Genomic DNA, 56,622 nt, shown 5'->3' with positions numbered 1-56,622 from the left:
GCTCGTACGGCGTCCCGGAGGGCCTCATCTCCTCCTTCCCCGTCACCACCAAGGGCGGCAAGTACGAGATCGTCCAGGGCCTGGAGATCAACGACTTCTCGCGCGAGCGCATCGACGCGTCGGTGCAGGAGCTCGCGGAGGAGCGCGAGGCCGTCCGCGGTCTCGGCCTCCTCTGAGCCACCCCGGCGCCCCGCGCCGCCGCTGAACCGCACAGAGCCCGCACGGTCCGACCGGACCGTGCGGGCTCCGTGCTGTCCGGGTCGCTCCCGGAGGAGCCGCGGCGCGGGCCGGGGGTCCTCCGCGCCCCGGGGAGCGCCGGACCGGCCGATGCCCTGATGGGATCCGTCGCCGGCGCCCGGGGGATAACTGGCCATCTTCGGCCGGATCTCACCGCAACTTCAGGCCTCACCTCATGTCCTGAACGCCCCCGATCACCGCATGAAATGAGCCGAAGGTTCGACACCGGGAGGACGGTCCAGCAGCGCATGCGCGCCGGCTCCCACCGGGTGATCCGAGCGGCCGGGCCACCACTGTCATATGTCAACTCATGGCCCCCGCATGCAACTTGACCAGGCCCGCGCCGATGGCCGACGACGTGCGGGCGCCCCTGCCGCCGTGCGGTCGCGGAGCGGCGCCGCCATGGTGGCGGCCTCACCGGATCCGCGGTACCGGGCGCGGTGTAGGGGGTGATCCGCGGAGCTGTCAACCCCCGCCTGTTGCGGGTGAGTTGGGAGGGGCGGAAGAGCCTGGATCCGGCGATGTTCGCGGAGGTACGGTCCATGCCGGGTAGCCACAGGGGGATGTCGCCCCGTAAGGGATCAAGGCTGCCCTGTCGCTGAAATCGCACGAAAGTGGGTTGCTGTGGTGACCGTTTCGCGGCCGACCATTCCGATTCTGTTCGAAGCGTGTGCTGACGCCTCTCCCGATGCGGTGGCCCTCTTATCCGGGAACCGCACCTACACGTATGCCGAGCTGAACTCCCGCGCCAACCGGCTGGCCCGCTCGCTGGTTTCGCGCGGAATCGGCCCCGAAGACTTCGTGGCTGTCGCGCTACCGAGGACCGAGCACATGGTCGTGGCGCTCCTCGCGGTGCTCAAAGCGGGGGCCGCGTACTTCGCGATCGACCCCCAACAGCCCGCTGAACGCGTCGCGTTGATGGCCGAGGATGTGCGGCCGAAACTGATCCTCACCACGACCGAATCGACCCCGGTCGGGCTGGCAGAGGCCAATATTCCGGCCATCACGCTCGACGACCTGTCGCTGTTCGGGGAGAACAGCGAGTGGGCCGACGGGGACCTGACGGATGACGACCGCGTCGCGCCGCTCCGGTCCACCCACCCGATCTACGTCATCTACACCTCCGGTTCGACCGGCCGGCCCAAGGGTGTCGTGGTCACGCACGGCAATCTGATCAATGTGCTGACCGACCTGGGCGAGCGGTTCGGCCTGACGTCCGACGACCGGATGCTGGCCGCCTCGGTACTGGGTTTCGACATGTCCGGCGTGGAGCTCTTCCTTCCGCTCGTGCGCGGGGCCGGCATCGTGCTCGCGCCCTCCGGCGCCAACCGCGAACCGGCGACCGTCGCCGCACTGCTGAGCCAGGGCGTCACCCTCGTGCAGGGCACGCCGACCTGGTGGGGAATGCTGGTCGAGCAGATCCCGGACAGCCTGCGTGGACTGCGCATGCTGGTCGGCGGCGAGGCACTGCCCCCGGGTGTCGCCACGGCGATGCTCTCCCTCGGCCGTGAGGTGGTGAATCTGTACGGGCCGACCGAGACCACCGTCTGGTCGACCATCGCGCCGCTGCACGAGATCACCGGCCCGCCGCCCATCGGGCGGCCGCTGGCCAACACCGAGGTCCATGTGCTCGGCCCCGAGCAGGAGCTGGTGCCCCCGGGCGAGGTCGGCGAGTTGTACATCGCCGGAGACGGGGTCGCGCGTGGCTATCTGAACCAGCCGGCGCTGACGGCGGAGCGCTTCGTCCGCAACCCGTTCGGCCAGGGCGAGTCACGCATGTACCGCACCGGTGACCTGGTGCGCCTGGCCGACGACGGCAACCTCGAATTCGTCGGCCGGGCCGACCGGCAGGTCAAGATCCGCGGCCACCGGGTCGAACTCGGTGAGATCGAAACCGCCGCGGTCACGCATCCGCTGGTCAGCCAGGCGGCGGTCGAGGTGCGCGAGGACACCCCCGGTGACCAGCGGCTGGTGGCCTACGTGGTGCCGGCCGCCCAGGTGGAGTCCGAAGAGGCCGCGCGGGAGAAGGTCGACGAGTGGCAGAAGGTGTACGACTCCGTCTACACCGGCACCGACGCGGCGCAGCCGCCGCTCGGCGAGGACTTCGGGGTCTGGAAGAGCAGCTATGACGGGCATCTGCTCCCGATGGAGCAGCTCAGGGAGATCCAGGACGACACCGCGGCGCGACTGCGGTCGCTGCAGGCGCGCCGCGTACTCGACATCGGGGTGGGCGCCGGCCTGACCCTGGCCCGCTTGGCGCCGTCCTGTGAGGCCTACTGGGGCACGGACCTCTCCGCTCCGGTCATCGACAACATCAGGGCCCAGGTCGATCTGGATCCCGCGCTGGCCGGGAAGGTCGAGCTGCGGTGCCAGCCGGCCGACGACCTTGACGGCCTGCCCAGGGACTTCTTCGACCTCGTCGTCATCAACTCGGTGATCCAGCACTTCCCGACGGTCGACTACCTCGTGCGTGTCCTGACGAACGCGATGGACCTGATCCGCCCCGGCGGTTGCGTCGTCGTCGGGGACGTACGGCATCTCGGTCTGCTGCGCAGCCTGAAGACCGCGATCCACCTCCACCGTGCCGACGGCCGCATGGATGCGGCGGAGGTACGGCGCGATGTGGAGCACGCGCTGGCCCTGGAAAAAGACCTGATGATGCACCCGGAGTTCTACACCGCTCTCGCCGACCGGATGGACTCCGTCGAGGCCGTGGACATGCGTCTCAAGCCGGGCCGGTATCACAACGAGTTCACGCGGTACCGCTACGACGTCGTGCTGCGCAAGAAGTCCGGCACCGCCGAGCCCGCGGACCGGTCGTTGGGTGAGCTGCCCGTACTGCGGTGGGGGCAGGACGTCGCCGCACTGGACGAGCTGGCGGTCCGCCTGGACGCCCCGGCGGCAGCGCCGTTCCGCGTCTCGGGGATTCCGAACGGACGCATCGCCCACGAGATCGCCGCCTCCCGCCGTCTCACCGAGGGCGCGGCCATCGGCGCGGTGCTGTCCGAGCTGCGTGCCGAGGGGCGCGGTGTCGATCCCGAGGAACTCCGGGCCCTGGCCGAGCGGTTGGGGTATCAGGCCATCCTCACCTGGTCCGGGCCGCTGGACGGCAGCTTCGACTGCGTCCTGGTCCCCGCCGACGGGCCCGCCTTCCCGGTGCTGTCCGGTCTCTACCGGCCCGGCGCCGCGGAGAAGGCACCGCTGACCTCCTACGCCAACGAGCCGATGACGGCCGTCGCGGCGGATCTGCCCACCGCCTCCTTGCGGGCACACCTGGCCAAAACGTTGCCGGAATACATGATTCCTGCGGCCTTCGTGCGGCTGGACGCGCTGCCGTTCAACGCGAATGGGAAGCTCGACCGCGCGGCGCTGCCGGCACCGCGGCTGACGCCCGCCTCCGCGGGCCGCGCGCCGGGCAACTCGATGGAGGAGACGCTGTGTGAGCTCTTCAGCGAGGTGCTCGGGGTGCCACAGGTCGGCGTCGACGACAGCTTCTTCGAGTTCGGCAACAGCATCCTGGCGGTCCGCCTGGCCAGCCAGATCAAGCAGCGGATCGGCGTCGACCTGCCGGTCCACGAGATATTCGCCCGGCCGACCGCGGCCGCGCTCGCGGATCTGCTCATCCGCCCGGAATCCGGCGACGCCTACGCCGCCGACGTCGACCTCGTCGAGGAAGCCTTCCTCGACCCGGCCCTCTCGACGGTGGGCAGCGCGCCGATGGACGAGGACCTGGTCCGTGCTCCGCGCCGGGTCCTGCTGACCGGTGCGACCGGCTTCGTCGGGTCGTTCGTGCTCAGGGAACTCCTCGACACGACGGACGCCCAGGTCTACTGCCTGGTGCGCGCCAGCGAGGACACCGAGGCGGCGGCGCGCGTGCTGGACAGCCTGCGCGGCTACGGTCTCGCGGACGGTGTGGACGCCGACCGGATCACCGCGATCGCCGCCGACCTGGAGAAGCCGCTGTGCGGGCTGTCGGAACCGCAGTTCGACACGCTGGCCGAGCAGATCGACCTGATCTTCCACAACGGTGCGCGGGTCAATCTGGTCGATGCCTACAGCCGGCTCAGGGCGGCCAACGTCGGCGGCACCCGGGAGGTGCTGCGGCTGGCCGCGAGCAAGCGGGTCACGCCGGTGCACTACGTCTCCGCGACGAGCGCGCTGATCGGCACCGCGAACAACCCGGAGCCGCTGGTGGAGGACCGGCGGGTCGATCCCGATCTGATGCCCGCCGAGGGATATGCGCGCACCAAATGGGTGGCTGAGGAAATGCTCCGCATCGCGCGGGTGCGCGGCATCCCCTCCGCGGTGTACCGGCCCGCGCAGATCGGCGGCCACACGGCCACCGGTGCCGTCGGCGGCAATGACGGCCTGTGGCACTACATCCGGGCGTGCGTCGAGATCGGGGCGGTGCCGGTGGCCGGTGCCGGATGGACCGAGGTGAACCTCGTACCGGTCGACTACGTCGCCACGGCGTATGTGCGCCTCGCGCTGCGTCCGGAGTCCCTCGGCAGCGAGTTCAACCTGACCAATCCCCGGACCGTCAGGATCGACGCGATCATCGACCGGATCCGCGCCGCCGGCCACCGCGTCGATGCCGTGCCGTACGACGACTGGATGCGCCGGCTCCAGCGTCACGCGGACCTCCTGGCAGAGGACCGCAACAGCTCGGTCCGGGCGACCCTCGTCCTGGTCAGCGCGGCGGTGGATTCCCTTCAGCTCGACGATTACGGCTACGACCGGACGAACACCTCGCAGGGTCTCGCCGGATCGGGCGTCGACTGCCCCGAAATCGATCACCCCCTTCTCGACCGGTACATCCAGTACCTGGTGGATTCCGGATTCCTGCCCGCACCGAACGGGCGCCAGGACTGAACCCGTCCTGAGGGACGACGACTTGAAGGAGGAGTGATGGAGCACCGTCATGTCGGTGACAGCGGACTGATGGTCAGCGAGATCGCCTACGGCAACTGGCTCACTCACGGCCAGCAGATCGACGAGGAATCCGCATTCGCCTGTGTGGGCGCGGCACTTGACGCGGGGATCACCACCTTCGACACCGCGGACATGTACGCGGACACCCGCGCGGAAGAGGTGCTGGGGCGGGCCCTGGCACCGCAGCGGCGGGCGGGGCTGGAGATCAGCACCAAGGTCTACTGGCCGACCGGGCCCGGACCCAACGACCGCGGCCTGTCCCGCAAGCACATGCTGGATTCGATCGACGGATCACTGCGCCGGCTGCGCACCGATTACGTGGACATCTACTGGGCCCACCAATACGACGTCGAGACGCCTCTCGAAGAGACGATGGAGGCGTTCCACGACATCGTCCGGGCAGGTAAGGCCCGCTATATCGGGGTGTCCGAATGGCCCGCCGAGGATATTCGCGCGGCGCACCGGCTCGCCCGGGAACTGCGTATTCCGCTGATCGCCAATCAGCCCCAGTACTCCATGTTGTGGCGGGTGATCGAGTCCGAGGTGATTCCCGCCTGCGCGGAGCTGGGCATCGGGCAGATCGTCTGGTCGCCGATCGCCCAGGGTGTGCTGACCGGCAAATATCTGCCGGGCAAGCAGCCGCCCTCCGGATCGCGCGGCGCCGACGCGGAGGGCCGCCAGTGGCTGGACCCCTTCATGCGCGACGAGGTGCTCAGCCGGGTGCAGCGACTCCGGCCGCTGGCGGATGGGCTCGGGCTGACGCTGGCGCAGCTCGCGGTGGCGTGGACCTTGCAGAACCCCCATGTCGCCTCGGCGATCGTCGGCGCGTCCCATCCGAAGCAACTGATCGAGAACGTCGCGGTGGCAGGGCTCACCCTGGATCAGGAGGTGCGCGCGCAGATCGACGCCATCCTGGATCCGGTCGTCGAACGAGATCCGGCGCGGACCGCCCGACAGGAACCGCGCCCGTGAGAACCGTCGGAGAGCGCGTCGGAGTACACGCGCCCGTCGGCGCCCGTCGGCCCCGCCCGTCGGAACACCACGCACAGAGCACGGCACACACCGAGATCTTCGCTTTCCTGAATACCGGAGGGGACGCCTGATGACGACGACCACACCAGCGGATTGGCCGCACGCGCCGCTGCCTCCCGACGAAATCACCCGCGTGACAGGGCCGTTCGGCAAATCCAGCATGCTGCCGGCGGCGGCCTACACTGCGCCCGAGGTGTTCGCCTGGGAACAGCGCCATCTCTTCGCCGGCACCTGGAGCTGCCTCGGCCGGGTGGAGGAGGTCTTCCCCGAGGGGGCGACCCAGTACGCCCGGCAGGTGGGCACCGTGCCGGTTCTGCTGACCAGGGACGGCGACCGGATCGCCGCGTTCGCCAACACCTGCCGGCACCGCGGGCACGAACTGCTGGCCGACGGCTGCTCGTCGAGCAAGCGCGTGGTGCATTGCCCGTATCACTCCTGGACGTTCAAAATGGACGGTTCGCTGCGCACGGCGCCCCGGTTCCCGGAGCTGCCGGAGGACCACGGGCTGATCGAGCTCCCGGCCGAGGTCTGGCACGGCTGGGTCTTCGTCAACGCCAGTGACGACGCCGCGCCCTTCCCCGCATACCTGGGAGCGCTCGCCGGGCACGTCGCACCGTATGCGCCCGAGCGGCTGAAGCTGGCCGCCACGCGCAGCTACGAGGTGGCGGCGAACTGGAAGGTGATCGTCGAGAACTACCAGGAGTGCTACCACTGCCCGCACATCCACCCCGAGTTGAGCGCGGTGGCGCCGCCCAACAGCGCCGCCTACATCGCCGACGAGCCCGGAGCCTGGGTCGGCGGCACGATGGACCTGGCCGAGGGCGCGCAGACCATGTCGATGGACGGGCGGGCCGGTGGCGCGATCCTGCCCGGCGTCGACCTGGACAAGGTGTTCTACGCCGCGCTGGTCCCCAACCTCTTCATCTCGCTGCACCCCGACTACGTGCTGATCCACCATCTGGTGGCGGAATCCCCGGGCCGCAGCCGCGTCGAGTGCTCCTGGTACGCCCAGGACGGGGTCCTCGACGCGAGCCCCGTGGACTTCTGGCACCGCATCAACCTGCAGGACTGGGATGCCTGCGAGTCCGTACAGCGCGGGCTCACCTCACCGCACTACCGGCCCGGACCGTTCGCACCGATCGAGGACTCCGTGCACCGGTGGGTGTCCCTCATCGGACGCGCGTACAGCGGTATGCCGCCGTGGGACCGACCGTCGGCTGGTTCGTGACGGCTGCACCGTTACCCGCTGTGCCCTCCGGTCGCGCGGGAGGGCCGGTCCGCCCGGCCCTCCTGCGCGCACCACCGGAGTTGCGGGCCCGCGTGCGGCGGCGCGTCACGCCGTCGTCGTGCCGGCCCTGTTCCCGGTGCCCGGGCCGGCTGACCTGGATCGACCCCGTGATCGATGGGCTTCGTCCGCATCGTGCCGCAGCGGGCCGGCTGAAGAAGGTAGTTGGCCCGCCGTAGTGGCGATGGTGAAGCAACGGACGAATTCTCTGACCGAACGACAGATTGGGGTCGACCATGGTCTGGGTACTGCTGCTCAGCGCCATCACCGCCGAAGTCATCGCCACTTCCTTCCTGAAGCTGAGCGAAGGTATGACCAAACTGCTGCCGAGCGTGATCATGGCGATCAGTTACCTCGCCGCGTTCTCGCTGCTGGCTCAGGCGCTCAAAAAGATGGAGCTGGGCATCGCCTATGCGATCTGGTCGGGCCTCGGCACGGCCGCGATCGCGGTCATAGGCATGGTGTTCATGGAGGAATCCGCGACCACCCCCAAACTCCTGGGACTTGCCCTGATCATCGGCGGCGTGGTCATGCTCAACCTGAGCAGCGACCACTGAGCAAAGGGTTCGGCCGAGGGCCGTTCGGGGCGCCGCTCCGGACGGCCCTCGGCCGCGTCCGCGGGCATGCCGCCCGTCCGTGACCCGCCGTTCACCGGCGGTATGACGACGACTTCGTGTCACCGCATGGTCATGGGCGCTGACACGGAGTGTCGTTCTGCCCTATGCTGCGGCTCCGCACAGCGGCCGCTTACCGGCTCCTCGTCCGTGCAACCGGCCCGCAGTGGTGGCTTGTTGGTGTCTTGGGGGAGACCGGTGACGCAGACACGTGTGCCCGAGCAGTCCGGCGAACCCGACGAGCCCCCGCCATCAGGGCCGCCCGGCCCGGAGGCGGACCCGGCTCCCGCGCCGTTCCCGGTGACCCCGCCCGGCGCCAGTGAGGCCACCCGGCTGCTGTGCGCCGGCACCTACATGGACGACGGGTTCCGCGACGCGGTCATCGACGAGCTGTACGTCCACGAGGAACGGTTCGTCGCGCCGTCCCTGGGGATCGACGCCGCCCGCGTCCTGGCCCATGCGCTGCGCGCCCGACGCCTCCAGATCTGCTGGGCGTCGCTGATCGTGCTGCTGTGGATCGTGGCCGTCCCCTTATCCTCCGGCCTCGCGTCGTTCTACCTCTTCCCCGTGGTGCTGATGGCCCTCGCCCGCGCCATCCGCCGGGCGCCGGTTCCGCGGTGGATCGCGCGGTTCCTCTCCTTCCTGCTGTGCTGGTACGGGCGGCTGACGCTGGCCTTCTTCCTCCTGACGCTGGTCAACAGGGTGTGCGGCGGCGACGAGGTGGCGAACATTTGGGTCATCCCGTCGGGACTGCCGGACTTCATGACCGGCGACACCTCCGACTACGACCCCTACGGCTCCTCCGGCGGCAGCGGGTGGCCCGGCGGCCCGCAGGTCGGCAGCCTGGACCCGTCGTCCCTGGGCGCAGGCCACGAGACCTCCCTCCTCCCGCAGTCCTGGATCACCCTCGCGCTGCCGCTGCTGACGGCCGTGGTGGTGGGGCTGCAGCGCGGTCAGTTCGCCCGGGTGCTGGCCGGCGAACTGTCCAGGGCGCGCTTCCCCGACGTCATCTCCGACCCCGCGGAGCGGTCCCAAGCCGGCCGCTTCGTCCGGTTGCGGGACCGGGTACGCATCGAGCAGCACGGGCCGTTGGTGATGTACCGCGCCGCCGACCCGTTCCGTGGTGCCGGCAGTCCGTACAAGACCTGGTCGCTGTCGGTGGAGCTGCGGCCGCGGCCGGGCCGCGACGTCGAGCCGTTGGACAACAGCGCCATCCTGCAACGCATCGTCCCGCTGGTGGCGGCGCTTCGGGTGCCGTCCGCGCACGGCTCGTTGCAGTCGGCGGAGGCGGTGCGCGACCGGCTGCGCGGGCTGGAGATCGACGAGTGCGTCTTCCTGCCGGCCGAGGGGCTGCCCACGCGCGAGGCCGCGCCGTACGCGGCGCAGGAGGCCGAGGCACACCGGGCCCGCGCGGTGGAGGAGGGCGGGGAGACCCGCCGGCACTTCCTGCGTATCCGGGTCGGCGGCTGGGGCGAGGGCATCGTGACCACGGTCTTCGTGCGGGTGCACACTCAGGGCGGGATGCTGATGCTGGAGGTCGCGCCGCATGTGCTGTTCCCGCTGCGGCAGGACTTCCAGGACGCTGACCGGCTCGCGCACCTCGACCGCCACCAGAACCTGTTCGGCAAGGCCGTGTGGGCGCTGTCCCGCACACCCCGTTCCGCGGGACGCGCCGTGGTCACACTGCTGCGCGGCCTGCTGCTGGGGTGGGGGATGGGCACCGGGGGATACGGGGCGTCGCTGCCCGACGGTCCCGGAGTCTCGGTGCGCGAGCTGGGTGCGTCCGACGACTCCTCCCTTTTCCAGGACATGGACATCACCCGGTATCTGACGACGATTCAGCAGCGGGTGGCGGCCGGGGTGACGACCGCACTGCGCGCATCCGGTTACCAGACCGATGAGTTCGAGCAGCGGATCGTCAATGTCGCCAGCGGCGGCGTCTACGTCGAGTCCGCCCAGGGGGCGGTCGGCATCGGGGACCACCACACCATCACCAACAACAACAACCAGGGCGGCAGCGCGCCGGACGAAGGGAACAACCGTGGCAACAGCTGACCAGCCGGGCGGCGGCACCTACCTGCGCAATGTGCGGGGCGCGATCGCCATCGGCAACCAGAACACCGTGACGAACTACGAAGCCGCCGCAGTTCCCGCGCCGGAGCCGGCCCAGGCGGAGCTGCTGCGTGCCGTCCGCGCGCTGCGCGGCGACCTTGCCGTCGTGCTGGAGAACCCCGAGACCCTGGCGCTGCGCACCGAACTGGCCGACACCGAGACGGAGATCGCCGACACCGGGGCGGCCGGCCCCGGCCGGCTGGCTCGGCTGCGGACCGCACTGACCGACGCCGGCGCCGTCGTGGGCCTGCTGGCTTCCGGGGCGGCCGTCGGGCAGGCGGTCGCCGCGCTCGTAGGAGGGTGACGATGACGGGTGGTGGCGGCGGCCGCTGGAACGACGAGACGCAGGGCTGGGACGACGGCACACCACCGCCCGTTCAATATACGGGCCCGATGCCGCCGCGCCCCGACTTCGCGCCGCCACCGCCGCAGGGTGACCCGCCGCCTCAGGACGATCCGCCTCAGCCGCCCACCCGTACGGGGCGCAGCCACTCGACCGCGCTCATCGCGGGCGCCGCGGTGGCCGTGATCGCGGTCGGCGTCGGCGGCGGATGGCTGCTGTGGGGCCGCGACGGCGACCCCCCGGCCCACGCCCGCCCCCAGGCGTCCGCCCCCGCGACCGTGGGCGGCACCTCGGGCACAAGTGATGCGCCCTCCTCCGGCTCGCCGACCCCCGAGGGCTCACCGTCCGGTACCGAGGTCCCGGACGGCTATCGCCTCGTCCACGACGACTCGGGTTTCACCACCGTGGTTCCCCGGGGCTGGAAGCGCAGCAAGACCGAGGACGGGGTCTTCTACACCGCGTCGGACGACCGCGGGTTGCTGCAGGTCTTCGCCATCACCGGAGAGGAATCCGAGCGCGAGGCCTTGGTGAAGGCCTCACGCACCAGGTCCGGCGAACCGGGATACGAGGAGATCAGCCTCGGGCCGATCGGCGAACCCGCCCCCGGCCCGGACGCCCACCAGCTCGTCTACGCGTACGACAGCGACCGCAGGGGCGCACGCGTCAAGGTCGTCGACTGCGCCTTCACCACCGCCGACGGCCGGATGTTCGCCGTGCTCGTCCTGGGCACCGCCGCCGACTGGCCGCAACAGGAGAAGACCCAGCGCATCGCCCTGGAAGCCTTCGCCGCTGACACCACCTGACGCACCGGGGGTGCTACCCGGGCAGCTCCGTGCGCTCCCACCACTCGTAAACGGGCAGCCGTCCCTCGGCGGTGTCCCACTCCCGCCGGGTGGCCCTGAAGTGCTCATAGCCACCGCGATACGGGATCTTCAGCTCGGCTCCGGGAGGATCGAGGGGAACAATGCGCTCCGTGAGCCCCTCGGGTCCGCCTTGGAGCAGTGCTTTCGGTGCCTTGCCAGCCATGCGCGCAGTGTCTCGCGAACCGTCCCGGCCCACGAGGGCGGCTCGCCGACGGTGACCCGGCCGGCCCTGCGAAGCCGCCGCGGAGGCCGCGCGGCCCAGGCCCTCCCGACCCCGCGATTCTGCGATTTCGCAGCGAGCGCCGGACCACGACCAGCACACTGAGTGCATGACTCATCACGGTGAGGATGTGCCGACGTACCGGACCATCAGGGTGACCGAACAGGACGACCCGGTGGCGGCCTTCTCCGACGAGGAGGCATGGCGGGCGAGAGAGGCGTATCCCGAGATCCTCGGTGCGGGCGGCCCCGTCTTCGGGCAGGCGCGGGAGCGCGAGGAGGGCGGCTGGGAGGTCATCGGCGTCGGGGCGGGCACCCCGCAGGACGCGAGGGACGGCCTGGCGACGACGTTCCGGCGGCTGGCGAGCGCGGCGGGCGACGCCGGCGACGAGGCGGGCCGCGCCGCATGCACGGCGGCCGCGGAGCGGCTCGACTGGGAGCGGGTGGACGAGCTGACGGTGCTGGGGGACCGGTATCGCGTCGTGCGCGGCGAACAGTTCCTGCGCACCGGACCCGAGGGCCCGGAGCCGCCGCGCCCCTCGGACCCGGACCCGGCGGCGCCCGGCGAGGCCCACCGGGTGCCGAGCCGTACGAAGGGTTTCGTGATCGACCCGGCCGTCGGGACCGGGATGTCCGAGGGGATGCTCAAGCTCGACCTGCTGGAGTTCGTCCGGGCGCCCGGCACGGTCCCGGCGGACGTGCGGGGCGATGCGCGGCGGGCGGCCCGCACCCACCCGGGCGGGGTGCTGCTGCCCGTGGAGTTCATGATCGCGGAGTGGCATCAGGGCCGTTGGCGGCCGCACACCGCCGCCCGCGGGACGCCGCAGGGCGCGCGGGACGCGCTGACGATGTGGCTGCGGGTGAGGGCACCCGTCACGCTCAAGCTCGACGAAGCGCAGCGCGACGCGTACGAACGGGCCGCGAATCTGCTGGACGAGCGGCCGGCGAACGACCTGGAGATCGAGGGCGGGGCGGGCCGCTTCAAGGTGGTGCGCGTCGAACGGCTGGTCCGGGTCGGCCCGGACGGCCCCGAGGGGCCGCGGCCCTCCGACTTCGACCCCGATCCGCCCGTCGAGGTGCACGCCCGCCGGCTCCGGGAGCAGGGCCTGCTGCGGGACGAGGAGGGTGGTCAGGGCGACGGCGAGGACGGTGCGGGCCTGCGTTCCGCGGAGATGCGGGACTTCACGCAGCTGATCGCGAAGGAGCAGGCGCGGCGCGGACGGGGGCGCGGCGGCCGGCCGTGACCCTTGCCGGGCCGCAGGGGACGGCCGCCCCGCGGCACCGGGCCACCGTCACGCCGTGTGCAGCCGCAGATGGGTCACGTCGGGGGAGGCGATCACCCGGGTCGCCTTCAGCTCGCGCAGCCCGGCCGGCAGCGTGTCGAAGAGCCGCACGCCCCCGCCGAGCAGCACCGGCACGAGGTGGATCTGCAAGGCGTCAAGCAGTCCGGCGCCGAGCAGTTGGTCGATCACCTGGGCGCCGCCCGGGACGGACACGTCCTTGCCGCCCGCCACCTCCTTCGCCCGCCGCAGTGCCTCCTCGACCCCCTCGGTGACGAAGTGGAAGGTGGTGCCGCCCTGCTTGACGAGATCCTCGGCCGGCCGGTGCGTCACCACGAACACCGGTGCGTGGAAGGGCGGTTCGTCGCCCCACGGCCCCTCGCCGCTGTCGAACATCCGGCGGCCCATCACCACGCTGCCGGTCCGCTCGACCGACTCGTGCACCACTTCCGCGTCGCGGTTCTGCTCGCCACCCGTCAGCCCGTGCGGCGCCCGCCAGCTGGCCAGGCCGTACACCCACTCGTGGAGCCGTTCGCCGTGGTCGCCCAGAGGGTTGTCGACCCCGTCGTCCGGCCCGGCGATGTAGCCGTCCAGGGACATCGAGATTTCCGCGAAAACCTGCGCCATGACCCACTCCTCGTCGGTGACGGCCGGTGGCGGCCGTGGACGCCGTTCGACGTCTTCCCATCATCGGGCCGACGGCCGCACCGGGCGACGCGAGCCGCTCCGGCGCGTACGGATCAGTCCCGGGGGAATTCCTCGGTCGCGAGGGTGATGCCGACGACGGTGTCCGTCAGGTCGATCGGCTCGCCGTAGGCGAGGGTGAGGTCGCTCTTGTAGTCGCCGTCCTGCGGGTGCGTGAAGACCCGGCAGCGGCCGAGGTAGGGGTCGGCGATGACGTAGACGGGGATCTCGGCGAGGGCGTAGGCGGCCTTCTTGGGGCCGTAGTCGTTCACGCCGGTGCCCTTGGAGACGACCTCGGCGATGAACTCGATGTCCTGGTGGCGCGGGCGGCCCTTTGTGGCGTCGTCGGAGAACTTGGCGACGTCCGGGGCGAATCCGTTGTCATCTCCGGGGAAATCGATCCGGATGTCCGATGTCACCCAGACATCCATGCCGCATTGGTCCTCCAGCGACCGGACGATCCGGCGGATGGTCTGCCAATGCACGTTGCGCTGCGGCGACATGAAAACGGTCCCCTCGACGATCTCGACCTTGTAGCCCTCGGGGACGGGCATCCGCTCCAGCCGCTCGAACAGTTCGTCCAAGCTCGGCTCGTTCCGCTCGGCCATCTCGTCGGTCTCGATCCTGTCGGTCCCATCGAGGCTGATGGTCATCGTGCCGCTCCTCCCCGCTGCACGCGTGGTGGTGCGGGCAGCCGCAGGGTTCAACGATACGTATGTACGACGGGTTACATGGGGAGCGGCGGCCCGCAGGCCCGTCAGCCCGTCACCGCGGCTTCGTCCGACGGGGAGCCCGGGGAGGCCTTCTTGACGCGGTTTTCCAGGACCGAGATGTCGAGGGTGTCGCCGGGGGCGGGGGTCTTGTCGGGGACCGGGGCGCCGTAATTGCTCAGCAGGATGGTGCCGGTCTGCTGGTCGGCCGCCGCGGTGAGCTTGAGGGGGTAGTGCTTGCCGTCGATGGCCACGTAGAGGGTCTGGGTGATGGGGCCGGACTTCTTGACGATGGGCAGTACCCGGCTGCCCTCGTGGACGGTCGGCTTGCCCTTGGTGAGGGCGGGCGCGGAGGCGGACGGGGAGGGGCTGCCGGACGGCCGCTCGGACGGGCCGGCGATCTGCTTCTGGAAGGCGCTCAGGTCGCAGGCGCCGGAGAGCTGCTTGAGGAAGGTGTCGTCGGTGGTGCCGTGCAGGTAGCGGCCCTCGTACTGCTTGGCGGCGTCGCTGCCCTCACTGCCGGGGAGCTGGCCCTTCCAGAAGGCGGCGTCCGGTTTCATCCAGACCTGCGGGCCGCGCTTGATGAGCTCGACGCGGCCCGCGGGTCCCTTGCTGATGGAGCCGGCGCAGTTGCTGTCGCGGTCGAGGCTGAGATCGAGCTTGGTGGGGTCGCCGCTGGTCTGGGTACGCAGCCGCAGTGAGGTCGCGCCGAGCAGCTCGTGGAGGGCGTCGTCGGAGATCTGCTGGGCGGATTTCTTCGCCAGGTCGCCCTCGCCGCCGTCGGGGTCGTCCGCGGCCGCGGCGCCCGTGCAGGAAGCCATGGCGAGCAGGGCTGCACCGCAGGTCAGGGCGGTGATCGCGGTTGTTGCGCGGTGCTTGCTGGTCATCTCGGCACCTCCGGCCCGCGGAAGGACATACAGCTCTTCACGGTACGTTCCGGGGCTTTCGACCGCACATTGAGTGAGTCGGCTCACTTTCCATGAACGTTTGGGCATAGGTGAGGGGCTATGGGGGAGGGTTCCCGGTTGCTGGTTGAACCAGTGGCAACAAATCGGTAAGCGGAAGGCAGAACAGACGTGGCGGCAATCGAGACCATTCACGTAGACGGGGAGTGGCTCCCCGCCTCATCCGGCGCCACGCGGGAGGTCCTGGACCCCGCCGACGCGACGACGCTCCAACTGGTGTCCGAGGGCGGCGCCGAGGACGCCGACGCGGCAGTCGCCGCCGCGAGCCGCGCCTTCGACGGCGGTGCCGGCGCCTGGCCCCGGACGGCCGTCGCCGAGCGCTCCGCGCTGCTGCGCCGGGTCGCCGACCTGCTGCAGCGCGACCGCGAGACCATCGCGCTGATCGAGAGCCAGGACACCGGCAAGACGCTGGAAGAGGGCCGGGTCGACGTCGACGATGTCACCAACGCCTTCCGGTACTTCGCCGACGCGGTGATGAACGAGAGCGGCGGCCGGGTCGTGGACGCCGGATCGCCCGAGGTGCACAGCATCGTCGTGCACGAGCCGGTCGGCGTCTGCGCGCTGATCACGCCGTGGAACTACCCGCTGCTGCAGGCCAGCTGGAAGGTCGCCCCGGCGATCGCGGCCGGCAACACCTTTGTGATCAAGCCCAGCGAGGTCACCCCGCTGTCGACCGTGCACCTGATCAAGCTGCTGGTGGAGGCCGGGCTGCCGGCCGGTGTCGCCAACATCGTCACCGGCGCGGGCGTGCCGGTGGGCCAGCGGCTGGCCGAGCACCCCGACGTGGACCTGTTCTCCTTCACCGGCGGCCTGGTCAGCGGGACGAAGGCCGGTGCGGCCGCGGTGTCCGGCGCGAAGAAGATCGCGCTGGAGCTGGGCGGCAAGAACCCCAACGTCGTCTTCGCCGACGCCTGCGCCACCGAAGAGGGCTTCGACACCGCCGTCGACCAGGCCCTGAACGCCGCGTTCATCCACAGCGGCCAGGTCTGCTCGGCCGGTGCCCGGCTGATCATCGAGGAGTCGGTGCGCGACCGCTTCGTCGCCGAGCTGGCCCGCCGCGCCGAGAAGATCAAGCTCGGCCGGGGCACCGAGGACGGCGTCGAGTGCGGTCCGCTGGTCTCGCAGCAGCAGCTGGAGAAGGTCGAGGCGTACGTCGCCTCGGCGCTCTCCGAGGGTGCCCAGCTGCGCTGCGGCGGCACCCGCCCCAAGCCGTCCGACGTACGGCCCGCCACCGGCTACTTCTACGCGCCGACCGTGCTGGACGGCTGCCACCGCGACATGAAGGTGGTCCGCGAGGAGACCTTCGGTCCGATCCTGACCGTGGAGACCTTCACCACCGAGGACGAGGCCGCAGCGCTCGCCAACGACACCGAATACGGCCTGGCCGGTGCCGTCTGGTCCGCCGACACGGCCCGTGCCCGGCGGGTCGCCGCCCGTCTGCGGCACGGCACCATCTGGATCAACGACTACCACCCCTACCTCCCGCAGGCGGAGTGGGGCGGCTTCGGCAAGTCGGGTATTGGTCGGGAATTGGGGCCCACGGGTCTGGACGAGTACCGCGAGAGCAAGCACATTTACGAGAACCTCCGGCCGGAGCCGGTTCGCTGGTTCGCCGGCTGACCCTTCCGGTCGGCTGCGGGCGGGTCGGTCCGGCCCGCCCGCAGCTCTGTGGGGATCCCCCCGTCCCCGCAGGTCAGCAGCACATCCCCGGATGTCCTGCCGTTCAGCAGTACCCGCCCGCACCCGTGGCACGCAGTACCGCAGCCGCTCACGCACTGTGCAAAAGGAGCACCACCCCATGCCCCCCTCTTCCCCTGCGCCCGACCCCTCCCGCACCGTCCAGGCCGACTACGTCGTCGTCGGCGGCGGTACCGCGGGCTCCGTGATCGCCTCCCGGCTCACCGAGGACCCGAACGTCAGCGTCGTCGTCATCGAGGGCGGCCCCAGCGACATCGACCGCGACGACGTGCTGACGCTGCGCCGGTGGCTCGGCCTCCTCGGCGGCGAGCTGGACTACGAGTACACGACCACGGAGCAGCCGCGCGGCAACTCGCACATCCTGCACAGCCGCGCCAAGGTCCTGGGCGGGTGCTCCTCGCACAACACCCTGATCGCCTTCAAGCCGCTGCCCTCGGACTGGGACGAGTGGGAGGAGTCGGGTGCCACCGGCTGGAACTCCACGACCATGGACCCGTACTTCGGCAAGCTGCGCAACAACGTCGTGCGGGTGGCGGAGAAGGACCAGAACCAGATCGCCACGGACTGGATCGAGGCCACCACGACCGCCCTCGGCGTGCCCGAGATCATCGGCTTCAACGACAAGCCCTTCGAGGAGGGCGTCGGCTTCCTCGACCTGGCGTACCACCCGGAGAACAACAAGCGCTCCTCCGCCTCCGTCGCCTACCTCCACCCCCACATGGAGGCCGGCGACCGCCCCAACCTGACGCTGATGCTGGAGACCTGGGCGTACCGGCTGGAGCTGGACGGCACCCGGGCCAAGGGCGTCCACGTCCGCACGAAGGACGGCGAGGAGGTCTACGTCGAGGCCGGCCGCGAGGTGCTGGTCTGCGCCGGCGCGGTGGACACGCCGCGGCTGCTGATGCACTCCGGCATCGGACCGAAGAAGGACCTTGAGGCGCTGGGCCTGCCTTGCGTGGTCGACCTTCCGGGCATCGGTGAGAACCTTCAGGACCACCCCGAGTCGGTCATCGTCTGGGAGACCGACGGGCCGATCCCGACCAACTCCGCGATGGACTCCGACGCGGTGCTGTTCGTCAAGCGGGACCCAGAACACAAGGGCCCCGACCTGATGTTCCACTTCTACCAGATCCCGTACACCGACCACCCCGAGCGGCTGGGCTACGAACGCCCCGAGCACGGCGTGTCGATGACCCCGAACATCCCCAAGTCCCGTGCCCGCGGCCGCCTTTACCTCACCTCGGCCGACCCCGAGGTCAAGCCCGCGCTGGACTTCAAGTACTTCGAGGACGAGGGCGACTACGACGGCCGGACGCTGGTCGACGGCATCAAGCTGGCCCGCAAGATCGCCCAGGCCGAGCCCTTCGCCAAGTGGCTCACGCGCGAGGTCTTCCCCGGCCCCGAGGTCACCGAGGACGAGGAGATCAGCGAGCTGGTGCGCAAGTGCGCGCACACCGTCTACCACCCGGCGGGCACCTGCAAGATGGGCGCCCCCGATGACGAACTCGCCGTCGTCGACCCGGAGTTGAAGATCCGGGGCATGCAGGGCATCCGCATCGCCGACGCCTCCGTCTTCCCGACCCTGCCCGCCGTGAACCCGATGCTCGGGGTCCTGATGGTGGGGGAGAAGTGCGCCGAAATGCTCGTCAAGCCCACGACTGCGGGAGGTGATGCGTAATGGCTACCGCCACTACCGACTCATCCGGTATATCCGAGCCCCGTCCCACCGCATCCACCGAGGGCGAGCGGGACGTCGTCTTCTCCGTACGCGGCCTGTGGAAGGTCTTCGGCCCGAAGGCCGATCGCATCCCCGACGACGCATCCCTCGAAGGCCTCTCCGGTGCCGAGGTGCGCGAGCGCACCGGCTGCACCCCGGCCGTGCGCGACGTCTCCTTCGACGTCCACAAGGGTGAATCCTTCGTCGTCATGGGCCTTTCCGGCTCCGGCAAGTCCACCCTCGTACGCTGCCTGACCCGGCTCATCGAGCCGACCGGCGGCACCCTGGAGATGGACGGCGAGGACGTCCGGGCCATGGACAAGGCCGCGCTGCGCGAGCTGCGCCGCAACCGCGCCTCCATGGTCTTCCAGCACTTCGGCCTGCTGCCGCACCGCACCGTCCTCGACAACGTCGCCTACGGCCTGGAGATCCAGGGCATGGGCAAGGCCGAACGCCGCGCCAAGGCCCAGGAGATGGTCGACAAGGTCGGCCTCGGCGGTCTCGAACTGCGCCGCCCCGGACAGCTGTCCGGCGGCCAGCAGCAGCGCGTCGGGCTCGCCCGTGCGCTCGCCGTGGACCCCGAAGTCCTGCTCTTCGACGAGCCGTTCAGCGCCCTCGACCCGCTGATCCGGCGCGATATGCAGGAGGAGGTCGTCCGCCTGCACCGCGAGGAGGGCCGGACGATGGTCTTCATCACCCACGACCTCTCCGAGGCACTGCTGCTGGGTGACCGCATCGCGCTGATGCGCGACGGCAAGGTCGTCCAGCTCGGCACCCCCGAGGAGATCGTCGGCTCCCCGGCCGACGAGTACGTCCGCGACTTCGTCCGCGACGTGCCGCGCGAGCAGGTGCTGACCGTGCGCCGGGCCATGCGCCCGGTCGAGGACGGCGAGGCCGACGAGGGTCCCGCGCTGAGCCCCGACACCCTGATCTCCGACGCCATCGAGGCGGTCGCCCGCTCCGGCGGTGCGGTCCGCATCGTCGACGACGGCCGCTGCCTGGGCATCGTCGACCACCAGTGCCTGCTGAACGTGGTCGCCCGGCTCGACAGCGAGCAGCACGGTGGGGTGGCTGCCTGATGTACGCCGCCACCACCCACCGCGGCGCTCTGCGTGCCGTCGCCTCCCGCGCTCCCGCCGCCACGCCCCGGGCCCGCCTGCGCGCCGCGCTGCTGCTCCGCTGGCGTGAGGCCCAGCGGTCCGCCGCGATGAATATGCCGGCCGGCACCGTGAAGCGGGGGCGCGCATGAGCACCGCCGCACCCACCACCTCGGCGCCAGGGGCGGTCGGCGCCACCGACCGGTCCGGCCCGCTGCAGGTGCTGCTGCGCCGCCGCGGCCTCGGCAAGCTCCTGCTGCTCGCCGTCGCCGCGGCCGTACTGGTGCCGATCGCCCACGCCACGTGGGCCTCCGGCGCCTGGCCGCGCGCCCTCACCGTCGACCTGACCGAGCCGCTCGGCGACGTCTACACATGGATCGTCGACCACCGCGACAGCCACCCGCTGTTCATCTACTTCTTCGGGCACATCTCCAACGGCATCGTGGAGTCCGTGCGCGCCGTCTATCTGGTGCTCCTCGCGGGCGGCTGGGCCGGTGTCGTCGCCGGGGCCGCCCTGGTCGCCTGGCGGGTCGCGGGTGTCCGGCTCGCGGTGCTCACGGCCGCCTCGTTCGGCCTGTGCGGGCTGCTCGGCATGTGGGTGCCGACGATGCAGACCCTTGCCCTGATGGTCGTCGCCGTGCTCGCCTCCGTCGTCCTTGGCATGCTGCTCGGGCTCGCCGCCGGGCTGAGCGACCGGACCTTCCGCATGCTGCGGCCGGTCCTCGACACCATGCAGGTCCTTCCCGCCTTCTCGTATCTGCTGCCCGTCGCCATGGTCTTCGGCATCGGTGTCCCCGCCGCGCTCATCGCGACCGTCATCTACGCGGCTCCGCCGATGGCCCGGCTCACCGCGCTCGGCCTGCGCGGCGCCGACGGCGGCGTGATGGAGGCCGTGACCTCGCTCGGCACCACTGCCCGCCAGCGCCTGTTCTCGGCCCGCCTGCCGCTGGCCCGCGAGGAACTCCTGCTCGGCCTCAACCAGACGATCATGATGGCCCTCTCGATGGCCGTCATCGCGTCGGTGATCGGCGGCGGCGGTCTCGGTGACCGCGTCTACCAGGCGCTCGGCTCCGTCGACGTCGGCGCGGCCCTCGCCGGCGGCCTCCCGATCGTGCTGCTCGCCGTGGTCCTCGACCGCGTCACCGGCGCGGCGGGGGAGCGCCTGGGTGCGCAGGCCGAGGACACCTCGGTGCTGCGCGGCGGGCGCGGCTGGTCCGTGGCCGCCGTCTCGACCGTCGTCGTCGCGCTCGCCTTCCGCTTCGCCGGCCGCCTCGAATGGCCGGACGGCTGGACGGTGAACATCGCCGAGCCGGTCAACACCGCCAAGGACTGGATGGTCGACCACGTCTACACCGGCGTGCCCGTCGTCGGCGGCACCGCCGACTGGTCCGCGCACTTCACCACCGGGGTCCTCAACCCGGTCCGCGACGGACTGCAGTGGATGCCCTGGTGGTCCGTGCTGCTCGTCGTCGCCACTCTTGCCTGGCTGATCGGCACCTGGAAGACCGCGCTCACCGCCGTCCTCGCGATGGGCGGGATCGGGGTGCTCGGCGTGTGGGACAAGTCCCTCGACACGCTGTCCCAGGTGATCGCCGCGGTCGCCGTCACCCTGATCGTCGGTTTCGCGATCGGCATCGCGGCGGCCCGCAGCTCGCGCGTGGAGCGGCTGCTGCGCCCGGTCCTCGACGTCCTGCAGACGATGCCGCAGTTCGTCTACCTGATCCCGGTCGTGGGCCTCTTCGCCATCGGCCGCGCCCCCGCGGCCGCCGCGGCCATCGCGTATGCGGTGCCCGCCGTCATCCGCATCACCACGCAGGGCCTGCGGGAGGTCAACCCGACGGCGATGGAGGCCTCGAAGTCCCTCGGCGCCACGAGTTGGCAGCAACTGCGCCAGGTCCAGCTCCCGCTGGCCCGTCCGACGCTCCTTCTCGCCGTCAACCAGGCGGTCGTCCTCGTCCTCGCCGTCGTCGTCATCGGCGGCATGGTCGGCGGTGGCTCGCTCGGTTACGACGTGCTGTACGGCATCGCCCAGAACGACCTCGGGGTGGGCCTGGTGGGCGGCATCGCCGTCGTCTGCCTCGGCCTGATGCTGGACAGGGTGACGCAGCCCACCGAACGCCGCGCGGAGAAGGGAGCCTGACATGCGAATGCGTACACGAGTGGTGAGCGCGCTCACCGCGGGCGGCGCCCTCCTCACCCTTTCCGGGTGCGGCGCCGCCGACATGACCAAGCAGGCATCCCCGTACGCGAACGTGGGGGGCGCCAAGACCGTGACGCTCTCCGTCCAGTCCTGGGTGGGTGCCCAGGCGGACGTCGCCGTCCCCGAGTACCTGCTCACGCACGAGCTGGGCTACCGGGTCGACAAGGTCCAGATCGACGAGGTCCCGGCCTGGGACGCGCTCAGCCAGGGCCGCGTGGACGCGATCATGGAGGACTGGGGCCACCCGGACCAGGAGAAGCTCTACATCAAGGACAAGAAGACGATCACGCCCGGCGGCGACCTCGGCGTCACGGGCCACATCGGCTGGTTCGTCCCCACGTACTTCGCGAAGAAGCACCCGGACGTCACCGACTGGAAGAACCTCAACAAGTACGCCGACCAGTTCCGCACCGCGGAGAGCGGCGGCCAGGGCCAGTTGATGGACGGCTCCCCGTCGTTCCTCACCAACGACAAGGCCCTCGTGAAGAACCTCGGCCTGGACTACCAGGTCGTCTTCGCGGGCTCCGAGGCGGCGCAGATCACCCAGATCAAGCAGTTCGCCAAGCAGCGGAAGCCGTTTTTGACGTACTGGTACAAGCCGCAGTGGCTCTTCGAGAAGGTGCCGATGACGGAGGTGAAGCTGCCCAAGTACAAGACGGGCTGCGACGCCGACCCGAAGAAGATCAAGTGCGAATACCCGCACACGCCGCTGCAGAAGTACCTCAACGCCGACTTCGCCAAGCACGGCGGCAAGGCGGCCCGGTTCCTGAAGAACTTCAAGTGGACCGAGGCCGACCAGAGCGAGGTCGCCCTCGACATCGCCGACAAGAAGATGTCCCCGCAGGACGCGGCGAAGAAGTGGGTCGAACGCCACAAGGCGAAGTGGCAGTCGTGGATCCCCAAGTAGGCGTCTCAGCCTGACGCGTGACGTCTGACGTGGAGAGGGGGTGCTCGCACGGTGTGCGGGCACCCCCTCTCGTTCGCTCCAACCAGCCGGGCGGGCAGGCTACTTGAGCTTGTGGCACGCCTTCTTGGCGACGTTTTTCCACTGCACGCAGACCAGCGTGCCCTTGCGGAACTTCGGCCCTACGGTGGCCCCCGCCTTGCCCCAGTCGACCTCGGCGGCATTGGCGCCGTGAATCGCGCGGGCCTTGCGCCAGCCCTGGCCGACGTGGGTCTTGCCGCCCGGCTGCTTGTACAGCCAGCGGGCCTTGCCCGCCTTGTACGGCGACCTGGCCGTCTGGACGTAGTTCAGGCCGCGCTTGGCGGAGCCCTTCTTGTTCCAGTAGAAGAAGGAGGCCGAGTAGGCGCAGGTCCGGCCGCTCTGCTTGACGCAGCGGACCTCTTGGTGCTTGCTGACCTTCGCGGCCGCGGCCTGGGCCCCGGTCTGGGCGTGGGCCGGCGCCGCGGTCGTGACGGCGAGTGCGGCGGTGGCGCCGATGAGGAGTGCCTTCCCCGTTTGCTTCAACACGTGCTGATTACCTCCAGCGGGCAGTGCCTGTCCGTTTCCCTCAACTCCCGCAGAGGGTAGGTCAGCTGATCGCTCGTCGGCATCGTACGAAGGGGCAATGCGAAGGAGCGGCGGAAGCGTCCCCTGTACTGCACCTTTGGACAATGGCGGCGCCTGATCGGTCGCCCCTACGGTGAGCGCTGTTCGTTCCCGACCTGTTAACGGAACAACGAGTCAGGCAACAGGAGATGCTCCATGCGACTTACCCACCGTGCGGGCCTATCGGTCTGTGCGTTCGCAGCCGGTGCTGCGGTCCTCACCCCCATGGCAGTGAGCTCACCGGCTGAGGCGGCGGAGCGCGCCCCTTCCGCGAAGAGCGCCCCCGCCGCCGGTGACGGTGTGCAGATCAAGGGTGACGGCTTCCACTCCAAGAAGGGGTCGACGCGCTGCGCCCGGAAGGGCCAGACCGCGCACATCTTGGTCACGGCCGCCGGGGAGGCCCGGGTCAGCTGGAAGGTTCCGGGCGGCAAACTGCACAGCCGGCACTACAGCTTCACTCTCGACGGCGTGGAGACCCACCCCATTCCCACCTGGCACAAGGGGGTGAAGTGGAAGGTGACCAGTACGTACGGGCGGACCAAGGACAACCTCACCAAGGTCTACGCGTACTGCAGCACGGACGGCCGTGCCAAGAAGACGTGGAAGACGAAGGTCACCGCGAAGAGGTCCGGCACCAAGAGCTGTGGCGCCGGCCAGCAGGTCATGATCAACGACTTTGCGATGGGGCACGTCCGGCACAAGTTCAAGTACCTGAAGAAGGGCTCGAAGCTGCACGTCCACGACCTCTCCCGGCAGGGCTACCTGCTCGGCCGTCACTACACACCGACCGGGCTGCGCAAGGTGAAGTGGGTCGCCAACGCCCACGAGGGGCCGTACCAGAACGGCGGCAAGATCAAGAAGATCAAGGTCACCTGCGTGAAGTACTGAGGCTCCGCGGAGTCTCTCCGATCTCCTTGATCCCATGACGCGGCGGTGCCGGGCGGCCCTGGAGGGGCGCCCGGCACCGCCGCGCTGTCCGTCGCGGCACGAGCGACGGGGTGCTCCGCCCGGCCGGAGCCCGGTGACATTGCCCTGACGGACACCTCCCCAAGAGACGATGGTGGTGCCGCAGACCGTGTCCGATGATGTTTTCGACCCCCTGACAGCGCCGCATTCCGCAGGCGCTGTCAGGGCTACGGAGAACAGAAAACGGGGACGAAATGATCATCAAGCGCAGTACTTTCGCGTCGGTCGCGGCAGCCGGCGTTCTTCTCGCGGGGTCGGGTGCGGCCGTCGCCGCCGACGGCGCCGCCACGGCGAAAGCCGGCCCGAGCAAGCAGGCCAAGTACCAGCGGCTCCACCAGCTGACCCGCTCCACCACGACGAGCGTCAAGGACTGGCGTCAGACGCGCGAACTCGCCCACTCCGGGGTCGACCGGTGGGCATTCATCTGGAGCACCGACGGGTGCACGAAGCTCGCGGACAAGCCTGGCGGCTTCAACTTCAAATTGTCATGTGCACGGCATGACTTCGGATACCGCAACTACAAGAAAATGATGGGAAAGACGGCCTTCCGGCATTCGAAGCACGAGAGGCGCATAGACAAGGCCTTCCTGTTCGACATGAACAAGCAGTGCGCCGTGCAGCCGCACAAGACGGACGCGGAGCGCCAGAAGTGCCGGAAGACCGCCAAGAAGTACTACGACCGGGTCAGCGGCTGACGCTGTCCTGCCCCTGGAATCACGGCAGCTGATCCGTGATCTCCCGCGGCGCCGCCGTCGCGCGGCGCCGCGGGCGGGTCCCGAACGGTCCCCCTCGGACCTCCCTCGGGTCCCCCTCGATACCCCTCCGGTATCCCTTTGGGCATACGGCCAGCGCCCCGGCTCGTTCTCAGGGTGCACGGCGGGCGCCGATCCCGTGCCGATAATCGAGGGCATGCCCTCACTGCCACCGCCCGATCCGCACGGCGATCCCCGGAAATCCCCCACCGGGGGACTGCGTTGGTTCACCGTCGCCGCGGAAGGGGCCGTGGCGGTCCTCTACCTCGCGGCCGCCGCCTCGGGCAGCATCGGATTCTTCGACTCCCTGCCCTCCGTGCTCAAAGCCACCCTGGTCTTCGCCGCCGTCGCCCTGCTGCTGCTCCGGCGGAAACTGCCCCTCATGGCGCTGCTCGGCCTCGCCGCCATCGCCGGCGCGCTGCCGACCGCGGGCCTGCTGACCGCCGCCGTCGCCTACACCGCGGCCCGCCGCGTGGAAGCCCCCCGGCAGCGCGTCGGCCTGCTGCTCACCGCGGCCGGCCTGCCCCTCCTCATCAGCATCCTCGGCACCCTCCTCACCGACTACGGCGGCTGGGTGGCCGGTTTCGCGCTCGGCGCCGTCGTCGCCGGTGCCGGTGTGGCCATCCCCGGGCTGGTCGGCACCTCGGCCGGCCAGCAGGAACGCCTCCTTAGGGCGCTGCGCGACCGCGCCGCGAGCGCCGAGGAGGCCCGCCGGCTCGCCGACGACGCCTCCCGCGTCGAGGAGCGCTCACGGATCGCCGCCGAGATGCACGACCTCGTCGGCCACCGCCTGAGCCTGATCTCGCTGCACACCGGCGGACTGGAAATGGCCCTCGCCACCAAGGCCCCCGAACTCAAGGACGACGCCGCACAGATCCGCCTCGCCACCCGCGGCGCGATGCAGGAACTACGCGAAGTCCTGGGCGTCCTGGGCCCGTTGGGCCGCGACACCGGAACCGAGGCGCTCACCGACGCGACCGGCACCCGCCCCGACATCGAGGCGCTCGCCGAGGAATCCCGGGCCGCCGGCATCCCCGTCACCTTCACCTGGCGCGGCCCCGACCTCGACACCCTGGAGCCCCGCGTACGCCGCGCCGTGCACCGCGTCGTCCGCGAATCCCTTACCAACGTCCACCGCTACGCCACCGGCGCGGCCGTCGAACTGACCGTCACCCACACCGCCCCCCACGCCTCCGACCGCACGGGCGACGGCATCACCGAGCACACCGGCGAACCCACCGGCGACCACGCCGCCGACCGCATCACCGTCCGCGTCCGCAACGGCGCCCCGCCCACCTCACCCGAGGCCACCACCGGCCTCGGCACCGGCCGCGGCCTCACCGGCCTGCGCGAACGCCTCCGCCTGCTCGGCGGCGAACTGCACACCGGCCCCACCCTCGTACGTGGCTTCCTCGTCGAGGCGACCCTCCCCAGCCGCCCGCACACCCCCACCCCTCCCGACGGCGCCGGCGCCGGTCCGCCGCGCACCACCGGCCCGGCCACAGCCGCGCCCCGCGCCTCCCGTGCGCTGCGCCAACTGCCGGGCGCGGCGGCCGCCTTGCTGGGCCTCGCCGGGGTCGGTGCCATGCTGTTCTTCGGCCTGGCGATGGTGGAGAGCTCCCGCACCGTCGCGGAGAGCACCCCGGACCGCACCGTCCGTACGGGCATGACCAAGGAGAGGGTCCGCATGGCGGCCGGCTCCGAAAGCGACCTGGCCAGGGCCGCCGCCACGGGCCGCGAACCGTCCCGCCCACCCGGCACCGACTGCTACTTCCCGTTCGAGACCGAAACCGTGCCCGAGACCGGGACCGAAACCGTGCCAGAGACCGGGACCGAAACCGTGCCAGAGACCGGGACCGAAACCGTGCCCGAGACCGGGACCGAAACCGTGCCCGAGACCGGGACCGAAACCGGACGCGGACCCGGTACCGACACCATGGCCAGCGGCCACCGCATACGGCTCACCCGCTACTGCTTCCGCGACGGCGTCCTGGTCGACATCGCCAGGTTCACGGTGCCGCTGGCTCCGGAGACGGAGGGCCCGGTGCCGCCGTCGACCCCGCCGCCACACACCCCGTAGCCCCCGCCGCCAAAGGCCCTGTAGCCTCCGCCGGCCCCGCCCGTTCCCGCACCGCACCCGTACGGAGGAGACCGACCCCGATGACCGCCGAGCGGCAACCCCTCGAAGTCACCACCTCGCTGCCTCCCACCCCGCGCATCCGTGTCCTCCTCGCCGACGACGAGGAGATGATCCGGCACGGCGTCCGGCTGATCCTCCGGCACGCCGAGGACATCGACGTCGTCGCCGAGGCCGCCAACGGCGCCGAAGCCGTCGACGCGGCCGCCGCACAACCCGTCGACGTCGCCCTCATCGACATCCGCATGCCCGTCCTCGACGGCCTCGCCGCCATCGAGCAGCTGGTGCGGCTGAGGCCGAAGCCGCAGGTCGTCATGCTCACCACCTTCGGCGACGAGGAGAACGTCACCCGCGCCCTGCAGGCCGGTGCCAGTGGCTTCCTGCTCAAGGACGAAGGCCCGCAGGAACTCATCAACGCCGTACGCGCCGCGGCCGCCGGTGACGCCGTCCTCTCGCCCGGCGTCACCGGCCATGTCGTCAAGCGCATGCTGCAGGGCGGCGGCGCCCGCATCGGCTCGTCCTTCACCGCCCACGCCCCCGACCAGCGGCTGTCCGGCCTCACCGACCGCGAACGCGAGGTCCTGGCCATGCTCGGCGCGGGCCTGCCCAACCTGGAGATCGGCCGCCGCCTGGACATCGGCCTCGGCACGGTCAAGACCCACGTGGGCCGCATCCTGGAGAAGACGGGCACGGACAGCCGCGTCCAGGCGGCCCTGCTGGCCCACCGGGCGGGGCTGATGGGGTAACAGGGCCCTCGCCGGCGGGAGGGACGGCTCACGCACCCGGCCCGGCCCCCTCCCCTTCCTCCTCCCGGACCTGGTGGTCGAGCCGGTGCGGGGTGGCGGCATAGTAGAGCGCGGCCTCGACAGCGGCCATGACAAGAACGCACCGCATCACACCGGCCACATCACACCGGCCACATCACACCAGCGACACCGGACCGGCCACACCGGACCGGCCACACCACAACAGCGACATCGCAGCACGCACCAGGGGGACTCCGCTCCATGCCATCCATGCCATCCATGCCGTCGATCCGGCGTACCACCGTCGCGGCCGCGGCACTGGCCTCGCTGCTCGCGGTCACCGCCACCGCCTGCGGCCCCAGCGACGACAACGCCAAGGCCTCGTCCGGCAGTTCGGCCGCGGCCGACCGGAAAGCCTCGAAGGACGACGGCCTCAAGCTTCCCCAGGGCATGCCGACCAGCATCGACGACCTGAAGAAGTGGAAGGACGGCGGCTGGCAGAACTGGGACAAGTGGGCGCGCAAGGCCTCCGACTTCGCCAACCCGATCATCAAGGACCACTGGAAGACGGACCGGATGGCGAAGGCCAAGGCCGCCCCGGACCTGAAGGTGAAGGCCACCGGCGCGGGCAGCGCCGCCGCGACCGACCCGGACCCGCGCCCGGTCAGGGCCCAGGAAGTCGCGCGCCCGTACCACCGCAACATGGCCCCCATCGGCAAGATCTTCTTCGAGAGCCCCAAGGGGCCGATGGTCTGCTCGGGCACGATCGTCGAGGACCCCGCACACCCGGGCAAGTCCAATCTGGTGTGGACCGCCGGGCACTGCGTGCACTCCGGCAAGCGGGGCGGCTGGATGCGCAACATCGCCTTCGTCCCGTCGTACAACGACAACGGCGCAGCGATGAACCAGGTCAACAACCTGCCCTCGCAGCAGCAGACCCCGTACGGCCGCTTCTGGGCGGACTGGGTCACCACGTCCGGTGAGTGGATGAACATGGGCAGCCAGGAGACCGGCAACGGCGGCTCCGCGTACGACTTCGCCGTGCTGCACGTGAAGCCGGAGCGCGGCGGCGGCAAGTCCCTGGAGGAGACCGTCGGCGCGGCCGTCCCGGTCTGGTTCGGCGCCCCCTCCGCCGAGGGACTCAGCTCCCTCAAGGCCATCGGCTACCCGGCAGCGCCCCCGTACGACGGCGCCCGCATGATGAGCTGCCTCGACCGCCCCAACCGCCTCACCATGGAACAGGGCACCCCGACCATGGACCGCATCGGCTGCACCATGACCGGCGGCACCTCGGGCGGCGGCTGGTTCGCCAACCGCGGCGGCGAACTCACCCTCGTCTCCAACTCCTCCATCAGCGGCGGCAACCAGACCTGGCTCGCCGGCCCCCACCTGGGCCCCGAGGCGAAGCGGGTCTTCGACGGCATCAGCCAGAAGTTCGCGGGGGAGTAGAGAGCCACTGGCTCACCTGAGCCCGAGGGATTCCGGTTCACCTGAGCCCGCTGTGATCGGTACGGAGGAGGGGCGGCCCATGGGGGCCGCCCCTCCTCCGCTTTGCTTTCCTTCCCCGTGCCCCGCCGGGACCCGTCACGCCCCCCGGTCCCCGGTGCCTCAGGTGAGGGGCTTCCGGGATTCGGCACGGACCTTCTCTGCCGTGTTGGCGAATTCCTGGAGGTCGATGGAATTCGGGTCCTGGTCCGGGTGTGCGCCGTCAACCTCGGTGACGATGAGGGTCGTACTGGAATCCGCCCAGGCGCAGAAGGGGGCGGTGATCTTCTGGCCGGCCTCGCTCTTCACGACTACGCCGCACGTCAGCTCGTCGGGGCCGCCGACCGGCAGGAACTTCTTTTCCGGGACGGCCAGTTCGGCAGAGGGTGAACCGGTCATCCCGTCAATCATGTGGTCGACGCTCTCGTCGGGATCGTCGATCGTCCCGTATCCGCCGAGCATCGTCAGCGACTTGAGGCCTTCGGTGTACTGGCCGCCCGCCGAATGGATGTCGTGGGCGTTCGCTCCGTCATGCGGGATCTGGGATTCGGCCATCTGCGATATGTCTTTGGCGAGTGTGTAATTGCCGTCGACGAGCGACCGTGGAACGGTGATCCGGTACTTCGGGCCGGCGCTGACCTTCGGGCTTCCGCCCGCGCTGAACGCTGCTGCCGCTACCGTCCCGATCACCAGAACGGCGACGATCGCGCCGATGATTCCCCATATCTTGCCGGTGTTCTTCTTCGGGGGCGGCGGCATTCCCGGGCCGCCCCAGCCGTAGGTGCCGGGCTGTTGTTGCGCCCCGTAAGGCACTTGTTGTCCATAGGCGGGCAGGCCTGGCGGAGGCTGGGTGCCCGGAAACTGCTGGGGATATTGCGGAAACCCGCCTGGCGGACCGTGCTGGGGTGCGCCCGGTGCGATGCCCTGGCCGGGAGCGCCTCCGAATCCGTGGTGCGGTTGCTCAGGCGTGGTCATTTCCTGCTCCTTGCTGGGCCGGCACCCTGCTGCGGGCGAGGGGATTCGAGGCGCCCTGCTGATATCGGTGGAGGTGCTGCTGCCGGGCGATTCTCCCTCACGAGTTGCCACCTTCAGGCAGGGGGCGCACCGTTCGCTGCGGAACTCGGCCCGTATCGCCGATATCCGGACCACCGGCCCCGGCCTTGATTCCGGGTGCGGTGGAGTGCGGTACGGCGCTGGTGCGGTGTCGCGCATGGCGGCGCGATGTCCTTGCCTGCACACGGAATTGCCCCAGCGACCGCGTGAGCGGTCCTGGGGCGTGGCCGGACTTCGAAGGGGCGAGGGGCGAGGGTCGGCGACAGGGCGAGGCACTTAAGGCCGGCGCGCACTCTTGCGCCTACTCCCCACCCCCCTCCCGCAGTTGCTCGGCGAGGTTCGTCACCGCTGCCATGGCCTGGTGGTGCAGGCCGGGGCCGAAGGTGATGCGGGTGGCGCCCAGGGTGCCCAGTTCGCGGGGGGAGGGGCCGTTCCCTGTGGCCAGGGCGTTGACGGGGAGGCCGATGCCGGCGGCGAGTTCGGCCAGGAGGGTGGGCGGGGCGAGGATCGGGTAGACGCAGTCGGCGCCGGCTTCCGCGTACAGCCGGCCGCGTCGTACGGCCTCCTCGGTGCCTTCGATGCCGCGTAGGTACGTGTCGATGCGGGCGTTGATCACCAGGGTGTCGCCCGCGGCGGCGCGTACCTCTGCCAGCCAGTCGGCCTGTTCCTGCGGGTCGCGGAGGGCGCCGGAGGCGTCGCTGTCCTCCAGGTTGCAGCCGACGGCGCCGGTGTCCGCGAGCCGGGCCACCAACTCCTTCGCGGTCAGGCCGTATCCGGCCTCCACGTCCGCCGATACGGGGATGCCGGGCACCGCGCGGACGATGCGGGCGATGGCGGCGAACATCTCGTCCGGGGGCGTCTCGCCGTCCTCGTGGCCCAGGGATGCCGCGATGGCCGCGCTGGGTGTGGCGAGGGCCGGGAAGCCCGCGTCGGCGAAGGCCTTGGCGGAGGCGGCGTCCCAGGGGCCGGGGAGGACCAGCGGCCGTTCCGGGCTCCGGTCGTGGTGCAGGGCACGGAGTGCGGCCGCAGCGGTCGGTGCCGGAGTGGGCGGCGGTGTCGGGGTCGGAGGGGTCACGGAAGCTCTCCCGGGGGCATGCGGAGGGTGGCGTTGATGCGGTTCCAGTTGTTGATGGCGACGATCACGGAGAGGAGGTGGGCGAGCTCGGTCTCCGTGAAGTGTGCCGCGGCGTGCGCGTAGACCTCGTCGGGTACGAAGCCGTCGGTGAGGACGGTGACGGCCTCGGTCAGGGCCAGGGCCGCCCGCTCACGCTGGGTGAAGTGGTCCGTCGCCTCCTCCCAGGCGTTCAGCAGCGCGATCCGTTCCGGGCTCTCGCCCGCCTCGCGGAGGTTCCTGGCGTGCATGTCGATGCAGAACGCGCAGTGGTTGAGCTGCGAGGCGCGCAGGACGACGAGTTCGGCCAGATTCGGATCGCCCAGGCCCTCCTTCGCCGCCATGGTGAGCTTCAGCTGTGCCTGGAAGACCTCGCGGGACATCGTCCCGGGCTTCATTCGCGGGGCCATCGTGCTCACACCCGCCCCGGGGCCATACGGGTGGTCACGCCGAAGCGGTTCCAGGCGTTGATGGTGGTGATCAGGGCGATCAGCTGGGACAGCTCGGGGTCCTCGAAGTGGGCGGCGGCGCGGTCGTAGACGGCGTCGGGCACGAAGCCGTCGGTGAGGACGGTGACGGCTTCGGTGAGGGCGAGAGCGGCCTGTTCCTTCTCGGCGTAGTGGCCGGCCGCCTCCTCCCAGGCGCTGAGGAGGTAGATCCGCTCCTCGGTCTCGCCGTTCTTACGGGCGTCCTTGATGTGCATGTCGAGGCAGAACGCGCAGCGGTTGAGCTGCGACGCGCGGACCTTGACCAGCTCGGCCAGCGTCGGGTCGATGTTCTTCCGGGCCGCGACGTCCAGCGTGACCATGGCCTTGTAGACCTCGGGGGCGAGCTTCGCCCAGTACATCCGGGGGCCGTGGGCGTGCGGGTGGCCCCCTCCAGGAGCCGCCTGCGCCGCCTGCGTCTCCTGCGTTGCTTGTGTTGCCTGCGTGGTCTGTGGTGCTTGTGCCGTCATGGGTATGACGCTACGGCGCCAGTGGCACAGCTGTATGGTCCACTTCCATGGACAATTCGTGGGCCACTTTCGGGCGGGACCTGCACCTGGACCTCACGGCTCCCGGCGGCCTGCGCGCCGCGCTCATGAGCGCGCTGCGCGACGCCGTACGCACCGGCCGACTGGCCCCCGGTACGCGGCTGCCCTCCTCCCGCTCGCTCGCCGCCGACCTCGGCATCGCCCGGAACACCGTCGCCGACGCGTACGCGGAACTCGTCGCCGAGGGCTGGCTCAGTGCCCGCCAGGGGTCCGGCACCCGCGTCGCCGAGCGGACCCTGCCGCGCGAGGCCCCGGCAGCCCCGCGCACCCGCAGCCGCGGCCCGGCCCGCGACCCGGCAGGCCCGCGCCACGACCTCACCCCCGGCACCTCCGACGTCGCGTCCTTCCCGCGCACCGCCTGGCTGGCCGCCGCCCGCCGCGCGCTGACCGCCGCCCCCAACGAGGCCTTCGGCTTCACCCTCCCGGCCGGCCGCCCCGAACTCCGCACGGTCCTCGCCGACTATCTGGCCCGCGCCCGCGGCGTACGCGCCGACCCGGACCGCATCGTCATCTGTGCCGGCTTCATGCAGGGGCTCGCGCTGGTCAGCCGGGTGCTGCGCGCGGAGGGCGAGGGGCGGGTCGCCGTGGAGTCGTACGGTCTCGATTTCCACCGCGACGTCATCACCCGCGCCGGGCTGCGCACGGTCCCCCTGCCGGTGGACGAACTCGGCGCGGATACCGGGGCGTTGGCCGGCCTCGACGGCGTGCGCGCGGCGCTGCTCACCCCGGCCCATCAGTTCCCGACCGGCGTCCCGCTGCACCCCGACCGCCGTGCCGCGGCCGTCAACTGGGCGCGTGCCAGCGGCGGTTACATCCTGGAGGACGACTACGACGGCGAGTTGCGCTACGACCGCCAGCCGGTCGGCGCGCTCCAGGGGCTGGACCCGGACCACGTCGTCTACCTGGGCACCGCGAGCAAGAGCCTCGCCCCCGGGCTGCGGCTCGCGTGGATGGTGCTGCCGGACCGGCTCGTCGACCCGGTGCTGGCGCTCAAAGCCACCGGCGAATGGCAGTCCGGGGTCCTGGACCAGCTCACCCTCGCCGAATTCATGTCCTCGGGCGCCTACGACCGGCACTTGCGCGGCATGCGGCTGCGCTACCGCCGCCGCCGCGACCAGCTGGTGGCCGCGCTCGCCGAACGCGCCCCGCACATCCATGTCTCAGGCATCGCCGCCGGTCTGCACGTCATCGTCGAACTCCCGCCGGGCACCGAGCAGTCCATGGTCCAGGCCGCCCGCTGGCACGGCCTGGCGGTGCACGGCCTGAAGTCCTTCACCGATCCGACCGCCGACACGGTCCCCCGCGACGCCCTCGTCGTCGGGTACGGCACCCCGCCCGACCACTCCTTCGCGGGCGTCCTGGACGCGCTGCTGGCGGCGCTGCCCGGGAACGGATAGCCCACGGGGGGAGTGCGCCGCACCCGCCGGCGCCTACGGCTCCCGTCCGCCCCTACAGCTCCCGTACGAACGACACCCGGTCCAGCCCCGGACCGTCGTAGTCCCGGTGGACCGGGAGGCCGTCGAGGGTGTGATCGCCCGGCTCCATACGGAAGCCCATGCGGGTGTGGTACGCGACGGAGTTGAGGTTGGTGGGGCTGGTGATGCAGCGGACGTGGGTACGGCCGGCCGCGCGTGCCGCGGCGAAGAAGTGGCCGTAGAGCGCGCTGCCCAGGCCGGTGCGCCGCTCCTCGGGATGCACGCCGACGAAGTGGATGTAGGCCGTGCCGGGCTCGGACTGGGAGAGGAAGCCGACGAGGAAGGCCCGCAGAGTCCGGTCCGCCCGCTCGACGAGAAAGCTCGTGCCGGTGAAGTGCTGGAGGAACAACCGCGGTACCAGAAGGCGGCGTTGAAGCGCGCCCGCCTCACCCCCGAGGCCGCCCCACCAGTCGCCGAGCGCCACCTGGAGACCCGGGTGGTCGGACGCCACGGGGTGACGCACGATGCTGCCGCCGGGCAGTTCCGCGATCGGGTCCGGTCGCGCGCAGCGGTCGGGGTGCGGGCCGTGCGTCGAGTGGTGCTCCGTCATGGACTGTCCCTTCGGTGACCGACGCCCGCCCGGTGGCGGCAGTCGGCCTTCCTGGCCGTAGCGACCGGGCGGTGGGCCGAGGCGTCGCTGCTCTCTCGCTCGCACCGATCAGATCACGGACCTTGTCCGGACGGCGGCTACACCCTGCGCTGACCGTGCCGCGGCAGCGCAAGGACCACCGCAAACGCACCAACGGGCGGGTGGATGGGATGCCTTGACCTCAGCGGTTCGGCAAGCGCCGGGCCCGGGGGCGGCCCCCCGCCGCGGGTGTGCAGACCGTCCCAAGGAGCACGAACCGACTCCAGGGCCTCTCTTCGGGCGGAGTCGGAATCGTCCGCCGACCCGTTGCGGGGCGCGTGCGGCCGCCCCCTAGGCTGGCGTCGTTCAGACAGGCGTGCGGCGTCGATACGCGCACGGGCACGGTACTTCGGGTACGGGGGAAGGCGAACGATGGCGGAGAAGGCGCGACGGCGGCTGCGGTCGAGCACGGTGATTCTGGGCGGGATGGGGGCGCTGGCCGCCGCTCTGACGTCCTGCGGCTCCGAGCCCGACAAGCGGTGCGTGGACCGCAACAGCTACGACACGCTCAAGGGGTATCGCATCGTCGACTCCAAGAACTGCTCGTCCGGCGCCACCACCGGCAGCGGCGGTTACGGCAAGGGCGGCGGCCGCGGCGGCTCGAAGGGGAAGCAGTCCGTCGACGGCAAGTGGTACTACGGCCCGGAGAACGCCGGCGGGCGGTATGCGGACAGCGGGACGTTCAGCAAGAGCCAGGCCGTCGACCGCGGCGGCTTCGGCTGCTCGGGCACCGGCGGCGGCTGAGGCCGGCCGCGATGCAGCGCCACACTCTCACCCCCCGCCCCGGCTGGCAGCAGACCGTGGAAGCGCAGGGGCTGATCTACCCGCTCACCCGCTATCCGGACGACTCGCTGCGGCCCTACTGGGACGAGAGCGCCTACTACTCCTTCACGCTGCCCGAGGTCGAGGCGCTGGAGGACGTCGTCGAGGAACTGCACGGGATGTGCCTGGCCGCGGCCGCGCACATCGTCGAGCAGAACCGCTTCGCCGACCTCGGTATCGACGATCCGCGGCTGGCGCGGCTGGTCGCCGAGTCCTGGCGCCGGCGGGACGAACTGCCGTCCCTGTACGGGCGGTTCGACCTGCATTACGACGGCAGTGGTCCGGCGAAGATGCTGGAGTACAACGCCGATACGCCGACGTCGCTGGTCGAGGCGGCGAGCCCGCAGTGGTTCTGGATGGAGGACCGGTTCCCCGGCGCCGACCAGTGGAATTCGCTCCACGAGCGGCTGGTCGCCGCCTGGAAGCGGCAGGCCCCGTTGCTGCCGCCGGGCGCCCCGCTGCACTTCGCGCACTCGGCGGGTGACGAGCTGGGCGAGGACCTGATGACCGTCGCCTATCTGGAGGAGACGGCGCAGCAGGCGGGGCTGGAGACGGTCGCCCTGTCCGTGGAGGACATCGGCTGGGACCGTCTCTCGGGCCGCTTCGTCGACCAGCGGCTCCGCTTCATCCGGGCCTGTTTCAAGCTCTACCCGTGGGAGTGGCTGGCCACCGACGACTTCGGCCCGCACGTCCTGGACACCCTCGACAACGGCGGCGGTACGGGCTCCACGCTCTGGGTGGAGCCGGCCTGGAAGATGCTGCTCTCCAACAAGGCGCTGCTGGCGGTCCTCTGGGAGCTCTACCCCGGCCATCCGAATCTGCTGCCCGCCTACCTCGACGGGCCGCGTGAGCTGGCCCGGACCCGCGGCTATGTCGCCAAGCCGCTGCTGGGACGGGAGGGCGCCGGTGTCACGCTGCACGAACCGGGTGCCGAACCCGTCCTCCGGAGTGCCGAAGACCCGTGCTGCTACCAGGAGTTGGCGCCGCTGCCGGACTTCGACGGCAACCGTGTGGTGCTCGGCGCGTGGGTCGTGGAGGACGAGGCGGCGGGGCTCGGCATCCGCGAGTCGGCGGGCCCGGTCACGGACGAGTACGCCCGCTTCCTGCCACATGTGATTCTCTGAGCGGGCGACTCTTCGGGCGGTGGGTGACTCCTTGAGGGAGTGACTCCGTGCCCGAGCGGGGGCGGGGGCGGCGAAAGGCCGCGCCGGGGCCGTGATCCGTACGCTCGCGGCCGGCCGGCGCCATGGCGCACCCCGCCGCCCACCGCAGGTATCGGGCTCCCGCGGGCCTCCCTGCCCCGCACCCTCAGACCCCCAGCACGCCCCACAGCTGGTCCAGGCCCCAGTCCAGATCCGCCTTGCTGATCACCAGGGGCGGCGCGAGGCGGATCGTCGCACCGTGGGTGTCCTTGGCCAGGACGCCGCGCGCCATCAGCTGTTCGGAGATCGCCCGGCCGGTGCCGTGCGAGGGCTCGATGTCGACGCCCGCCCACAGCCCGCGCCCGCGCACCTCCCGCACCGCGCCGCCGCCCACCAGCGATCCCAGTTCGCGGTGCAGATGGGCGCCCAACTCCGTTGCCCGTTGCTGGAATTCGCCGGTCCGCAGCATCGCGATGACCTCCAGGGCGACGGCGCAGGCGAGCGGGTTCCCGCCGAACGTCGAACCGTGCTCGCCCGGCGCGAACACGCCCAGCACCTCGCGGGAGGACACCACGGCCGACACCGGCACCACCCCGCCGCCCAGGGCCTTGCCGAGGACGTACATGTCGGGGACCACGCCCTCGTGCTCGCAGGCGAAGGTCTTACCGGTGCGGCCCAGCCCGGACTGGATCTCGTCGGCGATGAACAGCACGTTCCGGCTGCGGGTCAGCTCCCGTACGCCCGGCAGATAGCCCGGCGGCGGTACGAGCACCCCCGCCTCGCCCTGGACGGGTTCGAGGAGCACCGCGACCGTGTGGTCGTCGACCGCCGCCTCCAGGGCGGGCAGGTCACCGTAGGGGACGATCTCGAAGCCGGGGGTGTACGGGCCGAAGTCCGCGCGGGCCTCGGGGTCGGTGGAGAAGGAGACGAGGGTGGTCGTGCGTCCGTGGAAGTTGTTGTCGGCGACGATGATCTTCGCCCGGCCGTCCGGGACGCCCTTGATCCGGTAGCCCCACTTGCGGGCCGTCTTCACCGCCGTCTCGACCGCCTCGGCGCCGGTGTTCATCGGCAGCACCATGTCCATCGCACACAGCTCGGCGAGCTGCGTACAGAAGTCCGCGAAGCGGTCGTGGTGAAAGGCCCGCGAGGTCAGCGTGACGCGCTCCAGCTGGGCTTTCGCGGCGTCCAGCAGCCGGCGGTTCGCGTGCCCGAAGTTCAGCGCGGAGTACCCGGCGAGCATGTCCAGATAGCGCCGGCCCTCCACATCCGTCATCCAGGCGCCCTCGGCGGTGGCCACGACGACCGGGAGCGGGTGGTAGTTGTGCGCGCTGTGCGCTTCCGCGGCGGCGATGGCGCGTTCCGTGGAGGTCACCGGTGACTCCGTTCGGTAGGCCGCGGGCCGTCGGCCGGCCGCGCGGCATTACGGGCGCGCCCGCGCGCGTGCCCCCTGCCATTGTCACGCGGACGGTTCCCGGACCGTGCTGCACGGCGCGCCCCGGACCTGAGACAATCGGTGCCATGGCTCTCCATCGTCCGCGTGTGCTCTCCGGTATCCAGCCCACTGCCGGCTCCTTCCACCTCGGCAATTACCTCGGTGCGGTCCGCCAGTGGGTGGCACTGCAGGAGTCCCACGACGCCTTCTACATGGTCGTCGACCTGCATGCGATCACCGTCCAGCAGGACCCGGCCGAGCTGCGGCGCAACACCCGCGTCGCCGCCGCCCAGCTGCTGGCCGCCGGCCTCGACCCGGAGCGCTGCACCCTGTTCGTGCAGAGCCATGTGCCCGAGCACGCCCAGCTCGGCTGGGTCATGAACTGCGTGACGGGCTTCGGTGAGGCCTCCCGGATGACCCAGTTCAAGGACAAGTCGACGAAGCACGGACAGGACCGTACGACCGTCGGCCTCTTCACCTACCCCGTGCTGATGGTCGCCGACATCCTGCTCTACCAGGCGGACCAGGTCCCGGTCGGCGAGGACCAGCGCCAGCATCTGGAGCTGACCCGCAATCTCGCGGAGCGGTTCAACGGCCGCTACGGCGACACCTTCACCGTCCCGAACCCGTACATCGTCAAGGAGACGGCGAAGATCCTCGATCTTCAGGACCCGTCGATCAAGATGAGCAAGTCGGCATCCTCGCCCAAGGGCATCATCGACCTCCTCGACGAGCCCAAGGTCACCGCGAAGAAGATCAAGAGCGCCGTGACGGACACCGACACGGTGATCCGCTTCGACGCCGAGGAGAAGCCGGGCGTCAGCAATCTGCTGACGATCCTCTCGACCCTCACCGACACGGACATCCCGGCGCTGGAGCGGTCCTACGAGGGCAAGATGTACGGAGCTCTCAAGACCGATCTCGCCGAGGTGATGGTCGACTTCGTCACACCGTTCCGGGACCGTACGCAGGAATACCTGGACGACCCCGAGACGCTGGACTCGATCCTGGCCAAGGGTGCCGAGAAGGCCCGCGCGGTCGCCGCTGAGACCCTCGCCACCACGTATGACCGGCTCGGATTGGTGCCGGCGAAGCACTGAGCGGACGGTCGGCGCGGGCGGTTTCGGCCGCCCCCGCGACGGGCCGGGGGCCCAGGGTCCCGGCCCGCGGGGCCCATGGGCCCACCTGTAACAGGACTGAGGACGCTCCCCGCGAAGGGTGCGCACCCGGCACACTAAGAGGGGCGCGCGGGCGCGTCGCCGGAACACCAGGAGGGAGAACGCCGTGGGGACCGTAACGCTGGGCGTTTCGATCGCGGTCCCGGAGCCTTACGGCAGCTTCCTCCAGCGGAAGCGCGAAAGCTTCGGGGACCCTGCCGCACACGGCATCCCCACGCATATCACCCTCCTCCCGCCGACCGAGGTCGCCGCCGAGGCGCTGCCCGCCATCGAGCGGCACCTCGCCGACGTCGCGGCCGCCTTCCGCCCCTTCCCGCTCCGCCTGGACGGCACCGACACCTTCCGGCCGCTGTCGCCGGTCGTTTTCGTGAAGGTCGTCGAGGGTGAGGCGGGCTGCTCCGCGCTGCAGGCCCGGATCCGGTCGGCGTCCGGGCCGTGCGCCCGCGAGCTGCACTTCCCCTACCACCCGCATGTCACGGTGGCGCACGGCATCGCCGAGGAGGCGATGGACCGCGCCCACGCCGAGCTCACGGACTTCTCCGCGACCTGGACGATCGGCGGGTTCGCGCTCTACGAACAGGGCGCGGACGCCGTGTGGCGGCTGGAGCGCGAGTACCCCTTCAGCTCGCAGCAGACCGGCGTCCCGCGCCAGGCCGACCTCTCCCGCCCGCCGGCCCCTTCCTGCTGACGGAGGCCCCGGCCTGACGGCCGCCCGTACGCACAGACGGGCCGTCGGCGGCGGAAGACCCCGCACGGCACATGCGCAGCGCCCCGCCGGTACCCCACCGCCCCGGCAACCCCCACCGGCCCGGCGCGGCCACGCTCGCCCCCTCCAGGTGTGACTTCCCCCCTCTTCGTCACTCTCTCGCCGAAATGAGTGGATATTGGCGTGTCTGGGCTCACGGTAGGGAAAGGTGTCCCCGGGGCAGTGAGAGTCGAAGGGACGCAGACGACCCGCGCCGCTCGGACGCGGCCGTCGTGGCGCTCGGCACGCCGCGTCCGGCGCTGCCCGTGCCGGCCGCCGGCGTCGCGATGACCATGGCGGATGTGTGACGCGTTGCGGGGTACGCGGACGCGGGATGGGTGAGTCCGCGCCGACGGGCCGAACGTACGACCCCACAGGGGCATGAGGGGACACGCCATGGAGTGGTTGAGCAAGCTGCCGGTGATCGGGCCGGTCGTCACCTGGCTGATGACCACCCACCTCTGGCGCGCCTACGAGCGCATGCTCCGGGTGCACTGGACCCGGCTCGCCGCCGCCATCACCTTCACCAGCTTCATCGCGCTCTTCCCGCTGCTCACCGTCGCCGCGGCCATCGGCGCCGCGCTCCTCAGCGACAGCCAGCTGCACAAGCTGGAGGGCAAGCTCGCCCAGCAGATCCCCGGCATCTCCGGCCAGCTCGATCTCGCCGGCCTGGTCGACAACGCCGCCACCGTCGGCCTGATCGCCGGTGTGCTGCTGCTGTTCACCGGCATCGGGTGGGTCGAGGCGCTGCGCGACTGCCTGCGCGCGGTCTGGGAGAAGGGCGACGACGGAGTCAACTTCTTCCTCGGCAAACTCCGCGACGGCGGACTGCTCCTCGGCCTCGGCGGCGTCGCCCTGCTCTCGGTCGCCTGCTCCACCTTCGCTGCCGCGGCGGTGGGCAAGGTCGCCGACGCGATCGGCCTGACCGAAGGCGGCATCGGCAGCATCCTGCTGTCCGTCGCCGGCTTCTGTGTCGCCGTCCTCGCCGCCTTCCTGCTGCTGGCCTACGTCCTGACCAAGCTGCCGGGCGCGCAGCCGCCGCGGCGCGCCGTGGTCGTCGCGAGCCTCATCGGCGCGGTCGGCTTCGAACTGCTGAAACTGCTGCTCAGCGGCTATCTCAGGGACGTCGCGTCGAAGAGCATGTACGGCGCCTTCGGCACCCCGATCGCGCTGATCCTGTGGATCAACTTCACCGCGAAGCTGCTGGTCTTCTGCGCGTCATGGACGGCCACCCAGGACCCGGACAGCGAGGAGACGGCGGACGAGACGGAACCGGAGCCGGAGGCCGGGCCGGGCCCCGCTGAGGGAGCCTCAGGCCGGGCCCGGGGCGGCGAGTCCGGTTCCTCGGCCGCTCCCCGCCCCGGCGGGTGAGCCGCCCCGAGGCCGGGCCCACCCGCTCACCCGCTCATACGGCTCACCTTCGGGGGCGGCGACCGCGTACCAGCTCGGGAAGCGGCCAGCGGCGGTGCACGCCCAGCGCCACGGCACCCAGCACGAGGAGTGCGCCGACGGTGATCCCCAGCGCCGTCCAGGCGCCGCCCGAGCTCTTGGCGGAGTCCATGCCCGCCTGGGCGGTGGCGTGCCCGTCCTTCGCGTTGCCGTGCCCGCCTGCGCCGCCGGCCGCCCCCGCGTCGCCCTCCTCGCTCAGCGGCCCGACGAGCCGTCCGACCGGCTCCACCTTCTCCGACGCGGCGAAGCCCCAGTCGAAGAGCTTGGCGGCCTCCTTGTAGGCCTGGTTGTGCTCCTGCTTCTCCGGGTGCATGACCGTGACGAGGAGCTTGCGGTCACCGCGCTGGGCGACGCCGGTGAACGTCGATCCGGCGTTGGTCGTCGAACCGTTCTTCACGCCCGCGATACCCGGATACGGCTTGATGTCGTAGTCGCCGCTGAGCAGCCGGTTGGTGTTCTGGATACCGAACTTCGCCCGCTTGCCGTCCTTGCCCTTGTCGCCCGGGAACTGCGCGCTGGCCGTCGAGCAGTACTCGCGGAAGTCGGCGTTCTGCAGCCCCGCGCGGGCGAACAGGCTCAGGTCGTACGCACTGGAGACCTGGCCCGGCGCGTCGTAGCCGTCCGGGGTGACGACGTGGGTGTCGGTGGCGTTCAGCTCCTTGGCGCGCTGCTGCATCTCCTTGACGGTGGCCGCCGTGCCGCCGTTCATCGCGGACAGCGTGTGCACCGCGTCGTTGCCGGACCGCAGGAACACCCCGAGCCACAGGTCATGGACCGAATAGCTGAGGTTCTCCTTTATGCCGACGAGGCTGCTGCCCTCGCCCATCCCCGCCAGGTCGGCGGGCTTGACGGTGTGCGTCTTGCTCTTCGGGAACTTCGGGAGCACCGTGTCGGCGAACAGCATCTTCAGGGTGCTGGCCGGCGGCAGCCGCCAGTGCGCGTTCTTCGAGGCCAGCACCTTGCCGGACTCGGCATCGGAGACGATCCACGAACGGGCCGTGAGGGTATCCGGACCCGGCAGCTTCGGCGCACCGCCGCGCAGCCCCACCTGGACGCCGGGCGTGCCCAGCACGTCCCCGCCGACCTGCGACATCTTGGCCGGCGGCACGGGAGCCTTGGGCGGATTGCCGTCCTTGGGATCGGCGGCCGCCGTACCGGCCAGCAGCAGCGGCGACACCAGCAGCGCGGACGAGGCCAGCGCGGCGACGGTACGGAGAGAGGCGGTGGCGGCACCGGAACGCGGCGTGCCGGGAGGGACGTGGTGGTCCTCCCTGCGCGCGGTCGTGGGTGCGGGGGAAGCCGTGGGTGCGGTGTAGGTCGTCGGCACGTCGGTGAACGTACCCGTCCTGGCCCGGGTCGCCGACATCACCCCACGGAAGAGTGCCCCTGCCGACCGCCGGATGGAGCCGCTGCCCATACTGGAACTCATGCTGCGTTCTTCGGGTACCACCCCCCGCACCCCCACCACCCTCTCGCGCCCCGTGGCCTGGTTCCTGCTCGCCTTCGGGGTCTGGAGCTGGTTCATCTGGATCACTTTCGTCAAGAACCTCTGGAAGGACGGGAGCGGTCTCGCCTTCGACGACGCGGGTGACCCGACCGCCTACTTCTGGGTCCATCTGCTGCTCGCGGTGACGTCCTTTCTCTTGGGGACGGCAATCGGCGTGATCGGGTTCCGCGGAGTACGCGCCTTGCGCCGCACGGCACAGACCGCGGCCACGGACACCGAACGGGACATGGACGCGCACCCCGCATCCCCGCCCTCCTCCACCCCCACCTCCTGAAGCACGGGCACGGGGAGCCGCCGTGTTCTTCCCGCTGATCCTGGTCCCGGTCCTCGGCCTGTTCGCCGGAGTGCACCGCTATCTGTGGTGCCGGCTCGTACGCGACACCACGAGCCCCGGCAGCCGCCCCCGCCGTACGGGCACGGCCGCCGCCTTCGTACTGCCGCTGACCGCCCTGGCCGCCCTGGTCTCCGGCCGCGTCGGCGCCCCCTTCGCCCTCCAGCAGGCACTGGCCTGGCCCGGATACCTCTGGCTGGCCCTGGTGCTCTACCTCACCCTCGCGCTGCTGGCCGGGGAAGTCGTCCGCCTGGTCTGGCTGCGCGCCCCCGGATGGCGGCCGGACGAGCGCCGACAGCGCCGACAGCGCCGACAGCGCCGGGAGGGCCGGGAGCGGGCGAAGCGGGCGGCGGCGGACGAGGCCACCACGGCCGCTCCTCCCACCGCCACGGCCTCCCCCTCCGCCGCCCCGCCCGCACCCGTCGCCGACGCGAGCCCTGACCCGGGGGCGCGGCCCGACCCGGCCCCGACGCTCCTCCCGCCCCGCACGCCCGCCCTGCCGCCGGCCGGTGCGCCACCCCGGCGTCTGTTCGTGGCCCGCGCGGTCGCCGCCGCCGCGTCGCTCGCCGCCGCGGGCACGGTCGGCTACGGCACCGCGACCACGCTCGCCGGACCCCGCGTGAAGCGCGTCACGGTCCCGCTGGCCAAACTGCCGCGCGCCGCCCACGGCTTCCGGATCGCCGTCGTCAGCGACATCCACCTCGGCCCGATCCTCGGCGCCTCGCACACCCGCCGCGTGGTCGAGACGATCAACCGCACCCAGCCCGATCTGGTCGCGATCGTCGGCGACCTGGTGGACGGCAACGTGGCCGACCTCCGCCCGGCCACGGAACCCCTGCGCCACCTCCGTGCCCGGCACGGCGCGTACTTCGTCACCGGCAACCACGAGTACTACTCCGGCGCGGCCCAATGGGTGGACCACGTACGGGAGTTGGGAATCCACCCGCTGGAGAACGCGCGCACCGAACTCCCCGGCTTCGACCTCGCGGGCATCAACGACCTCGCCGGCGCGAGCGAACACGCGGGCCCGGACTACGCCCGCGCGCTGGGCGGCCGCGACACCGCCCGCGCCGTCGTCCTGATGGCGCATCAGCCGGTCACCATCCACGACACCGTCCGCCACGGCGTGGACCTCCAGCTCTCCGGCCACACCCACGGCGGCCAGATGTGGCCCGCCACCTACATCGCCGAGGCCGCCAACCCCACCGTCGCGGGCCTGGAGCGCTACGGCGGCACCCAGCTCTACGTCACCCGGGGCGCGGGCGCCTGGGGACCGCCGGTACGGGTCGGCGCGCCACCGGACATCACGGTCGTCGAACTCGCCTCACTGCGTGCGTAGTTTGCCGCCCGGAAAGGGCGACGAGCATGGGGCGGAGGGGGTAGGCGAGCCGCCGCGCGGGTACTAGGTAACGGGCTGCCTACAAAGCATGGTCGCATTGCGCCGCGAATCGGACAGATCATGACTTACGATCTTGCTATTGCGACCGCCAATTCCCTACTCTTGATGAGCTTTACGTTGCCCTTACCGTGGCCGCCGCACGGGGCGGCGTGAACGGGGTCGGTGAGGCGCGCGGGGAACGGGGAGAGTCGTTATGGGTGAGCAGTTCAAGGTCGACCTCGACGAGCTGGACAGCGTGGTGCGGCAGCTCAAGCGCCTCCAGGGCGACATGGACAAACCGAGCCAGAGCGTCAAATACAGCACGACCATTCCGAAGTCCGCCTTCGGGGTCAACTTCATCGAGTCCGGCGAACTCGCCAGCGCCCACGACGACATGCAGGAGTACATGTCGCAGGTCGTCCATGCGCTGCAGGAACTCATCCGCAAGTTCGGCGACAAGGCCGAGGCCAGCCGCGGTGCGTACGAGGACCAGGAGCACACCACCAAGGTCTCGATGAATGGCTGACCGGTCGGCTGCGACGGCGCAGATGCGAGCGATGCGAGGAGTAACGATGAAGGGGGGCCGGCGTGGTTGACGCCAGGCAGGAGCGCGAGAGCGCCCAAGCGATGGAGAAGCAGCGGAAGGCGCGTGAGCGGGAGGAGCGGCTCAGCTCCTTCAAGGGGCAGCACCTCACCCCGACCTCTCCTTCCGACTTCCATCACCACGGCATCAACGAACTCCGGGCGATGATCGAGAACGCCAACCCTGAGGCGATCGAGACGTCCGGTACTCACTGGCGGTCCTCTGCCGACCTGCTTGCCGGTGAGGACGGGCGCGGTGGCATCCGGAAGGCCTTCACGGATGCCGTCGACCATGCGTCGGCCCATTGGGAGGGCTCGGCGGCTGAGGGCTTCCGTAAGGAAGCCGGTCGGGTTCTCGAAAAGCTTGACCGGACGTATCAGCACTCCCGGAACGTCGAATCCACCTTGATCGGCACTCGGGAGGCGGGGCCGGACAGTGGTGTCGCGCACAGTCTTCGCGAGGCCAAGAAGGCCATGTCGAAGATCCATGACCCGGGCAAGCTGGACAGTGCGCTGGACGACAAGGGCGATGACGCGCAGTTCCACAAGGACATGGCGGACCCCAAAATGGACGCCAGGATGGCCCTTGAGCTCAACCGGGACAGCCTGTCCCTGAGCAAGGAGCGTCAGGTCGAAGCCGTCATCGTGATGGACGAGCTGGCGAACAACTACGGGCGCAACGGCGGGATTCTGCGTGAAGGGACGGGGCCTGGGGTGACCGGCGACTGGCCGGTACCGCCCTCCCGCTCCCAGAGGCCGCGGCCGGTCAACATGCCCGATACGGGCGGTTCCCGGCCGGATCCGTCGTCGGTGCAGACGCATACGCCGAACGGAGCTGGGGGGCACGCCGTTCCGGCGGGCTTCGACGGTCCCAAGATCAGTTCGCCCGACCTGCCGGTCAACACCGGACTCGACAGCGTTCAGGGCGGCACTCTGGCCCCCACACCGGGCCCCACCGCCATCGGCGGCGGGCCTTCCGGCGCCGCACACCACGGTGTGTCCGGTGGCTCCGGCGGCTTCCCGAACGGGGCGATCCCGCCGGGAGTCATCGGTATGCCGGGCGGGGCCAAGGGCGCCGGTGGTATGCGCGGCGGCATGGCCGGTGCCGGGCGCCCCGGCGCCGGTGGCGCGATGGGCGGCGGCAGTGGCAAGGCGGGCGCCGCGGGCGCGGCCGGACGCACCGGTGCGCAGGCGCGTACGCGTGGTGGCCAGGTCGGCAAGCCGGGTGGCCCCGCGGGCGGCGCCAAGCAGGGCGGCGCGGGCCTGCACCGCAGCCGTGGCGGCAAGAACGCCGGTATGGCCGGCGCCCACGGCACGAAGGGCAAGGGCGAGGAGAAGGAGCGCAACAGCGGCAAGCGCCCCGACTACCTCGTCGAGGACGAAGAGACGTGGGCGTCGAAGCGCAATGTGGCACCCCGTGTGATCGAGTAGACCGGCCAAAGCGCCGCACGGTGTCGATCGAGGAGAAGCCCCGCACTATCGTGTGCGGGGCTTCTCCGCAGGCGGACCACGCCGCCCCGACAGCACAGCAAGAAGGAGCGAAGCATGAGGGTCACCCGAACACTGCGCGCGACGGCGGGTGCTGCGCTGACCGGGGCGCTGCTGCTTGCTGCGAGCGGTACCGCCTCCGCCGATCAAGTGCGGGTCGGTCAGTGGCCGCTGGAGGCGTTCGGGGCGAAGGACCTGTGGAAGCAGGCCACCGGTAAGGGCATCACGGTGGCTGTGCTCGACAGCGGTTTCCGCGAGACCCACCAAGACCTGAAGGGGAAGTTCGGCGCTGGACCGGACTGGGGGCCGGCGGTTCAGGCCGAGAACGCCAAAAACGCCAAGAGCAAGAAGGAAGACGTCCGCGACCACGGAACCGCGATGGCCGGGATCATCGCGGGCCACGGACACGGTCCGGGCGGCTCCCAAGGGGTCAAGGGACTGGCCCCCGACGCCAAGATCCTTCCTGTCCCGGAGTACAAGAACAGCGGCCAGGCCACCCGGTGGGCTGTGGACCACGGTGCTGACGTCATCAACATGTCCTATAGCGAAGACAAGATGGCAGACACCTGCGAGTCCATCCACTACGCCGTGGAAAAGGGCGTTGTGGTCGTGGCGGGCGCGGGCAACGACGGCTGGTCCAAGAAGAGCTACCCGGTTGGCTGCCCTGGAGCGATCGGTGTCGGTTCGGTCGACCAGACTGGCGAGGCATCCAGCTACAACAACTACAACTCCGACATGGACCTTTTGGCACCCGGTGAGCGGGTGCCCGTCGCGATGGCCAAGAGCGACTCGGACTACCGCACCGCCGACGGCAGTTCCGCCGCCAGCGCCTACGTCTCCGCCGCCGCCGCCCTCCTCAAGGAGAAGTTCCCCGATCTCACCCCCGGGCAGATCGCCAACCGTCTGGTGAAGACGGCCGGGCTGTCGCAGGCGGAGAAGGGCAAGAACCTCAAGCTGCCGGACGAGCACTACGGCTGGGGCTACATCCAGCCCGGTCCCGCGCTGCGGAAGGACATCCCGGCCGGCCCGGCGGCAGGGCCGCTGGCGATGCCGAAGGGCAAGGCGCCGCAGCAGGCGGTCGTGCCCGGTGCGGACAAGGGGCAGGACCCGGACCCGCCGATGGGTGCCAAGGACAAGCTGATGCTCTACGGCGGGATCGGCGTCGGTGTCCTGCTCGTCGTCGGTGTGGTGATCACCGTCATGGCGATCGTCCGCCGTCGCCGGGAGATGGCCGCCAGCCGCTCCTGGGGCTGAGCCGCTGCGCGAGAAACACCGCGAGCTGTCGTCCGTGTCCGCACGGGCGGCAGCTCGCTGTGTTTCTCCCGAGCAAGCTCGCTGTGTTTCTCCCGTGCAAGCTCGCGGTGGGGTCCCGGTCTCCCGTGCAAGGACGTATATCAGGTCCCTGCACCCCCCCACCTACCGTTCGGTAGTCAAGGGCTCACGAGAAGTCATGCCGGAACGTGACCGGATGTGCCCCCAACCTTGCCCAAGCTTGCTCGCCGAACCCCGTGCGGGGCCCGCCCCCCTGTGGTTGGGTGAAGCGCATCACTGCCGCCTCCGGGCGGTCTGGCCTGGGCGGGGAAGGGGTGGGAAATGCGTCGGGGGAAGTGGCTTCGGGTGACCGTGGTCGCGGTGGTTCTGGCGGCGGTGGGGGTCGGCGGCGTCGAGCTGGTGGCGTCGGCGCAGAAAGAGGTGCGGCCCATTCGGGTCGGCACGACGGACACCGTCACCTCGCTCGATCCTGCCGGGGCCTACGACGCGGGCTCCTGGGCGCTGTTCAGCAACGTCTACCAGTCGCTGCTGACCTACTCCCGGGGTACCACCGCACCGGTGCCGGACGCGGCCCAGCACTGCGGGTTCGTCGGCCATGCCCTGACGACGTACCGCTGTGAGCTGCGCGAGGACGCGCGCTTCGCGGACGGCCGGGAGATGACGGCGCGGGACGTGAAGTACTCGTTCGACCGGATCCGGCGGATCGCCTCGCCGCAGGGGCCCGCCCCGCTGCTGGCCACGCTCAAGGACGTCACGGCCGAAGGGCGCCGGGTGACGTTCCGGCTGTCCGCGCCCGACGCGACCTTCCCGTTCAAGATCGCCACCGGTGCGGGCTCGATCGTCGACAGCAAGCGCTACCCCGCCGACCGGCTGATCGACGGTGCGCAGACCTTCGGTTCGGGCCCGTACGCCCTCCAGTCGTACGAGAAGGGCCGGCGGGCCGAGCTGCGCCCCAACGTGAACTACGAGGGCGCCATCGAGGAGGCCGGGCAGCCCGTCAGCGTGCGCTACTACCCGGACCCCGCTGACTTGAGCAGGGCCTGGCACAAGAGCCAGGTCGAGGTCGTCGGGCGGCAGCTGACGCCGGACGACGTGGCGCCGACCTCCCCGCCGGGCCCGGACGTCCGGGTCACCGAGAACGCCGACGCCGACACCCGCTCCATGGTCTTCAACCTCCGCCCGGGGTCCCCGATGGCCAAGCGGGAGGTCCGGCAGGCCATCGCCGCGGTGATGGACCGGCCCACGCTCTCCCGGAGGGTCTACCAGCGCACCGTCGAACCGCTCTACTCCCTCATCCCGCAGGGCATCGACGGCCACAGCACGGCGTTCTTCGAGCGTTACCCGAAGCCCGACCCGGACGCCGCCCGCGCCCTCCTGGAGAAGGCCGGGGTGAGCATTCCGGTCCGCTTCGACCTGGCGTACTCCCAGGGCTCCGCGGTCGACTACGAAGCCACCGAACTCCGCCGCCAGCTGGAGGCGAGCGGACTGTTCAAGGTGCACACGCAGCGATACGAGTGGACGGAATTCCAGAAGGGCTACGCGAAGGGCGCGTACGACGCCTACTGCGTCGGCTGGCTCGCCGACTTCCCCGACCCGGAGACCTTCACCCAGTCCCTGGTCGGCTCGGGCGGCACGCTGCACTCCGGCTACCGCAGCGCGTACGTGGACCAGCTGCTGCGCAACACCGAGCGCGAGCCCGAACGGGGCAGGACCCGCGACGACTTCCGCGCCCTGCAGAAGCGCATCGCGCAGGACGTGCCGCTGGTGCCGCTGTGGCAGCGCAAGGGCTATGTGCTGTCGAAGGTGGAGGTCTCGGGCACCGAGTACCTCGCGGACGGTACCGGCCTGTGGCGTCTCTGGAAGCTGACCCGCAGCTGACCCGCAGCCCGGCCCCCAGCCGGCCCGCGGCCGGGCGGGAGGCTAGGGCGTGTCCGGGCGGGGGCCGCCGCCCGCCGTGCCGGTGTGATCCGGGTGCCGCCCGGCGTCGCCCGGTAGCAGGAACTCGCCCAGTACGTCCGTGACTTCGCGCACCAGCGGGCGCAGCACCCGGAAGCGGGACGCGGCGACCGCGCGGGCCACCAGGGGGGTGGTGCGCTCCACCAGGCGGCGGCTGCGGGCGCAGTTCTCCGACCGGTCGTGCACCCAGTAGAGGACCAGTCCCATCTGCTGCAACCACAGCAACTGGGGCAACTGGTCGGAGAGTTCGGGCGCCGGTGTGACGTCGGCGCCGGCCAGCACCTGGCGGTGCAGGGAGATGGCCACCGACCGCGGGCCCCGGGACTCGTCGGAGAACGGGCTGAGCGGGCTGGCCGGGTCGGCGGCGTTCTTGAAGAACTGGGCGGCGAATTCGTGGTACGGCTCGGCGATGTCCAGCCAGGCCAGCAGCACCCCGCGCAGCCGTGCGGTCAGCCCTCTCTCGTGGGCCAGCACCTCCTGGACGGCCGCCGCGTGCTCCTCGGCGATCTGATCGTAGAAGCCCTGGACCAGGTGTTCCTTGGACGCGAAGTAGTAGTACGCGTTGCCGACGGAGACGCCGGCCTGCTGCGCGATGGCCCGCATGGTGGTCTTGTCGTAGCCGCGCTCACGGAACAGCCGCAGCGCGGTCTCCAGGATCAGCCGCCGCGTCTGCTCGCTCTTGCCACCGGGACCGGCGCCCGCGGCCTTCCCGGAGCCCGTTGCCTTCGCGGCACCCGTCGTCTTCCCGGAGCCCGGCGTCTTCCCGGCACCCGTCGTTGCGTCGTCCACGGCCCCGACCCTAATCGGGCGGGCCGTCCGCCCGTGCACCCCGCCCGCCCCATCGGGCTCCACATGTGTCACATCATTCACTCTCATCCGTGCTTTTCCCTTGCGGGAAGTGACGAGGCGTCGGATCCTCGTGTGCACGCCGCTCGGGGGAGCGCGGAGAGCATGAGCATCGGGGGGATGACGTGCTGAAGGTGTATTTCACCCGGCAGGACCTGGCCCGTACACGGGTCGCCGAGGGGGCCGACCCGCTGTGGGAGACCGTGCTGAGCCTGCAGAGGCTGCGCGAATCGCCCACCGAGCCGGCGCTCGCCGCCTGGCGCCGGCACGTCGTCCGGCACGGTCCCGGGCCGCTGCGCACCCTCATCCCGCTGGTGCCCCGGCACGGCTACTTCCCGGACTTCCTCACCCCGTACGCCGCCGTCCACGGCGTCGAACCCGGCCTGGAAGCCGTGATGAGCACGCCGAAGGAGCGGCTGCGCAAGGAACTGACGATGCTGGCCGCGCAGCAGCCGCTGCCCGCATGGGTGGCCGACATCGCGGACGGCGAGCCGGCCGCGATGCGCCATCTCGCGCGCAGCCTGCGCACCTATCACCATCAGGCGATCGCGCCGGGCTGGCCGCGGGTCGCCGCCTCGGTCGGCGGGGACCGGGCGCTGCGGCTGCACGCGCTGGGCCAGTCCGGCGCCGAGGCGATGCTGCGGACCTTCGGGCCCGCCATGCGGTGGCGGCCGCCGGTGCTGGAGGTCGGCTACCCCGTCGCACGCGAACTGCGCCTGGAGGGGCGGGGACTGCTCTTCGTGCCCTCGTACTTCTGCACCGACCCGATCGCCCTCGCGGACGACACGCTGCCGCCGGTGCTGGTCTATCCGGCGAGCGCGCCGGCGAAGGCCGCAGGGCCCCGCTTCCGTACGTACGGGAGCGAGGCCCTGCGGGGGGTCCAGATCCGGATCGGTGCCCGGGTCAGGAATGGCGCGTGATCAGAAGCGACGCGTGATCAGCGCGCGCTTGACCTCCTGGATCGCCTTGGTGACCTCGATACCGCGCGGGCAGGCGTCCGTGCAGTTGAAGGTCGTACGGCAGCGCCAGACGCCGTCCTTGTCGTTCAGGATCTCCAGCCGCTGCTCGCCGCCCTCGTCACGCGAGTCGAAGATGAAGCGGTGCGCGTTGACGATCGCGGCCGGGCCGAAGTACTGGCCGTCGTTCCAGAACACCGGGCAGGACGACGTGCACGCGGCGCACAGGATGCACTTGGTGGTGTCGTCGAACCGCTCGCGGTCCTCGGCGGACTGCCGGCGCTCACGGGTCGGCTCGTTGCCGGTCGTGATCAGGAACGGCATCACATCGCGGTAGGCCTGGAAGAACGGGTCCATGTCCACGACGAGGTCCTTGAGGACCGTCAGGCCCTTGATGGCCTCGACCGTGATCGGCTTCTGCGGGTTGATGTCCTTGATCAGCGTCTTGCACGCCAGACGGTTCTTGCCGTTGATGCGCATGGCGTCGGAGCCGCAGATGCCGTGGGCGCAGGAACGCCGGAAGGTCAGCGTGCCGTCCTGGTCCCACTTGAGCTTGTGGAGAGCGTCCAGGACGCGCTCCTTCGGGTCGATCTCCAGCTGGAAGTCCTGCCAGCTGGCGTCCTCCGAGATCTCCGGGTTGAACCGGCGGATCCGGAAAGTGACGGTGATCGTGTGCGAGGCACCGTCCTCGGCGGCGTCCAGCGCCGCCGAGTGCTTGTCGAGAGTGGGGGTGCTCATCAGTACTTACGCTCCATCGGCTGGTAGCGGGTCTGCACGACCGGCTTGTAGTCGAGGCGGATCGACTCCGAGCCGTCTGCGCCCACCTCGCGGTACGCCATGGTGTGCCGCATGAAGTTGACGTCGTCGCGGTTGGGGAAGTCCTCGCGGTAGTGACCGCCGCGGGACTCCTTGCGGGCGAGCGCGGACACGGCCATGACCTCGGCCAGGTCGAGCAGGTTGCCCAGCTCGATGGCCTCCAGCAGGTCGGTGTTGAACCGCTTGCCCTTGTCCTGGACGGACACGTTCAGGTAGCGCTCGCGCAGCTCGCCGATCTTCTCGACCGCGGTCTTGATCGTCTGCTCGGTGCGGAACACCATCACGTTGGCGTCCATGCACTCCTGGAGCTCCGTACGGATCTCGGTGACCCGCTCGGTGCCGTCGGAGTCGCGCAGCCGCTCGACCTGGTCGATGACCTGGCGCGCCGGGTCCTCGGGCAGCTCGACGAACTCGGCGTCCGCGGAGTACTCGGCGGCGGCGATGCCGGCCCGCCGCCCGAAGACGTTGATGTCCAGCAGCGAGTTGGTGCCCAGGCGGTTGGCGCCGTGCACGGAGACACAGGCGACCTCGCCGGCGGCGTACAGGCCCGGGACGACGGTGGTGTTGTCGCGGAGGACCTCACCCTCGACGTTGGTCGGGATGCCGCCCATGGCGTAGTGCGCGGTCGGCTGGATCGGGATCGGGTCCGTGTAGGGCTCGATACCGAGGTAGGTGCGCGCGAACTCGGTGATGTCGGGCAGCTTGGCGTCCAGCTGCTCCGGCGGCAGGTGCGTCAGGTCCAGGTAGACGTGGTCGCCGTCCGGGCCGCAGCCGCGGCCTTCCCGGATCTCCGTGTAGATGGAGCGGGAGACGACGTCACGCGAGGCCAGGTCCTTCATGACGGGCGCGTACTTCTCCATGAAGCGCTCGCCGTCCTTGTTGCGAAGGATGCCGCCCTCGCCGCGCGCGCCCTCGGTGAGGAGGATGCCCATGCGCCAGATGCCCGTCGGGTGGAACTGGAAGAACTCCATGTCCTCCAGCGGCAGCCCGCGGCGGTAGGCCGCGGCCTGGCCGTCACCGGTCAGGGTGTGCGCGTTCGACGTCACCTTGAAGAACTTGCCGGTGCCGCCGGACGCGAAGATGATCGCCTTCGCCTGGAAGACGTGGATCTCGCCGGTCGCCAGCTCGTACGCGACGACGCCCGCGGACTTCTTGACCCCGTCGACGTCCTGCAGCAGCAGGTCCAGGACGTAGAACTCGTTGAAGAACTCCACGCCCTCCTTGACGCAGTTCTGGTACAGCGTCTGGAGGATCATGTGGCCGGTGCGGTCCGAGGCGTAGCAGGACCGGCGGACCGGCGCCTCACCGTGGTTACGGGAGTGGCCGCCGAAGCGGCGCTGGTCGATCGTGCCGTCCGGCGTGCGGTTGAACGGCAGGCCCATCTTCTCCAGGTCGAGGACCGAGTCGATGGCCTCCTTCGCGAGGATCTCCGCGGCGTCCTGGTCGACCAGGTAGTCGCCGCCCTTGATCGTGTCGAAGGTGTGCCACTCCCAGTTGTCCTCCTCGACGTTCGCGAGGGCGGCGGCCATGCCGCCCTGCGCCGCGCCGGTGTGGGACCGGGTGGGGTACAGCTTCGTCAGGACCGCGGTGCGGCTGCGCTTCGTCGACTCGATGGCCGCGCGCATGCCCGCGCCGCCGGCGCCGACGATGACGGTGTCGTACTTGTGGATCTGCATTGGTCGTTTACCTCAGCCCCGGGGCCTAGCGGATGTTCGGGTCGAAGGTGAAGATCACCAGCGTGCCCAGAAGGACGGTGAACACCGTGGCGGTGTAGAGCAGCATCTTCAGCCAGAAGCGGGTGTTGTCCCGCTGCGCGTAGTCGTTGATGACCGTGCGCAGGCCGTTGGCGCCGTGCAGCATCGCCAGCCACAGCATCAGCAGGTCCCAGCCCTGCCAGAACGGCGAGGCCCAGCGGCCGGCCACGAAGGCGAAGCCGATCTTGGAGACACCGCCGTCCAGCACCAGCTGGATCAGCAGGTGACCGAGGACCAGGACGACCAGGACGATGCCGGACAGGCGCATGAAGAGCCAGGTCTGCATCTCGAAGTTGCCCCGGGAAGCGCGCCCGGTCTTGTTGGTGCGCTTGCGTGGCGGCTCGATGACGGGGGCCGGGTGGTCCACGTCATAGAGCGGGACGTCGTCCGTCACAGTGGTACCTGCGGGGGAGTGGGTTTCAGCGGACATCTCGCGTCATCAGCTCCCGAACAGCGTGCGCAGGGTGTGCTGCAACACGGGGTAGAAGGCACCGGCCATCAGCACGACCCAGACACCGACAACGGTCCACAGCAGCTGCTTCTGGTACTTCGGGCCCTTGGACCAGAAGTCCACGGCGATGACCCGCAGGCCATTGAGCGCGTGGAAGAGGATGGCGGCCACCAGGCCGTACTCCATCACGTTGACGAGGGGCGTCTTGTAAGTCGCGACGACGTCGTCGTAGGCCTCGGGCGAGACCCTGACAAGCGCGGTGTCGAGGACGTGTACGAACAGGAAGAAGAAAATGAGGACGCCAGTGACTCGATGAGCCACCCAGGACCACATGCCTTCCCGGCCGCGGTACAGCGTTCCAGCCGGCACGGAAAAACCCTCCGGGAGCGGGGATTGGGGCCTGCCGGCTTCTCTGTCGGTCACGGCCCGGCCGGGTACGGTCCACCGGCCCTGGCCATCGTAGCGACGCGGTGTCGGTTCCTCCCGCCCGGGTCCTTAGGTGTGATCAAACAGCCACCAACGGGCTATCACACAAGTACGAAACGGGCTTTACGGGCAAGAAGCCGCAAGTCGCGCCAGCCGGCCGCGGGTCAGCCGGCGCAGTTCGTCCGCGGTGACGGCCCGCTCCTCGTCCGGTTCGTTGCCCAGCCGGGTGCGGATCCCGGACAGCACCTGATCCAGCAGCTCGTCGTCGCGGTAGCCGTCCAGGCAGATCACGAAGGCGTGCCGGAAGCGCCGCTCGTACTCGGCGTGCGCGGCCCGCAGTGCGGTGTGCGCGGCGAGCGTGCCGGGGCCCCGGGCGCCGACGAGGGGGCGCGCCGAGAAGGATTCCCCGGCGAGCGCCTCGTCGATCTCCGCCGGGGTCAGGTCGTAACAGGCCTCGTCGGACGCGGCGAGCAGCGACTCCGGATCCGGGTACGGGCGGTGCGCCGCGACCCGCTCGGCCCAGCGGAGGCTGCCGCAGCAGGCCAGCAGCGCGGCGACGGCGTCGTCGGACGGGAGGGTGTTGAAGCCGTCGAGTCCGGCGCCGCCGGAGTATCCCTGCGGCAGCGCGCCCCGGCTCTGCGAAGGTATGCCGCACCGCGGGGAGTGCGGGGGATGCAGCGTCGTCGGCCTGGCGGCCGGGTTGTCGCCGGACAGCGTGGGCTCCTCGGACGGATGCGGATCGGACGGATGCGGATCGGACGGATGCCGGCCTGAAGGTGTCGGGCCTGGTGCATACGGACCGGATGGATCTTTTCGGCGGGTGCGGGGCGGGCGGCTGATGGAAGGTGGACGGGAGAACGACGGAATTCCGGAGTGATACCGGAGGGATGCGGAGCCGGAGGTGGGTGTGGCGGTGGTGACCGCGACGCGACGCCCCGGCGGTGATCCGGCGGTCCGGAAGCCCTGGGAAGGGAGTGACTGATGGAGACGCCACGCTAACGACGCTTGTCGGCCGTTGTCCGACGGATGCGCGAATTTCACCCGGATGAGAGACCTTTCGCGTGCTTGATGGACGACACGTCCCAAGCACCCGGCAATGCTTCGCCCCGAAAAGTGAGGATTGCACAATGTCGAACCCGACGCCGCCGTCGCGCTCCACGCGGCCGTC

52 protein-coding genes (2 of these 52 cut by a window edge) are annotated in these 56,622 nt (G+C 70.6%); 34 read left to right on the top strand and 18 right to left on the bottom strand.

Annotated features, from left to right (window positions below):
- The 8 genes from ACIRQ7_RS04240 to ACIRQ7_RS04205 all read left to right on the top strand — a co-directional run.
- Positions 1 to 176, top strand: partial view of a malate dehydrogenase gene (locus ACIRQ7_RS04240; RefSeq protein ID WP_404259699.1) — the final stretch only. It extends 814 nt beyond the left edge of the window; 176 of the gene's 990 nt are visible here — the last part of the coding sequence; the start codon falls outside the window, past its left edge; the stop codon is at positions 174 to 176.
- Positions 177 to 861: 685 nt separating this feature from the next.
- On the top strand, positions 862 to 5,109 hold the full coding sequence (locus ACIRQ7_RS04235) for an amino acid adenylation domain-containing protein (RefSeq protein ID WP_404259697.1): 4,248 nt from the start codon (positions 862 to 864) through the stop codon (positions 5,107 to 5,109).
- 36 nt (positions 5,110 to 5,145) lie between these two features.
- Positions 5,146 to 6,141 carry an aldo/keto reductase family protein gene (locus ACIRQ7_RS04230; RefSeq protein WP_404259696.1) on the top strand — a complete coding sequence of 332 codons (996 nt, stop codon included), beginning with the start codon at positions 5,146 to 5,148 and terminating at the stop codon, positions 6,139 to 6,141.
- Between the two features lie 193 nt (positions 6,142 to 6,334).
- Positions 6,335 to 7,429: an SRPBCC family protein gene (locus tag ACIRQ7_RS04225; RefSeq protein WP_403667463.1), complete on the top strand. Its 1,095-nt coding sequence runs from the start codon at positions 6,335 to 6,337 to the stop codon at positions 7,427 to 7,429.
- A gap of 293 nt (positions 7,430 to 7,722) precedes the next feature.
- Entirely contained in the window at positions 7,723 to 8,043 is a 321-nt protein-coding gene (locus ACIRQ7_RS04220; protein ID WP_404259694.1) for a DMT family transporter, read from the top strand.
- Between the two features lie 255 nt (positions 8,044 to 8,298).
- Entirely contained in the window at positions 8,299 to 10,155 is a 1,857-nt protein-coding gene (locus ACIRQ7_RS04215; protein WP_404259692.1) for a hypothetical protein, read from the top strand.
- A complete protein-coding gene (locus tag ACIRQ7_RS04210) occupies positions 10,142 to 10,516 on the top strand; it encodes a hypothetical protein (protein WP_404259690.1) in 375 nt (124 codons plus the stop codon). The genes ACIRQ7_RS04215 and ACIRQ7_RS04210 overlap by 14 nt, the downstream gene beginning before the upstream one ends.
- A 2-nt stretch (positions 10,517 to 10,518) precedes the next feature.
- Positions 10,519 to 11,358 carry a hypothetical protein gene (locus ACIRQ7_RS04205; RefSeq protein ID WP_404259689.1) on the top strand — a complete coding sequence of 280 codons (840 nt, stop codon included), beginning with the start codon at positions 10,519 to 10,521 and terminating at the stop codon, positions 11,356 to 11,358.
- Positions 11,359 to 11,371: 13 nt separating this feature from the next.
- On the opposite strand, the gene ACIRQ7_RS04200 is transcribed toward ACIRQ7_RS04205, so the two are convergent.
- A complete protein-coding gene (locus ACIRQ7_RS04200) occupies positions 11,372 to 11,581 on the bottom strand; it encodes a DUF5988 family protein (RefSeq protein WP_401462020.1) in 210 nt (69 codons plus the stop codon).
- A gap of 166 nt (positions 11,582 to 11,747) precedes the next feature.
- Here ACIRQ7_RS04200 and ACIRQ7_RS04195 point away from each other — a divergent pair, with 166 nt between their 5' ends.
- On the top strand, positions 11,748 to 12,881 hold the full coding sequence (locus tag ACIRQ7_RS04195) for a DUF5954 family protein (protein WP_404259687.1): 1,134 nt from the start codon (positions 11,748 to 11,750) through the stop codon (positions 12,879 to 12,881).
- Positions 12,882 to 12,929: 48 nt separating this feature from the next.
- On the opposite strand, the gene ACIRQ7_RS04190 is transcribed toward ACIRQ7_RS04195, so the two are convergent.
- The 3 genes from ACIRQ7_RS04190 to ACIRQ7_RS04180 all read right to left on the bottom strand — a co-directional run bounded on the left by ACIRQ7_RS04190 (position 12,930) and on the right by ACIRQ7_RS04180 (position 15,198).
- Complete coding sequence (locus ACIRQ7_RS04190; RefSeq protein ID WP_404259685.1) at positions 12,930 to 13,544, bottom strand: dihydrofolate reductase family protein; 615 nt, start codon at positions 13,542 to 13,544, stop codon at positions 12,930 to 12,932.
- A gap of 113 nt (positions 13,545 to 13,657) precedes the next feature.
- Positions 13,658 to 14,254 carry a Uma2 family endonuclease gene (locus ACIRQ7_RS04185; protein ID WP_404259684.1) on the bottom strand — a complete coding sequence of 199 codons (597 nt, stop codon included), beginning with the start codon at positions 14,252 to 14,254 and terminating at the stop codon, positions 13,658 to 13,660.
- A 104-nt stretch (positions 14,255 to 14,358) separates the two neighbouring features.
- A complete protein-coding gene (locus ACIRQ7_RS04180) occupies positions 14,359 to 15,198 on the bottom strand; it encodes a hypothetical protein (RefSeq protein ID WP_404259682.1) in 840 nt (279 codons plus the stop codon).
- 189 nt (positions 15,199 to 15,387) lie between these two features.
- Here ACIRQ7_RS04180 and ACIRQ7_RS04175 point away from each other — a divergent pair, with 189 nt between their 5' ends.
- The 6 genes from ACIRQ7_RS04175 to ACIRQ7_RS04150 all read left to right on the top strand — a co-directional run bounded on the left by ACIRQ7_RS04175 (position 15,388) and on the right by ACIRQ7_RS04150 (position 22,895).
- Positions 15,388 to 16,896: an aldehyde dehydrogenase family protein gene (locus ACIRQ7_RS04175; protein ID WP_404259680.1), complete on the top strand. Its 1,509-nt coding sequence runs from the start codon at positions 15,388 to 15,390 to the stop codon at positions 16,894 to 16,896.
- Positions 16,897 to 17,074: 178 nt separating this feature from the next.
- Positions 17,075 to 18,652: a GMC family oxidoreductase gene (locus tag ACIRQ7_RS04170; RefSeq protein ID WP_404259678.1), complete on the top strand. Its 1,578-nt coding sequence runs from the start codon at positions 17,075 to 17,077 to the stop codon at positions 18,650 to 18,652.
- On the top strand, positions 18,652 to 19,770 hold the full coding sequence (locus ACIRQ7_RS04165) for a glycine betaine/L-proline ABC transporter ATP-binding protein (protein WP_404259676.1): 1,119 nt from the start codon (positions 18,652 to 18,654) through the stop codon (positions 19,768 to 19,770). The genes ACIRQ7_RS04170 and ACIRQ7_RS04165 overlap by 1 nt, the downstream gene beginning before the upstream one ends.
- The gene (locus tag ACIRQ7_RS04160; protein WP_401462043.1) at positions 19,770 to 19,940 is read left to right on the top strand and encodes a hypothetical protein; all 171 of its coding nucleotides are present in this window, start codon (positions 19,770 to 19,772) and stop codon (positions 19,938 to 19,940) included. Before ACIRQ7_RS04165 ends, ACIRQ7_RS04160 begins: the two co-directional genes overlap by 1 nt.
- Positions 19,937 to 21,928 carry an ABC transporter permease gene (locus ACIRQ7_RS04155; protein ID WP_404259674.1) on the top strand — a complete coding sequence of 664 codons (1,992 nt, stop codon included), beginning with the start codon at positions 19,937 to 19,939 and terminating at the stop codon, positions 21,926 to 21,928. Before ACIRQ7_RS04160 ends, ACIRQ7_RS04155 begins: the two co-directional genes overlap by 4 nt.
- A gap of 7 nt (positions 21,929 to 21,935) precedes the next feature.
- Positions 21,936 to 22,895: an ABC transporter substrate-binding protein gene (locus ACIRQ7_RS04150; RefSeq protein WP_404260107.1), complete on the top strand. Its 960-nt coding sequence runs from the start codon at positions 21,936 to 21,938 to the stop codon at positions 22,893 to 22,895.
- 99 nt (positions 22,896 to 22,994) lie between these two features.
- On the opposite strand, the gene ACIRQ7_RS04145 is transcribed toward ACIRQ7_RS04150, so the two are convergent.
- Entirely contained in the window at positions 22,995 to 23,459 is a 465-nt protein-coding gene (locus ACIRQ7_RS04145) for a hypothetical protein (protein ID WP_404259672.1), read from the bottom strand.
- 309 nt (positions 23,460 to 23,768) lie between these two features.
- On the opposite strand from ACIRQ7_RS04145, the gene ACIRQ7_RS04140 reads away from it, so the two are divergent.
- The 5 genes from ACIRQ7_RS04140 to ACIRQ7_RS04120 all read left to right on the top strand — a co-directional run bounded on the left by ACIRQ7_RS04140 (position 23,769) and on the right by ACIRQ7_RS04120 (position 29,587).
- Positions 23,769 to 24,425 (top strand): hypothetical protein, encoded by a 657-nt coding sequence (locus ACIRQ7_RS04140; RefSeq protein WP_404259670.1) that lies wholly within the window; start codon positions 23,769 to 23,771, stop codon positions 24,423 to 24,425.
- A 272-nt stretch (positions 24,426 to 24,697) separates the two neighbouring features.
- Entirely contained in the window at positions 24,698 to 25,198 is a 501-nt protein-coding gene (locus tag ACIRQ7_RS04135; RefSeq protein WP_404259668.1) for a phospholipase A2, read from the top strand.
- A gap of 214 nt (positions 25,199 to 25,412) precedes the next feature.
- A complete protein-coding gene (locus ACIRQ7_RS04130) occupies positions 25,413 to 27,335 on the top strand; it encodes a histidine kinase (RefSeq protein WP_404259666.1) in 1,923 nt (640 codons plus the stop codon).
- A gap of 80 nt (positions 27,336 to 27,415) precedes the next feature.
- Positions 27,416 to 28,138: a response regulator gene (locus tag ACIRQ7_RS04125; protein WP_404259664.1), complete on the top strand. Its 723-nt coding sequence runs from the start codon at positions 27,416 to 27,418 to the stop codon at positions 28,136 to 28,138.
- A gap of 279 nt (positions 28,139 to 28,417) precedes the next feature.
- Positions 28,418 to 29,587: a trypsin-like serine peptidase gene (locus tag ACIRQ7_RS04120; protein ID WP_404260105.1), complete on the top strand. Its 1,170-nt coding sequence runs from the start codon at positions 28,418 to 28,420 to the stop codon at positions 29,585 to 29,587.
- Positions 29,588 to 29,746: 159 nt separating this feature from the next.
- Here the strand turns inward: ACIRQ7_RS04120 and ACIRQ7_RS04115 are convergent, their stop codons facing one another.
- From ACIRQ7_RS04115 to ACIRQ7_RS04100, 4 genes are all read right to left on the bottom strand, one after another.
- Positions 29,747 to 30,436 (bottom strand): hypothetical protein, encoded by a 690-nt coding sequence (locus tag ACIRQ7_RS04115; protein ID WP_404259662.1) that lies wholly within the window; start codon positions 30,434 to 30,436, stop codon positions 29,747 to 29,749.
- Between the two features lie 541 nt (positions 30,437 to 30,977).
- The gene (locus tag ACIRQ7_RS04110) at positions 30,978 to 31,751 is read right to left on the bottom strand and encodes an isocitrate lyase/phosphoenolpyruvate mutase family protein (protein ID WP_404259660.1); all 774 of its coding nucleotides are present in this window, start codon (positions 31,749 to 31,751) and stop codon (positions 30,978 to 30,980) included.
- On the bottom strand, positions 31,748 to 32,197 hold the full coding sequence (locus tag ACIRQ7_RS04105) for a carboxymuconolactone decarboxylase family protein (protein WP_404259658.1): 450 nt from the start codon (positions 32,195 to 32,197) through the stop codon (positions 31,748 to 31,750). The genes ACIRQ7_RS04110 and ACIRQ7_RS04105 overlap by 4 nt, the downstream gene beginning before the upstream one ends.
- A gap of 5 nt (positions 32,198 to 32,202) precedes the next feature.
- Positions 32,203 to 32,742: a carboxymuconolactone decarboxylase family protein gene (locus tag ACIRQ7_RS04100; RefSeq protein WP_404259656.1), complete on the bottom strand. Its 540-nt coding sequence runs from the start codon at positions 32,740 to 32,742 to the stop codon at positions 32,203 to 32,205.
- A gap of 47 nt (positions 32,743 to 32,789) precedes the next feature.
- Between ACIRQ7_RS04100 and ACIRQ7_RS04095 the strand changes: the two genes are divergently transcribed.
- Positions 32,790 to 34,217: a PLP-dependent aminotransferase family protein gene (locus tag ACIRQ7_RS04095; protein ID WP_404259654.1), complete on the top strand. Its 1,428-nt coding sequence runs from the start codon at positions 32,790 to 32,792 to the stop codon at positions 34,215 to 34,217.
- Positions 34,218 to 34,269: 52 nt separating this feature from the next.
- Here the strand turns inward: ACIRQ7_RS04095 and ACIRQ7_RS04090 are convergent, their stop codons facing one another.
- Positions 34,270 to 34,845: a GNAT family N-acetyltransferase gene (locus tag ACIRQ7_RS04090; protein ID WP_404259652.1), complete on the bottom strand. Its 576-nt coding sequence runs from the start codon at positions 34,843 to 34,845 to the stop codon at positions 34,270 to 34,272.
- 450 nt (positions 34,846 to 35,295) lie between these two features.
- Between ACIRQ7_RS04090 and ACIRQ7_RS04085 the strand changes: the two genes are divergently transcribed.
- Together ACIRQ7_RS04085 and ACIRQ7_RS04080 are read left to right on the top strand one after the other, a co-directional pair.
- On the top strand, positions 35,296 to 35,667 hold the full coding sequence (locus tag ACIRQ7_RS04085) for a hypothetical protein (protein WP_404259650.1): 372 nt from the start codon (positions 35,296 to 35,298) through the stop codon (positions 35,665 to 35,667).
- Positions 35,668 to 35,678: 11 nt separating this feature from the next.
- On the top strand, positions 35,679 to 36,869 hold the full coding sequence (locus tag ACIRQ7_RS04080; protein WP_401462084.1) for a glutathionylspermidine synthase family protein: 1,191 nt from the start codon (positions 35,679 to 35,681) through the stop codon (positions 36,867 to 36,869).
- A gap of 184 nt (positions 36,870 to 37,053) precedes the next feature.
- Here ACIRQ7_RS04080 and rocD read toward each other — a convergent pair whose 3' ends face one another.
- A complete protein-coding gene (gene rocD / locus ACIRQ7_RS04075; protein WP_404259648.1) occupies positions 37,054 to 38,259 on the bottom strand; it encodes an ornithine--oxo-acid transaminase in 1,206 nt (401 codons plus the stop codon).
- 146 nt (positions 38,260 to 38,405) lie between these two features.
- Between rocD and trpS the strand changes: the two genes are divergently transcribed.
- The 3 genes from trpS (at position 38,406) to ACIRQ7_RS04060 (ending at position 41,613) form a co-directional block, all read left to right on the top strand.
- Complete coding sequence (trpS, locus tag ACIRQ7_RS04070; RefSeq protein WP_401462090.1) at positions 38,406 to 39,419, top strand: tryptophan--tRNA ligase; 1,014 nt, start codon at positions 38,406 to 38,408, stop codon at positions 39,417 to 39,419.
- Between the two features lie 184 nt (positions 39,420 to 39,603).
- The gene (locus ACIRQ7_RS04065) at positions 39,604 to 40,185 is read left to right on the top strand and encodes a 2'-5' RNA ligase family protein (protein ID WP_404259646.1); all 582 of its coding nucleotides are present in this window, start codon (positions 39,604 to 39,606) and stop codon (positions 40,183 to 40,185) included.
- Between the two features lie 453 nt (positions 40,186 to 40,638).
- On the top strand, positions 40,639 to 41,613 hold the full coding sequence (locus ACIRQ7_RS04060) for a YihY/virulence factor BrkB family protein (protein ID WP_404259644.1): 975 nt from the start codon (positions 40,639 to 40,641) through the stop codon (positions 41,611 to 41,613).
- A gap of 43 nt (positions 41,614 to 41,656) precedes the next feature.
- Here the strand turns inward: ACIRQ7_RS04060 and ACIRQ7_RS04055 are convergent, their stop codons facing one another.
- The gene (locus ACIRQ7_RS04055; RefSeq protein ID WP_404259642.1) at positions 41,657 to 43,120 is read right to left on the bottom strand and encodes a D-alanyl-D-alanine carboxypeptidase family protein; all 1,464 of its coding nucleotides are present in this window, start codon (positions 43,118 to 43,120) and stop codon (positions 41,657 to 41,659) included.
- Here ACIRQ7_RS04055 and ACIRQ7_RS04050 point away from each other — a divergent pair.
- From ACIRQ7_RS04050 to ACIRQ7_RS04025, 6 genes are all read left to right on the top strand, one after another.
- The gene (locus tag ACIRQ7_RS04050; RefSeq protein WP_401462105.1) at positions 43,119 to 43,472 is read left to right on the top strand and encodes an SCO4848 family membrane protein; all 354 of its coding nucleotides are present in this window, start codon (positions 43,119 to 43,121) and stop codon (positions 43,470 to 43,472) included. The two genes, ACIRQ7_RS04055 and ACIRQ7_RS04050, sit on opposite strands and share 2 nt — an antisense overlap.
- A 22-nt stretch (positions 43,473 to 43,494) precedes the next feature.
- Complete coding sequence (locus ACIRQ7_RS04045) at positions 43,495 to 44,868, top strand: metallophosphoesterase (protein WP_404259640.1); 1,374 nt, start codon at positions 43,495 to 43,497, stop codon at positions 44,866 to 44,868.
- Between the two features lie 253 nt (positions 44,869 to 45,121).
- Positions 45,122 to 45,433, top strand: coding sequence for a hypothetical protein (locus ACIRQ7_RS04040; protein ID WP_403667375.1), 312 nt, complete (start codon positions 45,122 to 45,124; stop codon positions 45,431 to 45,433).
- A gap of 62 nt (positions 45,434 to 45,495) precedes the next feature.
- Entirely contained in the window at positions 45,496 to 46,920 is a 1,425-nt protein-coding gene (locus ACIRQ7_RS04035; RefSeq protein ID WP_404259638.1) for a hypothetical protein, read from the top strand.
- Between the two features lie 114 nt (positions 46,921 to 47,034).
- Complete coding sequence (locus tag ACIRQ7_RS04030) at positions 47,035 to 48,231, top strand: S8 family peptidase (protein ID WP_404259636.1); 1,197 nt, start codon at positions 47,035 to 47,037, stop codon at positions 48,229 to 48,231.
- 339 nt (positions 48,232 to 48,570) lie between these two features.
- Entirely contained in the window at positions 48,571 to 50,127 is a 1,557-nt protein-coding gene (locus ACIRQ7_RS04025; RefSeq protein ID WP_404259634.1) for an ABC transporter substrate-binding protein, read from the top strand.
- A gap of 42 nt (positions 50,128 to 50,169) precedes the next feature.
- On the opposite strand, the gene ACIRQ7_RS04020 is transcribed toward ACIRQ7_RS04025, so the two are convergent.
- Entirely contained in the window at positions 50,170 to 50,994 is an 825-nt protein-coding gene (locus ACIRQ7_RS04020; protein WP_404259632.1) for a TetR/AcrR family transcriptional regulator, read from the bottom strand.
- Between the two features lie 182 nt (positions 50,995 to 51,176).
- Here ACIRQ7_RS04020 and ACIRQ7_RS04015 point away from each other — a divergent pair, with 182 nt between their 5' ends.
- Complete coding sequence (locus tag ACIRQ7_RS04015) at positions 51,177 to 51,971, top strand: hypothetical protein (RefSeq protein WP_404259630.1); 795 nt, start codon at positions 51,177 to 51,179, stop codon at positions 51,969 to 51,971.
- Here the strand turns inward: ACIRQ7_RS04015 and ACIRQ7_RS04010 are convergent, their stop codons facing one another.
- From ACIRQ7_RS04010 to ACIRQ7_RS03990, 5 genes are all read right to left on the bottom strand, one after another.
- The gene (locus ACIRQ7_RS04010) at positions 51,972 to 52,745 is read right to left on the bottom strand and encodes a succinate dehydrogenase iron-sulfur subunit (RefSeq protein ID WP_401462129.1); all 774 of its coding nucleotides are present in this window, start codon (positions 52,743 to 52,745) and stop codon (positions 51,972 to 51,974) included. It lies immediately after the preceding gene.
- Positions 52,745 to 54,499 carry a succinate dehydrogenase flavoprotein subunit gene (gene sdhA / locus ACIRQ7_RS04005; protein ID WP_401462132.1) on the bottom strand — a complete coding sequence of 585 codons (1,755 nt, stop codon included), beginning with the start codon at positions 54,497 to 54,499 and terminating at the stop codon, positions 52,745 to 52,747. The genes ACIRQ7_RS04010 and sdhA overlap by 1 nt, the downstream gene beginning before the upstream one ends.
- A 25-nt stretch (positions 54,500 to 54,524) precedes the next feature.
- Positions 54,525 to 55,007, bottom strand: coding sequence for a succinate dehydrogenase hydrophobic membrane anchor subunit (locus tag ACIRQ7_RS04000; RefSeq protein WP_404259627.1), 483 nt, complete (start codon positions 55,005 to 55,007; stop codon positions 54,525 to 54,527).
- Positions 55,008 to 55,016: 9 nt separating this feature from the next.
- Positions 55,017 to 55,397 (bottom strand): succinate dehydrogenase, cytochrome b556 subunit, encoded by a 381-nt coding sequence (gene sdhC / locus ACIRQ7_RS03995; RefSeq protein ID WP_401462138.1) that lies wholly within the window; start codon positions 55,395 to 55,397, stop codon positions 55,017 to 55,019.
- A 180-nt stretch (positions 55,398 to 55,577) separates the two neighbouring features.
- Positions 55,578 to 56,495, bottom strand: a complete 918-nt coding sequence (locus tag ACIRQ7_RS03990; protein WP_404259625.1) for a 2-oxo-4-hydroxy-4-carboxy-5-ureidoimidazoline decarboxylase — start codon at positions 56,493 to 56,495, stop codon at positions 55,578 to 55,580.
- Positions 56,496 to 56,581: 86 nt separating this feature from the next.
- On the opposite strand from ACIRQ7_RS03990, the gene ACIRQ7_RS03985 reads away from it, so the two are divergent.
- A protein-coding gene (locus ACIRQ7_RS03985; protein ID WP_404259623.1) for a glycoside hydrolase family 20 protein crosses the window boundary here: on the top strand, positions 56,582 to 56,622 show its 5' portion. 1,636 nt of this gene lie beyond the right edge of the window; only the first 41 of its 1,677 coding nucleotides appear in the window; the start codon lies at positions 56,582 to 56,584; its stop codon lies beyond the right edge, outside the window.

The organism is Streptomyces sp. NPDC101393 (assembly GCF_044767385.1).
GTDB lineage: Bacteria > Actinomycetota > Actinomycetes > Streptomycetales > Streptomycetaceae > Streptomyces.
The sequence above is the reverse complement of the archived record's forward strand: the minus strand, read 5'-3'. Positions and strand labels throughout refer to the sequence as shown.

Bases quoted from the DNA above. Each gene is read 5' to 3' on its own strand.
- ACIRQ7_RS04230 (WP_404259696.1), top strand. From the start codon at position 5,146: ATGGAGCACCGTCATGTCGGTGACAGCGGACTGATGGTCAGCGAGATC.
- ACIRQ7_RS04220 (WP_404259694.1), top strand. From the start codon at position 7,723: ATGGTCTGGGTACTGCTGCTCAGCGCCATCACCGCCGAAGTCATCGCC.
- ACIRQ7_RS04205 (WP_404259689.1), top strand. From the start codon at position 10,519: ATGACGGGTGGTGGCGGCGGCCGCTGGAACGACGAGACGCAGGGCTGG.
- ACIRQ7_RS04200 (WP_401462020.1), bottom strand. From the start codon at position 11,581: ATGGCTGGCAAGGCACCGAAAGCACTGCTCCAAGGCGGACCCGAGGGG.
- ACIRQ7_RS04195 (WP_404259687.1), top strand. From the start codon at position 11,748: ATGACTCATCACGGTGAGGATGTGCCGACGTACCGGACCATCAGGGTG.
- ACIRQ7_RS04190 (WP_404259685.1), bottom strand. From the start codon at position 13,544: ATGGCGCAGGTTTTCGCGGAAATCTCGATGTCCCTGGACGGCTACATC.
- ACIRQ7_RS04185 (WP_404259684.1), bottom strand. From the start codon at position 14,254: ATGACCATCAGCCTCGATGGGACCGACAGGATCGAGACCGACGAGATG.
- ACIRQ7_RS04180 (WP_404259682.1), bottom strand. From the start codon at position 15,198: ATGACCAGCAAGCACCGCGCAACAACCGCGATCACCGCCCTGACCTGC.
- ACIRQ7_RS04170 (WP_404259678.1), top strand. From the start codon at position 17,075: ATGCCCCCCTCTTCCCCTGCGCCCGACCCCTCCCGCACCGTCCAGGCC.
- ACIRQ7_RS04165 (WP_404259676.1), top strand. From the start codon at position 18,652: ATGGCTACCGCCACTACCGACTCATCCGGTATATCCGAGCCCCGTCCC.
- ACIRQ7_RS04160 (WP_401462043.1), top strand. From the start codon at position 19,770: ATGTACGCCGCCACCACCCACCGCGGCGCTCTGCGTGCCGTCGCCTCC.
- ACIRQ7_RS04155 (WP_404259674.1), top strand. From the start codon at position 19,937: ATGAGCACCGCCGCACCCACCACCTCGGCGCCAGGGGCGGTCGGCGCC.
- ACIRQ7_RS04150 (WP_404260107.1), top strand. From the start codon at position 21,936: ATGCGTACACGAGTGGTGAGCGCGCTCACCGCGGGCGGCGCCCTCCTC.
- ACIRQ7_RS04135 (WP_404259668.1), top strand. From the start codon at position 24,698: ATGATCATCAAGCGCAGTACTTTCGCGTCGGTCGCGGCAGCCGGCGTT.
- ACIRQ7_RS04130 (WP_404259666.1), top strand. From the start codon at position 25,413: ATGCCCTCACTGCCACCGCCCGATCCGCACGGCGATCCCCGGAAATCC.
- ACIRQ7_RS04125 (WP_404259664.1), top strand. From the start codon at position 27,416: ATGACCGCCGAGCGGCAACCCCTCGAAGTCACCACCTCGCTGCCTCCC.
- ACIRQ7_RS04120 (WP_404260105.1), top strand. From the start codon at position 28,418: ATGCCGTCGATCCGGCGTACCACCGTCGCGGCCGCGGCACTGGCCTCG.
- ACIRQ7_RS04105 (WP_404259658.1), bottom strand. From the start codon at position 32,197: ATGGCCCCGCGAATGAAGCCCGGGACGATGTCCCGCGAGGTCTTCCAG.
- ACIRQ7_RS04100 (WP_404259656.1), bottom strand. From the start codon at position 32,742: ATGACGGCACAAGCACCACAGACCACGCAGGCAACACAAGCAACGCAG.
- ACIRQ7_RS04095 (WP_404259654.1), top strand. From the start codon at position 32,790: ATGGACAATTCGTGGGCCACTTTCGGGCGGGACCTGCACCTGGACCTC.
- ACIRQ7_RS04090 (WP_404259652.1), bottom strand. From the start codon at position 34,845: ATGACGGAGCACCACTCGACGCACGGCCCGCACCCCGACCGCTGCGCG.
- ACIRQ7_RS04085 (WP_404259650.1), top strand. From the start codon at position 35,296: ATGGCGGAGAAGGCGCGACGGCGGCTGCGGTCGAGCACGGTGATTCTG.
- ACIRQ7_RS04080 (WP_401462084.1), top strand. From the start codon at position 35,679: ATGCAGCGCCACACTCTCACCCCCCGCCCCGGCTGGCAGCAGACCGTG.
- trpS (WP_401462090.1), top strand. From the start codon at position 38,406: ATGGCTCTCCATCGTCCGCGTGTGCTCTCCGGTATCCAGCCCACTGCC.
- ACIRQ7_RS04060 (WP_404259644.1), top strand. From the start codon at position 40,639: ATGGAGTGGTTGAGCAAGCTGCCGGTGATCGGGCCGGTCGTCACCTGG.
- ACIRQ7_RS04050 (WP_401462105.1), top strand. From the start codon at position 43,119: ATGCTGCGTTCTTCGGGTACCACCCCCCGCACCCCCACCACCCTCTCG.
- ACIRQ7_RS04055 (WP_404259642.1), bottom strand. From the start codon at position 43,120: ATGAGTTCCAGTATGGGCAGCGGCTCCATCCGGCGGTCGGCAGGGGCA.
- ACIRQ7_RS04040 (WP_403667375.1), top strand. From the start codon at position 45,122: ATGGGTGAGCAGTTCAAGGTCGACCTCGACGAGCTGGACAGCGTGGTG.
- ACIRQ7_RS04030 (WP_404259636.1), top strand. From the start codon at position 47,035: ATGAGGGTCACCCGAACACTGCGCGCGACGGCGGGTGCTGCGCTGACC.
- ACIRQ7_RS04025 (WP_404259634.1), top strand. From the start codon at position 48,571: ATGCGTCGGGGGAAGTGGCTTCGGGTGACCGTGGTCGCGGTGGTTCTG.
- ACIRQ7_RS04010 (WP_401462129.1), bottom strand. From the start codon at position 52,745: ATGAGCACCCCCACTCTCGACAAGCACTCGGCGGCGCTGGACGCCGCC.
- sdhA (WP_401462132.1), bottom strand. From the start codon at position 54,499: ATGCAGATCCACAAGTACGACACCGTCATCGTCGGCGCCGGCGGCGCG.
- ACIRQ7_RS04000 (WP_404259627.1), bottom strand. From the start codon at position 55,007: ATGTCCGCTGAAACCCACTCCCCCGCAGGTACCACTGTGACGGACGAC.